The 41,742-nt window shown below is 67.3% G+C and carries 41 protein-coding genes (1 of these 41 running past the window's edge); 32 read left to right on the top strand and 9 right to left on the bottom strand.

Going from position 1 to position 41,742, the window contains the following annotated elements; all coding sequences use genetic code 11:
• The 5 genes from ABD231_RS04340 to ABD231_RS04360 all read right to left on the bottom strand — a co-directional run.
• Window positions 1-1,048, bottom strand: partial view of an NADP-dependent isocitrate dehydrogenase gene (locus ABD231_RS04340; protein WP_344145368.1) — the 5' end (the start) only. The gene continues 1,169 nt to the left of window position 1, outside the view; 1,048 of the gene's 2,217 nt are visible here — the first part of the coding sequence; its start codon is at window positions 1,046-1,048; its stop codon lies beyond the left edge, outside the window.
• 94 nt (window positions 1,049-1,142) lie between these two features.
• Window positions 1,143-1,814 carry a pentapeptide repeat-containing protein gene (locus ABD231_RS04345; RefSeq protein ID WP_344145370.1) on the bottom strand — a complete coding sequence of 224 codons (672 nt, stop codon included), beginning with the start codon at window positions 1,812-1,814 and terminating at the stop codon, window positions 1,143-1,145.
• A 176-nt stretch (window positions 1,815-1,990) separates the two neighbouring features.
• On the bottom strand, window positions 1,991-2,833 hold the full coding sequence (locus ABD231_RS04350; RefSeq protein WP_344145372.1) for an ROK family protein: 843 nt from the start codon (window positions 2,831-2,833) through the stop codon (window positions 1,991-1,993).
• A 36-nt stretch (window positions 2,834-2,869) separates the two neighbouring features.
• Window positions 2,870-3,601, bottom strand: a complete 732-nt coding sequence (locus ABD231_RS04355; RefSeq protein ID WP_344145374.1) for a hypothetical protein — start codon at window positions 3,599-3,601, stop codon at window positions 2,870-2,872.
• Window positions 3,598-4,131, bottom strand: a complete 534-nt coding sequence (locus tag ABD231_RS04360; protein ID WP_344145376.1) for a SigE family RNA polymerase sigma factor — start codon at window positions 4,129-4,131, stop codon at window positions 3,598-3,600. The genes ABD231_RS04355 and ABD231_RS04360 overlap by 4 nt, the downstream gene beginning before the upstream one ends.
• Window positions 4,132-4,208: 77 nt before the next feature.
• Here ABD231_RS04360 and ABD231_RS04365 point away from each other — a divergent pair, with 77 nt between their 5' ends.
• From ABD231_RS04365 to ABD231_RS04445, 17 genes are all read left to right on the top strand, one after another.
• The gene (locus tag ABD231_RS04365) at window positions 4,209-5,042 is read left to right on the top strand and encodes an alpha/beta fold hydrolase (protein ID WP_344145378.1); all 834 of its coding nucleotides are present in this window, start codon (window positions 4,209-4,211) and stop codon (window positions 5,040-5,042) included.
• 63 nt (window positions 5,043-5,105) lie between these two features.
• Window positions 5,106-5,648 (top strand): hypothetical protein, encoded by a 543-nt coding sequence (locus tag ABD231_RS04370; RefSeq protein ID WP_344145380.1) that lies wholly within the window; start codon window positions 5,106-5,108, stop codon window positions 5,646-5,648.
• A 59-nt stretch (window positions 5,649-5,707) separates the two neighbouring features.
• Complete coding sequence (locus ABD231_RS04375; protein WP_344145381.1) at window positions 5,708-6,400, top strand: YcnI family copper-binding membrane protein; 693 nt, start codon at window positions 5,708-5,710, stop codon at window positions 6,398-6,400.
• Window positions 6,401-6,402: 2 nt separating this feature from the next.
• On the top strand, window positions 6,403-6,912 hold the full coding sequence (locus ABD231_RS04380) for a copper resistance CopC family protein (protein WP_344145383.1): 510 nt from the start codon (window positions 6,403-6,405) through the stop codon (window positions 6,910-6,912).
• Window positions 6,913-7,157: 245 nt separating this feature from the next.
• Window positions 7,158-8,111: a copper resistance D family protein gene (locus ABD231_RS04385; protein WP_344145385.1), complete on the top strand. Its 954-nt coding sequence runs from the start codon at window positions 7,158-7,160 to the stop codon at window positions 8,109-8,111.
• A gap of 48 nt (window positions 8,112-8,159) precedes the next feature.
• Window positions 8,160-8,666: a MarR family winged helix-turn-helix transcriptional regulator gene (locus ABD231_RS04390; protein WP_344145387.1), complete on the top strand. Its 507-nt coding sequence runs from the start codon at window positions 8,160-8,162 to the stop codon at window positions 8,664-8,666.
• Window positions 8,667-8,780: 114 nt separating this feature from the next.
• Window positions 8,781-9,347 (top strand): NADPH-dependent FMN reductase, encoded by a 567-nt coding sequence (locus ABD231_RS04395; RefSeq protein ID WP_344145389.1) that lies wholly within the window; start codon window positions 8,781-8,783, stop codon window positions 9,345-9,347.
• A gap of 126 nt (window positions 9,348-9,473) precedes the next feature.
• On the top strand, window positions 9,474-11,702 hold the full coding sequence (locus ABD231_RS04400; protein ID WP_344145391.1) for a discoidin domain-containing protein: 2,229 nt from the start codon (window positions 9,474-9,476) through the stop codon (window positions 11,700-11,702).
• 488 nt (window positions 11,703-12,190) lie between these two features.
• Complete coding sequence (locus ABD231_RS04405; RefSeq protein ID WP_344145393.1) at window positions 12,191-13,732, top strand: ABC transporter substrate-binding protein; 1,542 nt, start codon at window positions 12,191-12,193, stop codon at window positions 13,730-13,732.
• Window positions 13,733-14,671 carry an ABC transporter permease gene (locus ABD231_RS04410; protein ID WP_344145395.1) on the top strand — a complete coding sequence of 313 codons (939 nt, stop codon included), beginning with the start codon at window positions 13,733-13,735 and terminating at the stop codon, window positions 14,669-14,671. It begins immediately after the preceding gene.
• A 41-nt stretch (window positions 14,672-14,712) separates the two neighbouring features.
• Window positions 14,713-15,465, top strand: a complete 753-nt coding sequence (locus tag ABD231_RS04415; protein ID WP_344145397.1) for an ABC transporter permease — start codon at window positions 14,713-14,715, stop codon at window positions 15,463-15,465.
• 524 nt (window positions 15,466-15,989) lie between these two features.
• Window positions 15,990-17,486: an ABC transporter ATP-binding protein gene (locus ABD231_RS04420; RefSeq protein ID WP_344145599.1), complete on the top strand. Its 1,497-nt coding sequence runs from the start codon at window positions 15,990-15,992 to the stop codon at window positions 17,484-17,486.
• On the top strand, window positions 17,483-18,535 hold the full coding sequence (locus ABD231_RS04425; protein ID WP_344145399.1) for a pyridoxal-phosphate dependent enzyme: 1,053 nt from the start codon (window positions 17,483-17,485) through the stop codon (window positions 18,533-18,535). The genes ABD231_RS04420 and ABD231_RS04425 overlap by 4 nt, the downstream gene beginning before the upstream one ends.
• Before the next feature lie 10 nt (window positions 18,536-18,545).
• Window positions 18,546-19,301 carry a phytanoyl-CoA dioxygenase family protein gene (locus ABD231_RS04430; protein WP_344145401.1) on the top strand — a complete coding sequence of 252 codons (756 nt, stop codon included), beginning with the start codon at window positions 18,546-18,548 and terminating at the stop codon, window positions 19,299-19,301.
• Window positions 19,298-20,161 carry a Rossmann-like domain-containing protein gene (locus ABD231_RS04435; RefSeq protein ID WP_344145403.1) on the top strand — a complete coding sequence of 288 codons (864 nt, stop codon included), beginning with the start codon at window positions 19,298-19,300 and terminating at the stop codon, window positions 20,159-20,161. The genes ABD231_RS04430 and ABD231_RS04435 overlap by 4 nt, the downstream gene beginning before the upstream one ends.
• Window positions 20,162-20,244: 83 nt before the next feature.
• Window positions 20,245-21,480: an MFS transporter gene (locus ABD231_RS04440; RefSeq protein ID WP_344145405.1), complete on the top strand. Its 1,236-nt coding sequence runs from the start codon at window positions 20,245-20,247 to the stop codon at window positions 21,478-21,480.
• 20 nt (window positions 21,481-21,500) lie between these two features.
• Window positions 21,501-22,193 carry a DUF1707 SHOCT-like domain-containing protein gene (locus ABD231_RS04445; protein WP_344145407.1) on the top strand — a complete coding sequence of 231 codons (693 nt, stop codon included), beginning with the start codon at window positions 21,501-21,503 and terminating at the stop codon, window positions 22,191-22,193.
• A 321-nt stretch (window positions 22,194-22,514) separates the two neighbouring features.
• Here ABD231_RS04445 and ABD231_RS04450 read toward each other — a convergent pair whose 3' ends face one another.
• On the bottom strand, window positions 22,515-24,062 hold the full coding sequence (locus ABD231_RS04450) for a dolichyl-phosphate-mannose--protein mannosyltransferase (RefSeq protein ID WP_344145601.1): 1,548 nt from the start codon (window positions 24,060-24,062) through the stop codon (window positions 22,515-22,517).
• Window positions 24,063-24,289: 227 nt separating this feature from the next.
• Between ABD231_RS04450 and ABD231_RS04455 the strand changes: the two genes are divergently transcribed.
• Genes ABD231_RS04455 through metG (ABD231_RS04470) form a run of 4 tightly spaced genes read left to right on the top strand, consistent with a single transcriptional unit; the run spans window position 24,290 to window position 27,375 of the window.
• Entirely contained in the window at window positions 24,290-24,529 is a 240-nt protein-coding gene (locus ABD231_RS04455; protein ID WP_344145409.1) for a hypothetical protein, read from the top strand.
• Complete coding sequence (locus ABD231_RS04460) at window positions 24,526-24,942, top strand: type II toxin-antitoxin system VapC family toxin (protein ID WP_344145411.1); 417 nt, start codon at window positions 24,526-24,528, stop codon at window positions 24,940-24,942. Before ABD231_RS04455 ends, ABD231_RS04460 begins: the two co-directional genes overlap by 4 nt.
• Window positions 24,939-25,781: a 16S rRNA (cytidine(1402)-2'-O)-methyltransferase gene (gene rsmI / locus ABD231_RS04465; protein ID WP_344145413.1), complete on the top strand. Its 843-nt coding sequence runs from the start codon at window positions 24,939-24,941 to the stop codon at window positions 25,779-25,781. The genes ABD231_RS04460 and rsmI overlap by 4 nt, the downstream gene beginning before the upstream one ends.
• A gap of 28 nt (window positions 25,782-25,809) precedes the next feature.
• Window positions 25,810-27,375, top strand: coding sequence for a methionine--tRNA ligase (metG, locus tag ABD231_RS04470; protein WP_344145415.1), 1,566 nt, complete (start codon window positions 25,810-25,812; stop codon window positions 27,373-27,375).
• 19 nt (window positions 27,376-27,394) lie between these two features.
• On the opposite strand, the gene ABD231_RS04475 is transcribed toward metG (ABD231_RS04470), so the two are convergent.
• From ABD231_RS04475 to ABD231_RS04485, 3 genes are all read right to left on the bottom strand, one after another.
• Complete coding sequence (locus ABD231_RS04475; protein ID WP_344145417.1) at window positions 27,395-28,564, bottom strand: NAD(P)/FAD-dependent oxidoreductase; 1,170 nt, start codon at window positions 28,562-28,564, stop codon at window positions 27,395-27,397.
• A gap of 209 nt (window positions 28,565-28,773) precedes the next feature.
• On the bottom strand, window positions 28,774-29,718 hold the full coding sequence (locus tag ABD231_RS04480) for an RNA polymerase sigma-70 factor (RefSeq protein WP_344145419.1): 945 nt from the start codon (window positions 29,716-29,718) through the stop codon (window positions 28,774-28,776).
• A 21-nt stretch (window positions 29,719-29,739) separates the two neighbouring features.
• Window positions 29,740-30,984: a helix-turn-helix transcriptional regulator gene (locus ABD231_RS04485; RefSeq protein ID WP_344145421.1), complete on the bottom strand. Its 1,245-nt coding sequence runs from the start codon at window positions 30,982-30,984 to the stop codon at window positions 29,740-29,742.
• 144 nt (window positions 30,985-31,128) lie between these two features.
• Between ABD231_RS04485 and ABD231_RS04490 the strand changes: the two genes are divergently transcribed.
• The 11 genes from ABD231_RS04490 to ABD231_RS04540 form a co-directional block, all read left to right on the top strand.
• Window positions 31,129-32,040: an NADP-dependent oxidoreductase gene (locus tag ABD231_RS04490; RefSeq protein WP_344145423.1), complete on the top strand. Its 912-nt coding sequence runs from the start codon at window positions 31,129-31,131 to the stop codon at window positions 32,038-32,040.
• Window positions 32,041-32,082: 42 nt separating this feature from the next.
• Window positions 32,083-33,837, top strand: a complete 1,755-nt coding sequence (gene metG, locus ABD231_RS04495) for a methionine--tRNA ligase (RefSeq protein ID WP_344145425.1) — start codon at window positions 32,083-32,085, stop codon at window positions 33,835-33,837.
• Window positions 33,838-33,861: 24 nt separating this feature from the next.
• Window positions 33,862-34,293 (top strand): SRPBCC domain-containing protein, encoded by a 432-nt coding sequence (locus ABD231_RS04500; protein WP_344145427.1) that lies wholly within the window; start codon window positions 33,862-33,864, stop codon window positions 34,291-34,293.
• A gap of 116 nt (window positions 34,294-34,409) precedes the next feature.
• Window positions 34,410-35,324 (top strand): TatD family hydrolase, encoded by a 915-nt coding sequence (locus ABD231_RS04505; protein ID WP_344145429.1) that lies wholly within the window; start codon window positions 34,410-34,412, stop codon window positions 35,322-35,324.
• On the top strand, window positions 35,325-35,939 hold the full coding sequence (locus tag ABD231_RS04510; RefSeq protein ID WP_344145430.1) for a nitroreductase family protein: 615 nt from the start codon (window positions 35,325-35,327) through the stop codon (window positions 35,937-35,939).
• A 216-nt stretch (window positions 35,940-36,155) separates the two neighbouring features.
• Window positions 36,156-37,265 (top strand): resuscitation-promoting factor, encoded by a 1,110-nt coding sequence (locus ABD231_RS04515; protein WP_344145432.1) that lies wholly within the window; start codon window positions 36,156-36,158, stop codon window positions 37,263-37,265.
• Between the two features lie 17 nt (window positions 37,266-37,282).
• Window positions 37,283-38,173, top strand: a complete 891-nt coding sequence (gene rsmA / locus ABD231_RS04520; protein ID WP_344145434.1) for a 16S rRNA (adenine(1518)-N(6)/adenine(1519)-N(6))-dimethyltransferase RsmA — start codon at window positions 37,283-37,285, stop codon at window positions 38,171-38,173.
• Window positions 38,174-38,190: 17 nt separating this feature from the next.
• Complete coding sequence (locus ABD231_RS04525; protein WP_344145436.1) at window positions 38,191-39,123, top strand: 4-(cytidine 5'-diphospho)-2-C-methyl-D-erythritol kinase; 933 nt, start codon at window positions 38,191-38,193, stop codon at window positions 39,121-39,123.
• 35 nt (window positions 39,124-39,158) lie between these two features.
• Window positions 39,159-39,413: a type II toxin-antitoxin system Phd/YefM family antitoxin gene (locus tag ABD231_RS04530; RefSeq protein WP_344145438.1), complete on the top strand. Its 255-nt coding sequence runs from the start codon at window positions 39,159-39,161 to the stop codon at window positions 39,411-39,413.
• Window positions 39,410-39,805, top strand: coding sequence for a type II toxin-antitoxin system VapC family toxin (locus ABD231_RS04535; RefSeq protein ID WP_344145440.1), 396 nt, complete (start codon window positions 39,410-39,412; stop codon window positions 39,803-39,805). Before ABD231_RS04530 ends, ABD231_RS04535 begins: the two co-directional genes overlap by 4 nt.
• Window positions 39,806-39,951: 146 nt before the next feature.
• Window positions 39,952-41,742 (top strand): GTP-binding protein (locus ABD231_RS04540; protein WP_344145441.1); only part of this gene is annotated, 1,791 nt, incomplete at its 3' end.

Consider the following 41,742-nt stretch of genomic DNA (forward strand, 5'->3'; position numbering starts at 1 on the left):
ACGCGTCGACGATCACGTCGGACGGCACGTGCAGGTTGGTGATGCCCTTGTCCGAGTCGACCATCGCCAGCTTCGGGCCGTCGGCGAGCTCGGCGTCGAAGGAGGCCTTGATCGCGTCGCCCTCGGGCAGGCTGGCGAGCCCGTTGAGGATGCCGCCGAGACCGTCGTTCGGGGACAGACCGGCCTTGGCCAGCGTCTCGCCGTACTGGGCGAAGGTCTTCGGGAAGAAGGCGCGGACCGCGTGGCCGAAGACGATCGGGTCGGAGACCTTCATCATCGTCGCCTTCAGGTGCAGCGAGAACAGGACGTCGTCCGCCTTCGCCTGGGCGACCTTGGCGGTCAGGAACTCGCGCAGCGCGGCCACGTGCATGACGGACGAGTCGACGACCTCACCGGCGAGCACCGGGACCGACTCGCGCAGCACCGTCGTCGTACCGTCCGCGGCGACGTGCTCGATCCGCAGCGAACCGTCGGCCGCGATCACGGTCGACTTCTCGGTGGAACGGAAGTCGTTCTCGCCCATGGTGGCGACGTTGGTCTTCGAGTCCGGGCTCCAGGCGCCCATCCGGTGCGGGTGGGTCTTGGCGTAGTTCTTGACCGAGGCAGGGGCGCGGCGGTCCGAGTTGCCTTCGCGCAGTACCGGGTTGACCGCGGAACCCTTGACCTTGTCGTAGCGCGCCTGGATCTCGCGCTCCTCGTCGGTCTTCGGCTCGTCCGGGTAGTCCGGCAGCGCGTAGCCCTGGGCCTGCAGCTCGGTGATCGCGGCCTTCAGCTGCGGGATCGAGGCGGAGACGTTCGGCAGCTTGATGATGTTGGCTTCCGGCGTCTTGGCCAGTTCACCGAGCTCGGCCAGCGCGTCCGCGATCCGCTGGTCCTCGGTCAGGTACTCGCCGAAGAGGGCGATGATCCGGCCCGCCAGCGAGATGTCGCGGGTCTCGACCCCGACACCGGCCTGCCCGGCGTACGCCTGGATCACGGGAAGGAACGAGTACGTCGCCAGCGCGGGGGCCTCGTCGGTGTGGGTATAGATGATCGTCGAGTCAGTCACAAGCCCCACCTTAATGGGCCCCTGGTCCCGGCCTGCCCGCACGTGGGCAGGCTCACGCCGCTGACCGTGGTTGGGTGGGTTGGGGGTCAGCGAACTAGCAGAGCTCGTCTGGGTGCGTGAGCGTGATTCCGGCGGCTTGGGTGACCGCGGTGGCGAAGGTGAGGGTGTCGATGGGGGAGGAGGCTGCCACGGTGGCGCCGGTCAGCGACGACAAGCCCTTGGCGCCGTCCCAGGTGCAGTCGACGAACAGCGCTCCGGCGGCCTTGACCTGGGAGAACTCCGCCCCGCTCAGATCACACTGCCGGAAGACCGCCCCGGTCAGGTCCGCCGACACGAAGTCCGCATTCTGCAACCGGCAGTCGGAGAGCTCGACGCGCTGGAACTTCGCGAACCGGAACGACGCGTAGTCGAGCAGGCTGTCCCGCACGGTGGTGTGCTGCAGGCTCATCCCCGGCCCCGCGAACCCGGTCATCCGCGAGGACACGATCGCCACCCGCGTCACCGCCGCATCCGACCACCGCGCGTTCGCCACATCACAGTGCAGCAGCTCGCTGTCCACCAGAATCAGCTTCTCCAGATCCGACCCGGCCAACTTGCCCCGCGTCAGCCGGCACCCGCCGATCTCCAGGTGCTCAGCCTCCAGATCACTCAGATCCACGTCCTCCAGCCCCAGATCCAGCAACCGAGTCTCATCCTCGATCACCTCCGGCAGCACCGAATCCAACTGCCCCCGCACCCGAGGCACCGCAATCTTCCGAGAACCCATCCCCGAAACCTACCCACCCCCACCGACAACCAGATCCGCATCTGATGGGTTGACCCACGAGGTTATGGGTTCTGTACTCGCATGCGGGTGCAGAACCCACAAGCGGATGGGGGAACCCATCAGATGGCGGCCACCGTGGCGGGCGCGCCCACCAGACGCTTCCCGGATGGGGCCGGTTAGGGGGTGCGGAGGGAGTGGGTGGCGGCGCCGATGAGGGCGGCGTGTTCGGTGTCGGGGGTGGCGACTACGTCGAAGGGGAAGACGTCGTGGACGAGGTCGAAGGCGCCGGAGATGGAGCCGCCGAGGACGGTGCGGGTGACGCGGAAGCGGTCGATCCAGGGGGTGAGGGCTTCGGCCAGTACGGCGAAGCCGGCGCGGAGGGATTCGGCGGCGGCCGGTTCGCCGGCGCGGGCTCGGTCGGCGATCTCCTTGACGCCGATACCGGGTTCGTCGGAGCCGGTGCGGGCGAAGTAGCGCTGCAGGAGGGCTCGGCCGGAGATCGAGTCCTCCAGGGGGTGGCCGTCGTAGTCGGTGCGGTAGAGCTCACCGCCGGGCGGGACACTGCCGCCCTCGCGAACCACGTGACCGTCCGCGAGGAACGCCGTACCGATGCCGGTGCCGACGGTGACGCCGGCGCAGCGCTCGACGCCACGGGTGAGGCCGGCCGTCCACTCGCCGACGGTGAAGGCCTCGGCGTCGTTCACGAACACCAATCGATCCAGGTCGAGCTCGGAACGCAGCGCGTCGCCGAGCGGGAAGCCGTAGAGCGCGTCGAACTTCGTCTGCCCCTGGTACCAGCCCACGCCGGCGGTGAAATCGAACGGCCCGGGGATCGCGATCGCCAGCCCTTCGAGCGTCGGCAGCTTGCGCGCGGCTGCGGCCAACTGCCCGACCACCGCCTCGGCCGCCTGCTGTGAAGCCAGATCGATCCGCTCCACCACCTCGACCCGCCACCCGTCCGGCGCTACCACCGCCGCGGTGACGTGACTTCCCCCGACCTCCAGAACCGGCACATCCATGCGGCCATCATCCATGACATAGGACGTCTGACGCGATCACCAGGTCCCGCGGCTGATCATGTACCCGTCCGGCTGGTACGACGCCACGCTCACCAAGGGCTGTGGGCCGGGCCATGGGGCTTGCTGGACGACTCGGTAGACGTAGTACGTGCCGGCGATCTCGGCCTCACCGAACGGAACGACCGTGGCGAACGTGGTCTGCTTGATGAAAGAGGGGAGGAGCTTGTCGCCGGAGTTGCCGACGGCGACCAGAACCTTCCCGCCGTCGCGGACGTAGACCCGGCCCATCACCGTGACCACCCTGTTCCTGGGGTTGATCGGAGTCACGCGGACGACGATCCCCTTGCGCTGGGCGAGCGGGACGAGCGCGGTCGGTGCCTCGGGCTGGGTGAAGCAGTAGGCGACCCGGTCCGGGTCATTGGGATCGCGCCGCAGGGAGGCGGAGCCGTAGCCGTCGACGATCGTGGTGATCTCCGGCCAGCCCCAGGAGTCCTTGCCCAATCGGCGGCCGCTCGAGGTGTCGCACTGTTTGTAGGAATCCTCCACGCGCCCAGGCAGACCGGCGACCGGGGCCTCGTCCTCCTGCAGGATCAGACCGGTACCCGCGGTCAGCACGACGAGCGCGGTCAGCACGGTGGCCGCGACCCGGAGGTTGCGGACCCGGTTCCGGCGTCGGCCGGCGGCGAGGATCGCGGCCGGGTCCGGGGCGAAGTAGTGGTCGGAGCGGTCACTCTCCCGCTCCATCAGGGCCTTGAGTTCTCGGGTCATGTCAGCCTCCCAACCCCGGCGAGTTCGGAGAAATGAGCCAGTGCGGGATTTTCGCGCAGCTTCTCCAGCGCACGCAGGGTCTGGCTCTTGACTGTTCCGGGACGACAGTCGAGGGCCAGGGCGGTCTCTTCGACGGACAGTTCGTCGAAGTACCGCAGTACGACGCACGCGCGCTGACGGGGTGGTAGGGAGGCGAGGGCCTGGGTGATCACGAGCCTGTTCTCCAGTACGCCGAGGGGGTCGGAGTTGTCCTGCTCACCCGTGAAATAGGTGTCACCGCCGACCACCTCCTGACTGGATTTGCGGCGGAGTGCGTCCATCGTGGTCGAGACGACCACCTTGCGGGCGTACGCGCTGACGCTGCCCTTGCGCTGGATACGGCCCCAGATCCGGTACAGCCGGATCAATGCCTCCTGGGTCGCGTCCTCGGCCCGCCGCCAGTCTCCGCACAGCAAGTAGGCGGTTCGGCACAGAGCGTTGGCCTGATGGCGCACGAAGTCCACATAGTCCTGTTCGTCAGCACTTTTCATACCCCGCCCTCCCCACCCATGCAGCACAAACGTGCTCACCCCCGCCTCCGGTTGCACGATGCGGCACACTTTCTTTCGTGCCTGAATTCATGGTCGACGGCGTGCGGGTCACCTATCACGTTCACGGGACCGGACCGGTCTGTATTGCCCACTCGGGCGGGCCCGGCGTGCACTGGCCGTACCTGCGGATGCCGTATCTCGAGGACCGGCTGACGATGGTCTACATCGAGCCGGTCGGGACCGGGAGCTCCGATCTGCTGCCGGGCGGCGACTACTCGATGGAGGTCTACGCGTCGTACGTCGCCAAACTGGCGCAGCACCTCGGGGAGTCCAAGGTGTTCCTGCTCGGGCACTCGCACGGCGGTTTCGTCGCGCTGCAGACCGCGCTGGACTTCCCGGAGCTGCTGAACGGCGTGATCGTCTACGACTCGATGGCGTACAACGGGCCGGAGCTCGGCGCCCAGGCGTTCGCCAACGTCGAGAAGTACGTCGCCTCCCGGCCGGAGGGTGATGCCCTCGCGACCCAGGTACTGGACGCGTGGAACGCCTCGCCGGAAGGACATGACGAGCAGGTCGACGTTCTCGCGCGGCTGCTCCCGGTCTACTTCAAGGACTTCGAGGCGATCGATCCGCAGCTCACCGAGTGGAAGACACTGCTCGACATGACGGTCGATCCGGCCCGCCAGAACGACCAGTGGGACATTCGCCCGCGGCTCGGTGAGATCGCCGTACCGACGCTGGTGATCGTCGGGGTCGCCGACTTCATTTGCCCGGTCAACTCGGCCCAGGAGCTGGCCGACGGGATCCCGGGCGCGGAGCTGGTCGTGCTGAAGGAGAGCGGGCACTTCGGGCACGTCGAGGAGCCCGGGATCTTCCGCGATATCGTGCTGAAATTCGTCGCCACGCACTGAGGGATCCGGAGCCCCTGGCTAAAACGTAGAGTTGTTTCATTAGGCCAGAGGGAATGAGGACACGTGCGCGCCCAAGCCGGTACGACGTCCATGACGACATCCGCAGTCGCGGCGCTCAGCGTCGTGGTCGCGGCGGTCGGTCACGTGCTTGCGGGCGGCGGTCCGATTCCGCTGGCCGTGGTTGCCCCGTTGCTGGCGTTGACGGGTGTCTGCTGGCTGCTGGGTGAGTACCTGGCGGACGAGCCGGTGCTGGTGGCCGTCGTACTGGCCGGAGTGCAGCTGTTCGTGCACGTGACGCTGGATTCGGTCCACCACCCGATGCCGATGTCGTCCGGGATGGGCGGCAGTGTGCTGATGACGTTCACGCACCTGGCCGCGCTGAGCGCCGGGGTGCTGGCGGTTGGGCGGGCTCACGAGTGGGGCCGGCGGGTGGCCGGGATCCTCGCGCGGTTGTGGCCGGTGGTTCCGGTTGTCACGGTGGTGCGGCCGGTGAGCGCCGTACAGGTGGTTGTCTCGTCGACGCCGCGGATCGTACGGCGGTGGGTCGGTTCGAACGTGTCGCGGCGCGGACCGCCTGTGGTCGGAGTGGATCCAGTTCTGCTCTGACCGGCCGCGTCCTTCGTGGTCGGGTCCGCCCCATGTGATCACGAAAGGTTCTTACTGCCATGTCCAAGAAGATTTTCCTGCGGGCCGGAGCGATCGCCGCCGCGTCCATGCTCGTGCTGGCCGGTGCGTCCGGTTCCGCGTCGGCGCACGTCACCGTGTCGTCGCCCGACGCCAAGCCCGGTGGGTACGCCAAACTCGTCTTCCGGGTACCGACCGAGTCCGACAACACCTCCACGACGAAGCTGGTCGTTTCGCTGCCGAAGGACACGCCGTTCGCGCATGTCGGTGCGCAGGTGAAGGACGGTTGGAAGGTCGAGAAGACCACCGAGAAGCTGGCTGCGCCGGTCAAGGTCGGGGACGTGACGCTCTCCGAGGCGATCACCACGGTGACGTGGACGGCGCTGAAGGGTGGGATCCCGGCGAACGACTTCGACGAGTTCGCGTTGTCGGTCGGACGGTTGCCCGAGAAGGTGGACTCGCTGAGCTTCCCGGCGGTGCAGACCTACAGCGACGGCGAGGTCGTCAAGTGGGACGCCCCTCGCACTGAGGGCGCCGAGGCCCCTGAGCACCCTGCTCCCGTCTTGAAGCTGGCCGCCGCCATCACCCCGGTCGCTGCGGCCACCGACACTGAGAAGAGCTCGTCCGACCCGCTGGCCCGTGGTCTCGGTGGCGCCGGCCTGCTGCTCGGCCTGATCGGTCTCGGCCTAGGCCTCCGCCCCCGCAAGGCGGCCGCCGAGAAGGTGCAGTCGTAATCGTGCGTCGTCTCACCGCTGTTCTCGTAGCGTCGCTGCTGGCCCTGGTGATCTCCACCGGGCCGGCCGCGGCGCACGCCAAACTAGAGTCGATGACCCCCGCCGACGGCTCCTCGATGCCCGCCCCGCCCACCAAGGTCGTCCTCACCTTCAACGAACCGGTAGGCAGCAACGGCACCCAGATCCAGGTCAAGTCCCCAGCCGGCGTCAACGTAGCCACCGGCGCCCCCCAAGTCCTGGACAGCACCGTCACCCAGCCCGTAGGCGCCATGATCGAAGCCGGCCGCTACCAAGTAGAAGCCCGAGTAGTCTCCGCCGACGGCCACCCCATCACCGTCAGCGCCTCCTTCACCATCACCCACGCCGGCCACGCCCCCGACGCACCCCCGGTCGACCCCACCGCCCAACCCCCCAGCAACTCCAACACCGTCACCGTCGTGGCCATGTGCCTGGTCATGCTGGTCGTAGTAGCCCTAGCCATAGTCATAGTCCGCCGCCGCCCAGCCCGATGAACCCACACAAGAAGCAACCAAAGGCGGCGCCCCCACCCTCGCCACCACCGTCAGACCCGAAGGCGGTAAGGGTGCACCCGCCTGGCGCCGAGCCTCAGCCAGCCACCTCACCTCAGCCAGCCACCTCACCTCAGCCAGCCACCTCGCCTCAGCCCACGGCCGAGGCCCTCGCCACGCCCCCTCCCGCGACTGCCCCTTCAGATCCGGAAGCGGTGGGGGTGCAACCGGGTGGCGCCGGGCTGAGGGTGGTTGCCGGAGGGATCGCGGCGGCGGTCGTCGTACTGGTGATTGCCTTGGTGGTTGCTGGTGGTGCACCTCAGCGGGCTCCTGAGGGGTTGTTAGGGGCTGGATTGCCTTTGTCCTGGTCGGTTCCCGCGTTCCGCCTGCTGGCCGACGGAGCCGCGATCTGGGTTGCGAGTGGTGTGCTGACCGCCGGTTTGTTGCTTCCAACAAGTGATGTCGTCCGGGCCTGTCAAGACGCGGCAATCGCGGCCGCCATCTGGGCAGTGGCGAGTGTCGGCGGCCTGATCGCCTCAGCAGCCGTGATCCTCGGCATCCCGCTCTCACACCTCGCCGAGCACGCGTCGATCGCCGGCGAGCTGACCCAAGTCCGAGCCCTCGCCATCTCCGTCGTACTGACCGCAGTCCTAGCCGTAGTCCTCAGCGGCGTCCGAACCATCCGCGGCGCCCGCATCGCCCTAGCCCTGACCGCCCTGGCCCTCATCCCACCCCTCCTAACCGGCCACGGCGCCATCGAGCGAACGACGATCTGGTCGGTGACCGCAACGACCTCCCTCGTCATCCACGTGTTCGCCGCAACCGCCTGGATCGGCGGACTAGCCGGCGTACTGCGCTATGCCCGCACCCGTGCCGCCGTCGAACGCTTCAGCACCCTCGCCCTCACCTGCGCCATCGCAATAGGCATCACCGGCCTCCTAACCGCCGAGATCCACTTAGGCGGCCGCGCCGACGGCTGGGCCCTCATCACCCAATGGGTGACCACCGGGTACGGCGCTCTCGTCTTCGCCAAGACCGTCGCTTTCGCAGCCCTCGTCTACGTCGGCTGGCGGCACCGCCAGTCCACCCTCCCGAGCCTGGCCACCGGCAACCCAGCCGCCTTCCGCCGACTCGCCATCGGCGAACTCCTCCTGATGGCAGCAACAGTCGGCCTAGCCGTAGCCCTCTCAAGAACCCCCTGACGCGCGCGCACTCGGTGATATGTCAACAGATGTCCGTACACTGGCTCAATGACGGAACCACGCTGGCTGGACGCGCGCGAGGCGCAGCTGTGGCAGGCGTACCGTGACACGCAGCGGGAGCTGACCCGGGTCCTGGAAGGCCGCCTGATCAGCAACTCCGGTCTGTCCGGAGCCGACTACGCCCTCCTGCACCCTCTCTCCACAGCCGAGAACGGCGTCCTCCGAACCCGCGATCTCGGTCGCTCAGTCGGCTGGGAGCGGAGCCGACTCTCCCACCAGGTCAGCCGGATGGAGAAGCGCGGTCTCGTCTGCCGCGAAGAGTGCACCTCGGACGCCCGCGGCTCGATGGTCCGCCTCACCGACCTCGGCCGGAAGGCAGTCGAGGCCGCCGCGCCCGACCACGTCGAGGCTGTCCGGACCTACTTCTTCGACCACCTGAGCGCCGACGAGCAGCAGCAGCTCACGACGCTGTTCGAGCGCGTCCTGCACGGGATCCCCACCCCGGCCTGCCCGGCCGCGGAGTGCGACGACCCGCCCGCCGACTGCACCGAATAACCCCGGCCCGCCGCCGCTCCCGGAAGAGACCTCCGTCACAGAGAAGTTGACATGTCACCCCGACTGAGTATTTTGGTGACGCATCATCAAAACTTTCTCCCGTGAAGGAATCTCATGCCCAAGATCGCGATCATCCTCGGCAGCACCCGTCCGGGCCGGAACGGCGAAGCCGTCGCCCACTGGGTTCTCGACCGCGCGAAGCAGCGCAGTGATGCCGAGTTCGAGCTGGTCGACATCGCGGAGTACCAGCTGCCGCACCTCGACGAGGCCTACCCGCCCGCGATGGGCCAGTACAGCCAGCCGCACACGCTGGCCTGGGCGGAGAAGATCGCGTCGTTCGACGGCTTCGTCTTCGTCACCCCGGAGTACAACCACTCCACCTCCGCCGCGCTGAAGAACGCGATCGACTTCCTCTTCGCGGAGTGGAACGACAAGGCGGCCGGCTTCGTCAGCTACGGCTCTGTCGGCGGCGCCCGCGCGGTCGAGCACCTGCGTCTGGTGATGGCCGAGCTGAAGGTCGCCACTGTCCGCGCCCAGGTCACCCTGCCGCTGGCCACCGACTTCGAGAACTACTCGAAGTTCACGCCGCTCCCGCACCAGGAGCCGGCTCTCGACGTCACCCTCGACCAGGTCATCAGCTGGTCAAACGCCCTCGCCACAGTGCGTACCGCAGCCGCCTGATCGGTACTTCACCCGGATGGGGGAAGGGAGGGGATCCCCCATCCGGGGGAAGATTTTGACGTGGGTTGAAGAGGGTGCGATGGGCAACAGCCCGTGCGACGGTTGCCGGGCACGGAGGCAGTGCTCATGCGGAGAATCGCCGCCCTGGTTCTGGCAGGTGTCATCGGTACGTCGGCTCTGGCCGTCCCCGCGGAAGGTGTCTCGGTCGGAGGTGCTGTGCCGAATCAGACGGTACGAAATCTCGCGGTCGGTGCCACGGCAACCGCGAGTGACAGCCTCACCAAGTTCGAGCCCCACAAGGCGATCGACGGCAACAGTTCGACGTACTGGGCCGCCTCGAACGGCTCGATGCCGAAGTGGTTGCGGGTCGACCTCGGTCGCGTCCGTCAGCTGACTTCGGTCGAGCAAAGCTTCAAGGATGTGGACACGCACTCGTTCCTGATCGAGGCGAGCGTCGACGGCAACGGTTGGACCGCGTTGCTGGATCGGCGTGCGGGGACTCGCGGTCACGTGTTCACGCAAGCGGTGACCGGCTCGTACCGATATGTGCGGCTGACGGTCACCGGTTCGGCCGGCAATCGCTGGGCCGGCAGTACCGAGTTCGCGATCAACGGGTACGACGACGAGCCGCGCAATCTCGCTCGTGGTGTCTCGGCCACGTCCTCGTCGCTCGGTCCCGGTTACGAACCGTTCAAGGCGGTCGACGGCGACCCCACGACGTACTGGGGTGCGGAGAAGCCGGATCTGCCGCAGTGGCTGATGCTTGACCTGGGCAACGATATTGCGGTCAGCCGGATCGAGCAGTCGTTCGTGGACAACGACCGCTGGAAGTTCCGCGTCGAGGGTTCGCGCGACAAGACCACCTGGCAAACCCTTATGGACAAGGACGAAACCGGCCGCGTCTTCGGGCAGGACCTCACTGGCACCTATCGCTACATCAAGCTGACCGTGCTCAGCAGCGGCGCCGGTCATTGGGCATGCAGTCAGGAGCTGAAGGTCTTCGGCTCCGGTGAGCCGGTCACCACCAAGTGGTGGGAGGACCGCTCGGGTGTGATGCGGTTCTACCCGATCTGGCAGCAGCTTCGGCTGGATGCGATCACCGCCCAGCTCGACACGCTCAAGGCTCGCGGCTTCCGCGCGATCGAGCTCTCGCCGGTCAACGACGGCGACCGCGATCTCTGGGCCGGTCTGCCGGTGATGGATCTCTACACGATCGATCCTGATATCGGCACCATGCAGGACTTCGAGGAGCTGCTCGCCGCTGCGCATGCCCGCGGCCTGAAGGTCATCATCTTCACGAACCCCGGTTACGCATCGATCAACTCGCCGTACTTCCGGAAGGCCGAGGACGACTTCCGCAACGGCGTGCAGAGTCCGGAGCGATCGTGGTTCGACATCCGCAAGCAGCCGGGGGACTACCCGGAGAAGTGGCATTACAGCGAGCGTGCGCAGGGCTACTACTGGGGGACGTGGGACAAGAAGGCGCCGTCGTTCAACTACTCGAGTCAGGCCTGGCTCGACAAAGCTCGGCACTACCTACGGTTCTGGATGGACAAGGGCATCGACGGGATCGCCCTCGATGCGCCGAACGTCTACCACACGTCGACTGTCGAGAAGAACAACTACGCGATCACCGACGTCCTCCGGAACTACGACACGTTCATGAACGGCGAAGGCGTCCGCGAGCCGACGTACATCTACGACTGGCACTACAACAGCTTGCAGGACTACCAGATCACACAATGGGGTATCCCGCCGGGCCAGGGCAGCAGCGCGGTCCTGAAGGCGATCGACTCCGGTGATCCGAGCGGTCTCGAGGACACGCTGAAGGAGTACCGCGACCTGATGGTGAATGCCGGCGGCATCACCCAGACCGCGCCGAACTGGGGCCGCGTGAACTACCCGGTCGACGGCCGGCTGCTGGAGATCGCGATGCTGACCACGATGGGCACGCTGTTCTACCTGCACAACGACTACTACACGATCCTGCCGGACGAGCAGGAGATCCCCGACTGGACGCCGGAGCAACGCGCGATGCTCGACAAGCTGATGCGCGCCCAGAACGCCTCACCGGCACTCGCGCCGCTGGGTCTCCGCGTCCGCATCCCGACCAACGACGACCACAAGTACTACGCCTACAAACGCCTCAACAAGGACGGTACGGCGAAGGCGCTGGTGCTGCTCAACTTCCGCAACACCGCGCAGACCGTCTCGGTCGACCTCACCGGCACCGGCATCGCGACCTCGCAGACCCCGACAGATCTCGTCGAGTCGAAACCCGGCCCGCCGATCAGCGGTTCGACGTACCAGGTCCGCCTCCCAGCCTTCGGCTTCACGGTCCTCTCGGTGCAGTAACCGATCCACCCCGAATCCGTTGGGCGAAGCCACCGCGAAGTCCTCGTGCACATCCTCCCCAAACCGCTTTGGGGAGGAAACTCGGCACCCACTGGCACCAGCGTGCGCTCGCCCAGTGGGCCCCGGTGGGCGCGTTTCAGTGTGCGGCGCACGGTGGGCTCAGTGGTGGGGGCGGACCTAGAGGCCATCACAAGTGGGTTCGGTGGGGCGAGTTGAGGCTCGTGGTGGCGGTAGCTCGGTGATTGTGATGGCGTCTGGGTTCGGGTACGGCGACCACCGGCCCGCCACCCTGCTTTGAGCGACGCGCCGTCGCGATCGGACATCCGGCGTACCGCGGTCGCCCACTGCGCCTGGTGACGGGGAGTGTTTGGCGGTGGGATGTCTCAGACACGCCGTTACGGAGAGCAGTCGGTGGGGTGCGGCGGAAAGAATGAGGGCGTCCCGTTCAGATGCGCGCTGAATTGACAATCGTTTTCACTAACGTGAGGATGGTGCGCGTGTCCAATGCGCTGAATCGACGTGGATTTCTGGGGCTGGCCGGTGCGCTGGGGGTGGCGGCGCTGAGTGGTTGTGGTGGCGGTAGTTCTGCGTCGTCGCAGCCGAAGGCCGGGGGGCGCCTGCGGGCCGTCTATGCCGGCGGCGGGGCGAAGGAGGTGCTCGATCCGCACGTCCAGAGCCTGTTCGTGGACATTGCCCGGCACAAGGCGATGTACGAGAAGCTCGTCGAGCTCGGGCCGGATCTGAAGCCGGTCCCGCGGCTCGCGGAGAAGTGGGAGCACGACGGCAAGGCGCTCACCTGGCGGTTCTCGCTGCGCGACGCAACCTTCCACGACGGTAGCAAACTGACCGCCGAGGACGTGCTCTACAGCTTGGCCCGGATCGCGGATCCCGCCGTACCGGATCGGGTCGCGCAGTCCTCGCTGGCAACGCTCGACCTGCGGCGATGTAAGGCGGTCGACCCAAGGACGGTTGAGCTCGTGCTCGCCGCGCCGAATGCGGAGTTCCCCGCGTTGCTGGCTGGCATTGGGACGCAGATCGTGCGGGACGGGTTCAAGGACCCGACCAAGCCGGTCGGGACCGGTGCGTTCAAGTTCGTCTCGTTCGAGGCCGGGCGCTCGATGGTCGCGAGCCGGTACGACGATTACTGGGACGGTACGGCGAAGATCGAGGAACTGCACGTCTTGTCGGCCGACGCCGAGGCGCGGGCGAACGCCGTACAGGGTGGACAGGCTGAGTATGCGAATGACATGACCGCGACTTTTGCCCGGACTGCCGAGGCTGGGAAGTCGGTGCGGATCGTGGCCGCGAAGGCGAGCACGATGCAGGCGTTTGTGATGAAGGTGGACCAAGCGCCGTTCGACAATCCTGATGTGCGGCTGGCGTTCAAGCTGCTGGCGGATCGGCAGCGGCTGGTTGACGTCGTACTGGCCGGGCGGGGGACTGTCGGGAACGACCTGTTCGGCAAGGGGTTCCAGTACTACCCGGACCAGTTGCCGCAGCGCGAGCGGGATGTCGACGAGGCCAAGGCGCTGTTGAAGAAGGCGGGGCTGGTGAACAAGGAGATCGAGATCTTCACCGCCGATGCGTCGGCCGGGTTCGTCGAGGCGGCGACGTTGTTCTCCGAGCAGGTCGCCGAGGCCGGCGTGAGGCTGAAGGTGACGACCGGGAGTCCGCAGACGTATGCGAAGGACCTGCTGACGAAGGGTGCCATCGGCAACCATCGGTCGGGGGCGATGCCGATCCCGCAGTACGTGACGGATCGGTTGTTGTCGAAGTCGCCGTTCAATGTGACGCATTGGCGGAAGCCGGCGTTCGATGCGGCCTTTGCGGCGGCGCAGGTGCAGACCGACGAGACGGCTCGCGCGGCGTCGTACGGCGAACTGCAGCGAACCTTGCACGACGACGGCGGGATACTGGCTTGGGGTCTGCCCGACTACCTGGTCGCGGTTTCGCCGAAGGTCCAGGGGGTGGAGGCGGTGCCGCCGAACACTGTGGACTTCGGCCGGTTCGACAAGGTGTGGCTGGCCTGAATGCGGTCGTACGCCGCTGGGCGGGCCGCACTCGCCGTCGTCCAGCTCGCGGTGCTGTCCGTACTGGTCTTCGTGCTCACCTCGTTGTTGCCGGGGGATGCAGCGGACCTGCGGTTCACCGAAACACTGTCGCCGGAACAGGTCGCGCGGTTGCGTGAACAGCTCGGGCTGGATCAGCCTGCGCTGGAACGGTTCCTGCACTGGTTCGGTCAGGTGCTGACGGGTGATCTCGGTACGTCGCTGATCAGCGGTGGGCCGGTGAGCTCGATCGTGCGGGATTCGGTCGGGGCGACGTTGGTGTTGACGTTGGCGACGCTCGCTGTCGTGATCCCGTTGGCTGTTGCCCTGGGCATCTTGATGGGAACTCGGGAGAACGGTCGGCTTGATCGTGCGATTACGTCGGTGACGCTGGCGTTGAGCGCGATCCCGGACTTCGTGATCGCGGTCGTGCTGGTTGCGGTGTTCTCGTTGAAGCTCGGCTGGTTACCGGCTACCTGGATCGGTGGTTCGTTGCTCACGTCCCCGGTTTTGCTGGTGCTGCCGGTGACTGTCTTGCTTGGGCGTACGGTTTGCCTGCTGTCACGTCAGGTCCGCGCCGGCACGATCACCGCGCTGAACGCGGACTACGTCGTCCAGGCGCGCCGACTCGGTGTGCCGCGGCGACGGTTGCTACTCCGCCACGTGCTGCCGAACGCCGCCGTACCAGGTGTGCAGGAGCTGGCGCGAACGGGTGACACGCTCCTCGGCGGAGTCCTCGTGGTGGAAGCAATCTTCGCCATTCCCGGCTTCGCGACCGCTTTGGTGGACGGCGTGGAAACCCGTGACATCCCAACAGTCCAAGGCCTCACGCTCGTCCTCGCCATCGCCGCCTTGTTGATCAACCTCGCGGCCGACCTCGTCTGCAACCGCTTGGTCCCCCGAACGGAACTCCTCCGATGAGGGCCCGCATCCCGTTGGCCCTCTCGGTGGTGTTAGTGGTCGTGCCACTGGTCATCGCTCTCGCCGGCCCACTCATCTCCTTGGACGTTAAGCCGGGGCTGCCGTACTCCGCGGACGGCGTACTCGGGACCGATGGGTTGGGCCGAGATGTCCTCGGGCTATTGCTGGTCGGCGGTCGAACGGCTCTCGGTATGGCGTTCGGTGCCGTCCTGATCGCGTACGTCGTCGGCGGTCTGATCGGCCTGGTCGCGGCGTCAACCCGACATCGCTGGCTCGACGAGGTCCTGATCCGACCCCTCGACGTACTGCTCCCACTACCGTCGTTGCTGGTCATCAGCGTAGTAGCCGTCGGCTGGCAGGCTTCCGCACCCGCAATCACCCTGGCCGTTGCCATGGTCAACGTCCCAACCGTCGCCCGCTTGGTCCGAGCCGCCGCCCTCGACGCCGCAAGCTCACCAGTAGTAGAAGCACTCCGCATGCAACGCGAGTCCTGGACAACCATCCAACTCGGCTACATCGGCCGAGCAGTCGTAGGCCCAGTAGCAGCCGACATCGGCACCCGAATCACCCTAGCTGTCTTTCTAGTAGCCTCAGTCAACTTCCTAGGCCTAGGCCTAAGCCCAACCGCATCGGACTGGGCCGTAAGCGTCTCCCGCAACCGCGAAGGACTCTTGCTGCAACCCTGGTCAGTCCTAGCCCCCGCCCTCCTCCTAGTCTCCTTCACCCTAGGCTTCAACCTCCTGGCCGACCGCCTAGTCCACCAATCCCACCGCCAACCGGTGAGCCCCACATGAGCGCGTCGGAAGGCGTCTCGCAACCGGGCGAAGGCGCGCCCACCTCAACCCAGCCCACCCCACCCACGAACGCGCCACCTGCGGCGACCGGCTCACCCCACGACACCTCGACCACAGGCGCGCCGCCCGCGACCGACTCCACCGGCGACACGCGCCCGCCCTCCTCAGCACGTGAGGCTGAGTCCACGGCGCCGCACGAGGACACGGGCGCGTCACCGGGGGCTCCTACCTCAACCCAGCCGGCCTTGGCCACGGAGGCGCTGCCTGCGAGTGACTCCTCCCGCGACACCACGCGTCGGCTCGCCTCACCACGTGGGGGTGAGTCCACGGCGCAGCACACGCCAACCCCGAGCACGTCGCCTGGCGCGCCCGCCTCAACCCAGCCCGCCCCAGCCACGGAGGCGTTGCCTGCGGGTGACTCCTCCCGCGACACCGCGCGCCTGCCATCCTCACCACATAAGGGTGAATCGGCGGTGGTTGCTCGGGTGTGGGGGTTGGGGGCGTCTGCCGGGGCTGTGGTGTTGGTGGATGGGGTGGGGTTTGAGGTGTTTGCGGGGGAGGTTACTGCGCTTGTCGGAGCATCGGGTTCAGGGAAGACGACTTCGGCGCTGGCGTTGTTGGGGGAGAGTGGGAATGGGGTGCAGCTTGTAGGGCAGGTGGTTGTCGACGGGGAGACTGTTGTTGATGGCAACGGGCCTACGGAGGCGGCTGCGCGGCTGAGGGGTCGGGTGGTGGCTTATATGCCTCAGCATCCTGGGAGTGCGCTCAACCCCGCCCGCCGCGTGGGGGCGACGTTGCGGGAGTTGGAGCGGTTGCATCATCCCGGTCAACACGTGGTGCAGGACGCGTTGCGGGGTGCTCAATTGCCGGGGGATCGGGAGACACTGAGGCGGTTCCCACATCAGTTTTCGGGTGGGCAGCGGCAGCGGGTTGCGTTGGCTCAGGCTTTGACTTGTCGGCCGAAGGTGTTGGTGCTGGATGAGCCGAGTACCGGGCTGGACTCGATCACTCGGCTGCAGTTGGCGGGTGAACTACGACAGCTTGCCGAAGGGGGACTCGGCATCTTGCTGCTGAGTCACGATCTCGGTCTGGTTCGCGAGCTCGCGACCCATGTCGTCGTACTGAATGCCGGCCAGGTGATCGCCACCGGCGGCACCGACGTCCTCCCGCAAAGCTGGGAACCGCAGCCGACGGGAACCACCACCCCCGGCAAACCGTTGCTCCAAGCAATGAACCTGTCCGCGTCGATCCGCCCCCGCGGTCGCATCCCGGTCCTGCACAACGTCGATCTCACAGTCGAGTCAGGCAGCAGCATCGGCGTGGTCGGCCGCTCCGGGAGTGGCAAGACGACGCTCGCCCGCTGCCTCGCAGGCCTCCACGAACGCAGCACCGGCAAACTCCTCCTCGACGGCGAACCGCTCCCGGTCCTCCGCAAGCGAACCCGCGAACAGAACCGCCGCGTCCAATACGTCTGGCAGGAAGTCCGCGGCTCCTTCGACGAACGTCGTCCGGTCGACCAGCAAGTCGCCCGCACCGCGCAACGCCTCCGCGGCCTACCCCCGGACCAGGCGCAAGCCGAAGCCGTGTCCACCCTCGCGAGACTCGGTGTCTCCGCGATGACGGCGGCTCGTCCGCCGAGCCGCCTCTCCGGTGGCGAACTCCAGCGCGCCGCGCTTGCAAGAGCGGTGCTCGCCGAACCCGACGTACTGATCTGTGACGAGATCACCACCGCGCTCGATGACGACGGTACGGCGCTGGTGGTCGACCTCCTTACTGAACTAAAGAACCGCGGTACTGCGCTGGTCTGGATCGGGCACGACCTCGGTCTGGTCGCGGCGGTCACCGATCACGTGCTGGTGATCGACGACGGCCGCATTGTCGAACAAGGCCCACCTGCAACCGTCATGACCGAGCCCCACCACGAACTGACCCAGCGGCTGGTGAGCGCAGCCCGCCTGGGTCGGACGGAACTTCCGCCAACGTTGCCCACTGCCGACACGAGGAGCGAACCGCGGCGATGAAGTCTGCGCGACTGCACGACCACCTGGCGGAGGCGATCAAGGACCCGGACCCGATCAGGGTCGGGGACGACCTGATCTGCCTGCGGTTCGAGACCATGAAGGTGTACTCCGCGCTCGGCGCCGTCCGGCATCTGCTGGAGACCGGCGTAGTCCGACCCGGCGACACACTCATCGACAGCTCCAGTGGCATCTATGCCCACGCCCTCGCCCTGGCCTGCCACCGGTACGGGATGCGCTGTCACATCGTCGGTTCGACCACGGTCGACCGGACGCTCAAGATCCAGCTGGAGATCCTCGGCGCGACCGTTGAACAGGTCCCGTCGTCGAACAACCTGCACCTGGACCAGAACCTGCGCGTCCGCCGGATCAGCGAGATCCTGCGGGACAACCCGTCGTACCACTGGATGCAGCAGTATCACGACGACATCCACTACCTCGGGTACGGCGCTGTGGCGGACCTGGTCGCGGATCTCGTGCCGGACGGGCCGCTGTGCCTGGTCGGTGGGGTCGGGACCGGGGCGTCGACCGGCGCGATCGCGGAGTACCTGCGGAATCGCGGCCGGGACGTGAACCTGGTCGGCGTCCAGCCGTTCGGGAGTATCACGTTCGGTGCCGGGCATACGAAGGATCCGGAGATGATCATCGCCGGGATCGGCAGCTCGATCGAGTTCCGCAATGTGCGGCATGAGTTGTACGACCGGTTGCACTGGGTGTCGTTCGACTACGCGATGTCGGCGGCGGTCGACCTGCTCCGGACCTCCGGGGTGTTCGCCGGGTTGTCGGCCGGCGCGGCGTACCTGACCGCATTGTGGGAACACACCTGTGACAGCGCGCGGACGCATGTGTTCTTGGCGGCCGACACCGGCACCCGGTACGTCGAGTCTGCTTTTTCCCGTCATGCCGAGGCTTTGCCGATGGCGTCGATGCGACCGCGCGAGATCGACTCGCTGGATGAGCTCGCGGTGCCGTGGTCGGCGATGTCCTGGGACCGCCGGGAACCGGCCGTGAGCCGTCGCGCAGAGTTTCCATCCGCGACCCCGTCGCATTAACGTAGGTCAGGTGACGGGGTATGTACTGCTGGAATCGTTGTTCACGGCCACCGAGGTCGAGCGCCTGCGCGGCGTCGCCGAACAGGTCCATGCCGAGGTCGTGTCCGCGGCCGAAGCCGGTGAGACCGACGTGACCGTCTGGCCGGACGGACACCGGCTGGAGAAGGTTCGCGGTACGACGATCCACTGGGAACCGGATGCCGTCGGCAAGGCCGTCCGCAGCCTGTCGCCGGTCTCGCAGTTGCATCCTGCGTTGGACGCCTTGTGGGACGAGCCCCGGCTGGTCGACCCGATGAGCACATTGATCGGGGCAACGGCCGGCCGCTTCGTCGCCAAGCTGAACTTCAAGCGGGCCGGGGTCGGCTCGGAGTTCGCCTGGCACCAGGACTTCCCGTACTGGTACTGCTGCGCCGGCGACGCCGCCTACGACATCGCCACCGCAATCGTCATGCTCGACGACAACACCATCGCCAACGGCGCCATGACGCTCATCGAGGGAAGTCCCGCCGACGGCCCAGTCCGCCGCGACGCCGACGAACCCACCGGCCTCCTCGTGGACCCCGCGGCCGTGGACATGTCTCGTGCGGTGACTGTCGAAGCACCTGCGGGTTCGGTCCTCATGTTCCCGGGGCTGATGGTCCACCGCTCGGCTCCCAACCGTACGGCCACGGATCGCCGTTCCCTCCTGTACTGCTTCCAGCCCGCTGGTCGTCCCGAGCTGTCCGCCCTCACCTACGACCCCGAAAGGCTGGCCCGCCTGCCATGACCGACCCCAAGCTGCCTCCCGCCCCTCCCATCAGCGACGCCAAGCTGCCTCCCGCCCCGAGCGCGGTTGCAGAGCTCACCTCCGCGGTCCTGTCCGGCAACCACGGGCCCGAGCCCGCTGGCCTCTCCATCACCAGCGCGTTCTGGTTGCACAACACGACTCGCCTCCCAGGCGCTGACGTCACCTATCGCAACTACTACGTGCTGCTGCGCGTCGGCGAGGTCTTCGGTGCGTGCGCGTTCGAATCCGATGAGGTCGACCCGTCGTACTGCGCGGACACGTCCGGTCGCACCGTTGCCGACGTACTGCGTTCCGACGACCCGTTGCCGATTCGTATCGCCGCGCTGGACGCCTACCTGGCCGCCGTCGAACCACACCACACCGCGGACGCTCACGAGATCGTCCTCCCGGCCGGTACGCCGGACGTCCGCGCCCGGGCACGGGATGCCGCCGTCGCCGGACTGCTCGATGTTGCCGCAGGCACCAAAGTTGCGTTGATCGGTGTGGTCAATCCCTTGGTGGACGCGATCACCGAGCGCGGCGGAACTTGCCTACCCTGCGACTTCAACCTCCGCGAAACCGCGTCCGGATTACCGGTATCGCGCGACATGCTCGAGGTGGTAGACCAGGCCGATGCCGTCGTCGCGACCGGAATGACGTTGTCCAACGGCTCATTCGACATCCTGCTGAGTCGTTGCCGTGAGCAAGCGAAGCCGCTTGCCATCTATGCTCAGACCGGAAGCGCCGTCGCCCGCGCGTTCCTCGGTTCCGGCGTCACCGCCCTCTCCGCCGAACCCTTCCCCTTCTCGCAGTTCTCCGCCCGCCCCACGTCCCTCTATCGCTACAGGATCGACGAATGAACACCCCACCCCCAGGTTCGTTGCCCGCAGCCCCCGTCCTGTCTCCAGGAGGCGGTGCCCTCCCGGCCCCCAACACTCCCGCCATGAACGGCGCCCCCCGCCCGGCCCCACGCCCGGGCGGCGGCGCCCCCGCGGAGGAGGTGCCGAGCGACTGGCGAATGGCTCGGCGGCTCTGGCCGTTCCTGCTGGCGTCGACCGTCAGTCTGATCCCGTTCACGGTGTTCGGCATGTACCTGGTGCCGATCGCGGCAGCGGCCAACGGGAACGTGGCAGAGATCGGCGGGCTGCGGGGGCTCGGTGGTCTGGCCGCATTGGTCGTCGGTTTCGCGCTGGCGCCGTTGATCGACCGGTTGGCGCGTGAGTTGGTAGCGGCCGGTGGGTTGGCGCTACTCGGCCTCTCCGCGCTATTAGGTGCCATCGGCAACGTTTGGGCACTGGCCGCGTTCTGTCTGCTGATCGGCGCCTCCACCTCGGTGCTCGCACCGTCGATCGGCGCCGCCGCGGCGGACCGGTTTCGGACGCCGGCCGCGGCAGGCCGCGCGGCGACACTGGTCTCCGCGACCACCTCGGCGATGGCGATGCTCGCTGCGCCGGTGCTCGCCGTACCGGGCATCTGGTGGGGTTGGCGCGGCAACCTGATCGCGGCCGCGGTGATCTCGCTGACTCTGTCGGCCGCGTTCTTCTGGCGTGGTCGCGGGCGGAAGGCGCCGTTGCGTGCTGATGGTGCACCACGGATGAGCTACCTCGCGACGTACCGCGAGCTCGGGCGGATCCCAGGCGCCGTACCGCTGCTGGTGATCGCGATGCTGCGGACCGCGGCCTTCATGGGGTACCTCGCCTACCTGGCCGCTTTCTACGACGAGAAGTTCGATCTGGCGCCCGGCTGGTTCGCGCTGGTCTGGTCGCTGAGTGGTGCGTCGTTCTTCCTCGGCAATCTGCTGTCCGGCCGCTACCTCGCCCTCGACCGGCCGTGGATCGGACCGGAGCGGATGCTGCTGCTCGGTCTCGGCGCCGCGCTGGTCAGCGTCTCGGCGTTCTACTTCTCGCCGACCATCCCGCTGACGTTGCTGCTGACCGCGCTGATGGGTGCCAGCCACGCGACCGTCGCCGCCTGCGTCACCACCCTGCTGGTACGGCGAAGTGGCGACCTGCGCGGGTCGGCGCTGAGCGTGAACGCGGCCGGGATGAGCCTCGGGACGTTCCTCGGCGCTGCGCTCGGTGGTGTCGGGCTCGGTCTCGGTGGATACCCCGGGACGGCCCTGATCTTCGCCTCGATCACCCTGATTGCGGTCGTTTGCGCGCTGCGCGTGCGCCGCTGAGCGATATATCGTTCCGTCTTATGGAGAATCTGCCCGACCGCCCGAACCCGCACGCGCACCTGCGCGCGTCCGACATCGACCGCGACCAGGTCGTCGACGTCCTGCGGGACGCGCTGATGTCGGGCCGGCTGACCCAGGACGAGCATGCGGAGCGGCTCGAGCAGACCCTGCAGGCGCGCACTCTGGGCGAGCTCGAGCCGATCACCAGTGACCTGCTCGTGCCGGACGGTCACCAGCCGCCGCTCCCGTCCGTCGCGCCGGTCCGCGCGGTGTCGAACAGCCCGGTTCCGATCGAGGAACCCGCCAACCCCGACGACAGCTTCTCCACGTTGGTGGCGATCTTCGGTGGCGTCGAGCGCAAGGGCCTGTGGCGGGTGAAGCGGCGTACGAATGCTTTTGCGGTGTTCGGCGGGCAGGACCTTGATATGACGGATGCCGTCTTCGAGGGGCGCGAGGTGACCGTCTGGGCGTTCGCGGTCTTCGGCGGAATCGACGTCACCGTTCCGGAAGGTGTCACCGTCCGCAACGAGGGCGTCGGCATCTTCGGCGGTTTCGCGGCCCACGGCAGCGACAACCCGCACCCCGACGCGCCGGTCGTCGTCGTCAAGGGCCTCGCCCTCTTCGGCGGCGTCGGCGGCCAGTCCGCCGCCAAGCGCCACAAGAAACGCTTCCGCGATGGCCACGGCCACGGCCACGGCCAACTCGGCCACTAGCCAAGGACACCGCCTCCGGCGGCGACAGTTCTTTTGGCACCGTCGGCGCGGGCGGAGATGGTCGGGCACCCACCTCATTCGGCAAGAGATGCGCGTGATGATGGTGGAGGAACGCAGCGGCGGGCGTTGGTGCTTGGGCTATGAAGTTGGGGTGAATGGTGTCGAGCGGCCCGGTCGTGTTCGCGGTTGGCGCGGGTGAGCAGGCGCCTGGTTTGCGATGCCCCGCAGGAGTGCAGGACCGGCCCTCAGGCCCAGCAGCAAGGCTCATCACCTAACTCATCGCAGCGCCAAGCTCACCTCAGCCTCACCAGGCGTCCTTGGTCAGATCCAGGTTTTGAACCACATTCGGCTGAGCCAGTCGGGGTGGGGGAGGACCTTGTCGGTGAGGATCGGCCAGATGTAGGCGAAGTTCAGGACGACCAGTACGACGAAGGCTCCGACGATCGCGCTGCCGATCAGGCGGCGGGGTGCCGCGGTGCCTTCGAGGGTTTTGGCTGGGCCGAGGATCTTGCCTAGGACGAGGGCTACTGCCATCACGGTGAAGGGGATCATCGTGACGGCGTAGAAGAAGAAGATCGGTCTGTCGTCGTAGGCGAACCAGGGCACCCAGCAGGTGACGAAACCGATCACCGGGATCCCGAATCGCCAGTCGCGCTGGCCTATCCAGAGCACGACCGAGGCGAGTAGTGCGAGAGCGCCGGCCCACCACAGGATCGGCGTACCGACGGCGGAGATCACCGACAGGCAGTTCGAGCCGGCCGGCGGGTTGCAGCCGGGGGAGCCGGGTTTGATGTCGTTGACGGCGTCGAAGCCGATCGGGCGGGCGATGATCGGCCAGCCGGCCGGGTTCGAGGCGTAGGGGTGGGTGGCCTTCTTGATGTAGTCGCCGGTGTGGAAGTCGTAGACCTCCTGGTGGTAGTGAATCAGCGACCGGAAGTCGTCCGGGACCACCTTCATGATCCCGGTCGCCGGGTTCTTGGACGCGTAGTCGTGGTCGTAGGCGTTGTCGTGCAGCAGCCAGCCGGTCCAGGTCGCGGTGTAGGTGATCCCGGCGACCAGGACGATGCTGACGAACGCCGGGATGCCGTCGACCAGCACCGACTTCACGAACGTGAACCGCGACCCGAGCGCCCGGCGAGCCCCGAAGTCCCACGCGAAAACCAAGATGCCGAACGCGGCCAGCACCCAGACCGCCGACCACTTGGTACCGAGCGCGAGCCCGAAACAGACGCCCGCCAGGATCCGCCACGGCCGGATCAGCAGCCAGCGACCGAACTTCCGCGGCGCGAAGTCATCTTGTTTGGCCAGCGAATCCGCGTGCCGGCGGCGGGTCCAGTCCCGGTCGCAGACCAGGCACGAGACCGCCGCAACCAGCCAGAACGCGAGGAACACGTCGAGCAGCGCCACCCGCGACATCACGAAATGCAGCCCGTCGACCGCGAGCAGGAGGCCGGCGACCGCGCCGATCAGCGTCGACCGGGTCATCCGCCGTACTGTCCGAACTACGAGCAGGACAGTCAGCGTGCCGAACAACGCCGGCATGAACCGCCACCCGAAGGGCGTCATACCGAAGAGTTGTTCACCCGCCGCGATCATCCACTTGCCGACCTCGGGGTGCACGGTCAGGCTCGGGGTGCTCTTGAAGACGTCCAGGTTCCCGGCCAGGATCGCCTTGTCGGCGGCCCCCTCGGGCTGGTCGATGAACTGCCGCGCGTACCCGAACTTGAGCAGGCTGTACGCGTCCTTGGCGTAATACGTCTCGTCGAAGACGAACTTCACCGGGTTGCTCAGGTTCCAGAACCGCAGGAACCCCGCCAGCGCGGTGATCACCAGCGTCGCGATCCACCCGCCCTCGAAGTCCCGCGGCATCGCCGGATACAACCGCTCCCGCAGCGACGGCAACCGCCTTCCCAGCACATCCCTGCCCAGCGCCTCGCGCTCCTCGGCAGTATCCCCCCGCCGTGCAGTTCCGTCCTCGATCAAGGCAGTCACGCCCGCCATCGTACGGAGCCCGCAGTACCACCGCCTCCTCCCCTCGAACGAACAGGCTGTGGATAACTGAAAACCGTCGGCCCAAACCTCCTACACTGAGTCACATGAGCACGCCGAAAGAAGACCTGCACGCGCTGGTCGACGAGATTCCGGACGATGCTGCCGCGGAGCTGTTGCCCGACGTCAGCGCGATTGTTCGGCGACGCTTGGAGTTGCGGCGACGGAATGCCGGCGGGCACCGCTCGTGGCCGCCGTCATGGTTCGCCGCCGGTGCCGGGAGCAGCCCGGACGTCGCCGCGCGGAGCGAAGAGATCCTGCGAGACGAGTTCGGTCAGCGTTCGTGATCGTTGTCGACACCGGGCCGCTGGTCGCCGCCGTCCTCCACAACGACCAGGACCACCGGGCATGTGTTGATCTGTTCACCGCTGCACATCTCGGTGGTGAACAGTTGGTCGTTCCGAGTTTCGTCGTCCCCGAGGTCTGCTACATGATCCAGCGGGAGTTGGGCGCCAAGGTTGAGACAGCGTTCGTCAGGTCGCTCGCTGAGGGCGACTTCACCGTCGCCGACTGCGAGCCGATGCTGGATCGAATCGCCGACCTGATGGAGAAGTATTCCGACATGCCACTGGGGCTCGCCGACGCCTCGGTGGTCGCGATCGCGGAGGAGCTCGGCGCTCGTGAGGTTGCGACGCTCGACCGGCGTCACTTCACGGTGGTTCGCCCTCGCCACGTCGATGCGTTAACACTTCTACCGTGACCGGGCGATTGGTGTTGGCGGGGACGCCTATTGGGGACGTTTCGGATGCGTCGCCGCGGTTGGGGCGGGTGTTGGGTACGGCGGATGTGGTGGCGGCGGAGGATACGCGGCGGCTGCGGCGGTTGACGGGGGATCTGGGGATCAGCCTGAGTGGGCGGGTGGTCAGCTACTTCGAGGGGAATGAGCGGGAGCGGACGCCGGAGCTGCTGGAGGCGTTGGTGGCCGGGCAGACCGTGGTTGTGGTGACGGATGCGGGGATGCCGAGTGTGTCGGATCCCGGGTATCGGCTGGTGGCGGCTGCGATTGAGGCGGAGATCGAGGTGACCGCCGTACCGGGGCCGTCGGCGGTGTTGACGGCGCTGGCGTTGAGTGGGTTGCCGGTGGATCGGTTCACGTTTGAGGGGTTCTTGCCGCGGAAGCCGGGGGAGCGGTTGCGGCGACTGACCGAGCTGGCTGACGAGCCCCGGACGATGGTGTTCTTCGAGGCGCCGCACCGGCTGACCCAGTCGCTGGAGGCAATGGCCGAGGCATTCGGCGACGATCGCCGTACGGCGGTCTGTCGCGAGCTGACGAAGACCTATGAAGAGGTCAAACGCGGCCCGGTCGCAGACCTGGTCGCCTGGTCGAAGGACGGCGTACGCGGCGAAATCACGGTCGTCGTCTCCGGCGCCGACCCGAACAAGGTCATGACTCCGGAGGACCTGGCCCGCGAGGTCGCCGTCGACGAAGAAGCCGGCACCCCCCGCAAACAAGCCATCTCCGACGTCGCCAAACGCTTCAACGTCCCCAAACGCACCGTGTACGACGCCGTACTGGCTGCGCGAGACCCCGGTAAATAGCACTCGCTCGCGGCACTACCCTTGAGGTATGTCCGAGAAGGCCTATTACGTCACGACCCCGATCTACTACGTCACGGCGCCGCCGCATATCGGTAGTGCTTACACGACGGTGGCTGGGGATGTTCTGAGTCGTTGGCACGCGCAGCGGGGTGAGCGGAAGTGGTACCTGACGGGTACTGACGAGCACGGCGAGAAGGTGCTGCGCAGCGCCGAGGCGCAGGGGGTGTCGCCGCAGGAGTGGACGGACAAGCTCGTCGAAGAGGCCTGGAAGCCGGCCTGGGTCGACATCGACGTTCAGTACGACGACTTCATCCGGACCACCGAGCCCCGGCACACCGAGCGGGTTCGTGAGTTCGTCCAGAAGTTGTACGACCAGGGCGACGTCTACAAGGGGCAGTACGAAGGCCTGTACTGCGTCGGCTGCGAGGAGTTCAAGCTCCCGGCCGACATCAAGACCGCCGAGGACGGCACCCAGCTGTGCCTGATCCACGGTACCGAGGTGGAGACGCTCTCGGAGACGAACTACTTCTTCAAGCTTTCGGCGTACGCCGATCGGCTGCTCGCGCTGTACGAATCGCAGCCGGACTTCGTGGCCCCGACCAGCGCGCGCAACGAGGTCATCGCGTTCGTCAAGCAGGGCCTGCAGGATCTGTCGATCACCCGCTCGACCTTCGACTGGGGCATCCCGGTCCCGTGGGACGAGAAGCACGTCCTCTATGTCTGGGTCGACGCGCTGCTCAACTACGTCACGGCCGCCGGGTACGGCGCTGACCCGGAGCGCTTCGAGAAGCTCTGGCCGGCGAACGTGCACCTGGTCGGCAAGGACATCCTCCGGTTCCACGCGGTGATCTGGCCGGCGATGCTGATTGCCGCCGGCCTGCCAGTTCCGAAGCAGGTCTTCGCGCACGGCTGGCTGCTGGTCGGCGGTGAGAAGATGAGTAAGTCGAAGCTGACGGCGATCGCCCCGCACGAGATCACCGACCACTTCGGCTCGGACGCCTTCCGGTACTACTTCCTGCGGACGATCCAGTTCGGCTCGGACGGGTCGTTCTCGTGGGAGCACCTGAGCGCGGTCTACACCTCTGAGCTCGCCAACGGCCTGGGGAACCTGGCCAGCCGGATCGCCGCCATGGTCGGCAAGTACTTCGATGGTGCGCTGCCCGAGGCGACTGACCACGGACCGGCCGAGCAGGCGCTGGCCGACAAGCTCGCTCAGACGGTCGCCGCGGCCGAGCAGGCGATCGAGACCCTCGCGTTCCATGACGCGCTGGCCGCGATCAACGACCTGGTCGGCGCGGTCAACGGGTATGTCTCCGAGCAGGAGCCGTGGAAGGTGGCGAAGGACGAGTCTCAGCGGGAGCGCCTCGCCACCATCCTGTACACGTCCGCCGAGGTGCTGCGGGCGGTCGCCGTACTGCACAACCCGACGATGCCGAAGACGTCCGAGAAGCTGTGGACGCTGCTCGGCGCCGAGGCCAAGCTCGGGTCCCTTGCGGACCAGCGTGTGCAGGACGCCGGCACCTGGGGCCAGCTCCCCGCCGGCTCCGTCCTCACCAAGGGCGACCCGCTCTTCCCCCGGCTCGAAGAAGCCTGAGCCGCGGCCGGCGCCACCATCAGTGGATGGTGGCGACCGGCTGCTGGGTGATGTGCCGCTTGCGGGTCGGCATTCCGAGCATCGGGTTGGCGACGCCGACGTACGCGCCCCAGCAGATGATCTCCTTGTACGTCGCCGCGATCCGCCCGCGCAGTGCGGACTGCTTGGTCCGGTCATCCGCGGTGACGAACTGGATCAGCCCCTCCTTGCGTCCCAGGCTGATGCACTGCTGGAAGTAGCGGATCGTGGTGTTCGGCAGCTTCCCGCCGGTCAGCCGCGCGGCGAGCGCATCGGCCGCCTGGTACGCCGTGAATGTCCCCGAAGCGCACGACATCCGCAGCAACTGACCGTCGGAGCCCTTGGCCTGAGCCGCGTCACCGACCGCGTACACGTCCGGGTGCGAGACCGACGCCATCATGTCGTCGACCACGATCTGACCGTTCGGCAGCGTCTCGAGGGACGTCGCCGCCGCAATCGGGTGCACCGCGAACCCGGTGGTCCACACGGTGACGTCCGACGGAATCGCCGTACCGTCCGCAGTCACGATCGCGTCAGCCTCAACCCGCGCGACCTTGGTGTGTTCGTGGACGGTGATGCCGAGGCCCGCGAAGACCTTCCGCAGGTGCGCCTGCCCCTTCGCCGAGACCCAGTCGCCCAGTCCGCCGGCCGCGACCAGCGCGACGTTCAGGTCCGGCCGCGCCTCGGCGATCTCGGTGACACCTTCGATCCCGGTCAGCCCGCCGCCGACCACGGTGACCGTCTGCCCGGCTGCGAGACCGGCCAGCCGCTCCCGCAGTTTCAGCGCACCCGGCCGGCTGGCGATCTGCTCGGCGTACTCGGCCACCCCCGGGATGCCGTGGTCGTTCACGCGGCTGCCCAGTGCGTAGACGAGCGTGTCGTAGCCAAGCTCCTCGCCATCGTCCAGGGCCACGGTCTTGTCGGAGACGTTCACGCCGGTCACCTTGGCGAGCCGCAGGACGATCCCGGTGCCCTTGAACACCTCGTCGAGCGGGCGCGGCTTGAGCTCCCGCCCGGAGGCCAGTTCGTGCATCCGGACCCGCTCGACGAAGTCGGGCTCGGCATTGACGACGGTGATCCGGACGTCGTCGCCGTGCAGCCGCCGAGCCAGCCGGCCAGCCGCGACAGCTCCGGTGTAGCCGGCGCCGAGAACAACGATGCGGTGCTTCATAAGCGTGCTCCTGTCTGCGTGGTTATGCCTCCTGAACCGGATGGCCCACGCATTCCTGACAGAGTTCAGATGTGAAGCAGGTCACACCTCTCTCGCTGTACGGACGGACTGTTAGTACTGGCGCGGTGGGGACGCGGCTCCGCAGGGAGAATCGGCGGGGATGGTGGTTGGGGGGACTAGTAACAGTCCGTCGGTACGGCGGGTGGTGGTTACCAGGCGCGGATTAGGGGGTCGCCGTGGTTGGTGGCGTTCCAGCGGGCGGTGGCGCGCTTGAGTTTGTCGGGGTTGACGGCTGAGTGGATGGCGGTGATGCCTTCGGCGGTGACCTCGAGGTGCATGATGCCGACGACGCGGTTGTCGACCACGATGACGATCGACGGTTCGCCGTTGGCGATGTCGGCGTACGCGTCGGGGCTGCCGCCGATGTAGGAGCGCTTGATCTCGGCGGGTTTGAAGAGGCCGCGGATGAACGTCGCCACGGCCTTCACGCCGACGAAGGCGCTGGCGCGAGCGGGGACCTTGCCGCCGCCGTCGCCGACCGCGATCGCGTCACCGGTCAGCAGTTTCACCAGCGGCTCGGTGCGGCCGCTGGTGGCCGCGGCGAGGAACTCTTCGACGATCCGGCGAGCGGTGGCCTGGTCGACCTCGGTCCGGGCCTTGCCGTCGGCGACGTGCTGTTTGGCGCGGTGGAAGGTCTGCTGGCAGGCGGCTTCGGTGCTGTCGAGGATGGTGGCGATCTCGCGATGCGAGTAGCCGAAAGCCTCTCGCAGGACGTAGACCGCGCGCTCGTTCGGCGTCAGGCGTTCCATCAGGACGAGTACGGCGATCGAGACGGAATCACGCTGTTCGGCGGTCTCGAGCGGGCCGAGCATCGGGTCGCCGGAGAGGAGCGGTTCCGGCAGCCATTGGCCGACGTACGTCTCGCGCCGGGCCCTGGCCGAGGTGAGCTGGTTGAGGCACAGGTTGGTGAGCGCCTTGGTCAGCCACGCCTCGGGGACCTCGATCCGGTCCCGGTCGACGGCCTGCCAGCGCAGGAACACCTCCTGTACGGCGTCCTCCGCCTCGGCGGCCGAACCGAGCATGCGGTAGGCGATGGCGCCCAGGCGCGGCCTGGATGCCTCGAAGCGGTCGACATCGCTGATGGTCAGGGACACCTGGACCACACTAGTGCCGAGTCAGACCCCGGCGGTCGCGTGGTAGAGCGCCGCGGCCTGGGTGCGACTGGTGACGTCGAGTTTGGTCAGGATGTTGGCGACATGGAACTTCACCGTGGACTCGCTGATGTGGAGTTCGTCCGCGATCGAGCGGTTGCGCGAACCCTCGGCGATGCGCTCGAGGACCTCTAGCTCGCGAGTCCCCAGCGCAGCCAGCGGGTCTTCGAGGGGATGCGGTGTCGCGCCGGGTTTGAGAGTGATCCGGGCAGTCAGACCCCAACCGGGTACTGCTTCCAGCTCCAGTTGGCCGTCGCCGAACCGGAGTCGTTCGGACAGCTGACCCAGGACCAGTACGCCGTTCAGCTCGCCCGGACCGTCGTCGCGCACGGTGGCGTGCAGGTCGGTGCCGTTCCACTGCCAGCCGACGCGGATCCGCCGTACGGCGTCCTGGGTGAGCATCGCCAGCACCACCGAGCGAACCGCCACCCGCGCGGAGTGCGCGAGATCGCCCGGGACGAGCTTGTCGTTCCCGGGAGCGTCGAGTTCGAGCTCGACCGTTGTGTGCCGGAGCAGGCCCCGGAGCGAATCCGCGAGCCGGTCGAACGCGCGCGCAGCCGGTTCCTCACCGTGGTACCGCTGATCCTGCCGGGTGTCCGTCCGCAGCTCGGCCAGCGCGTTCAGCGCGAGCTCGACCGCGTTCGTGCGGGCGGCGGCGTCGTCGATCCGCTGGTTCCGCAGTACGCCGAGGAGGGTGGCGAGCGTGGCTGCGTGCGCCTCACCCAGTTCCGCGGCGACCTCGAACCGAGCCCCGGCGACCGCTCTGGACTGCGCTGTCGCGCTGGGCTCGCCATTCAGAGTCAGCCGATACATGTGGATCGTGACGAGGTCCCACAGCGGCTGGATGTACGCGTCCACCTCGGGCACAGCATCGTCGTACCGGCGCAGCAAGAGCAGGATCGAGCCGCGGGGTGCGCGGTCGCTGGCCACGGCCAGGGCGTGGTGCTCCTCGCCGGCGATGGTCAGTACGCCGTGCCACGGGCGGCCCGCGGTCACCGTTCCGAGGAGGCCGGCCAGCTCGGCGCCCGTGATCGCCCGGGCGAGCGACGGTTCGCCGTACGTGTAGACCGGCGTGGTCGCGCACTGACTGGCCAGCTGTGCGATCGCCCGGTGCGGGATGACGCCCGCGAGCGAGGCCGACAGCCGGTGCAGCATCTCTTCCGGCGGCCCGTCGAGGATCTGCGCCGCCACCGTGAGTACGTCGTGCATGTCCTTCAGCGTACGTCGGTTGACGTATCCACCCGAGCCCGTCCTTCGGCCAGTGCACAACTGTCCGTTCGGCCAGTCGGGAATATCCGAAGGTGGTGCAGCATTCAATTGAAGCATCAAGCAAATTCTCTGGAGGCATCAATCATGCAAGCGGTGGTATTCGAGGAGTTCGGCGGTCCCGAGGTACTGACGGTGCGCGACGTACCGGAGCCGCACGCAGGCGCCGGCCAGGTCCGGATCAAGGTCCAGGCGGCCGGTGTGAACCCGATGGACTACAAGGTCCGCCGGGGCTATATGCAGGGGATGTTCGACGTGGCCTTCCCGGCGACGCCGGGTCTCGAGGTCGCCGGTGTGGTCGACGAGGCCGGTGAAGGCGCTGCCTTCGCGGTCGGCGACGAGGTCGTCGGCTGGGCGGCCACCGGCGGGTACGCCGAGTTTGCGATCGCCGGCAACGTGACGCTCAAGCCCGAAGGCGTGAGCTGGGAGCAGGCGGTCGGTCTGCCGGTGGCTGGTGAGACCGCGCAGCGCGTGCTCGACCTGCTCGGCGTGAAGTCCGGCGAGACCATCCTGATCCACGGCGCCGCGGGTGCCGTCGGCTCGATCGCCGTACAGCTTGCCGTTGCCGCCGGCCTCAAGGTCGTCGGTACGGCGTCGGTGCGCAACCACGACTTCCTTCGCACGCTCGGCGCGACGCCGATCGAGTACGGCGACGGTCTGGTCGACCGCGTTCGTGCGGCGGCGCCGCAGGGGATCGATTCGGCGTTCGACACCGCCGGTCTGGGTGGTCTGAAGGAGTCGATCGAGCTCCTCGGCGGTCCCGAGCGCATCGTCACGATCGCCGACTTCAGCGCCGGTGAGCTCGGCATCCACGCCTCGGCCAGTGGCACGGCCACCCCGGAAGAGGTGCGCGCCGGTCTCGACTCGCAGCTCGCTCTGGCTGCGGCAGGCAAGCTCACGGTGCGCGTCGCCGAGACCTTCGCCTTGGCCGACGCCGGCAAGGCCCAGGAGGTCAGCGAGGGCGGTCACGCCCAGGGCAAGCTGGTCGTCCAGCCGTAATTCCGTGGTCTCGCGGCTGACTGTGTCCCTACAGTCAGCCGCATGACCAATGTTCTGTCTGCTGTGGCCTGGCCGTATGCCAACGGCCCCCGGCATATCGGCCATGTCTCCGGGTTCGGCGTGCCCTCCGACGTGTTCAGCCGGTACTCGCGGATGGCCGGTCACGACGTACTGATGGTGTCCGGAACCGACGAGCACGGTACGCCGATCCTGGTCCAGGCCGAGCAGGAAGGCGTGAGCCCGCGCGAGCTCGCGGATCGATACAACCGAGTGATCGTCGAGGACCTGCAGGGACTGGGGTTGTCGTACGACCTGTTCACCCGGACGACCACCCGGAACCACTACGCCGTTGCCCAGGAACTCTTCAAAGTCGTTCACCGTAACGGATATCTCGTCCCGCGGACCACGCAGGGCGCCATCTCGCCGTCCACCGGACGCACCCTGCCGGACCGCTATATCGAGGGCACCTGCCCGATCTGCGGGTACGACGGCGCCCGCGGTGATCAGTGTGACAACTGCGGTAACCAGCTGGACGCGATCGACCTCCGCAATCCGCGCAGCCGGATCAACGGTGAGACCCCGCTGTTCGTCGAGACCGAGCACCTCTTCCTCGACCTGCCCGCACTCGCCGACCAGCTCGGCGGCTGGCTGCAGACTCGATCCGGCTGGCGGCCGAACGTGCTCAAGTTCGCCCTCAACCTGCTGGACGACGTGAAGCCGCGTGCGATGACCCGCGATATCGACTGGGGGATCCCGGTGCCGTTCCCTGGCTGGGACGGGAAGCGGCTGTATGTCTGGTTCGACGCGGTCATCGGGTATCTGTCGGCGAGCATCGAGTGGGCCCGCCGTACCGGGGATCCGGATGCGTGGCGGCGCTGGTGGTGCGATCCCTCGGCCGAGTCGTACTACTTCATGGGCAAGGACAACATCACGTTCCACGCCCAGATCTGGCCGGCCGAGCTGCTCGCCCACAACGCGGCCCCGGGCCCGTACGGCGTACTGAATCTGCCGACCGAGGTGGTCAGCAGCGAGTTCCTCACGCAGGAGGGGCGGAAGTTCTCGTCGTCGCGTTCGGTGGTGATCTACGTCCGCGACGTGCTGGCGCGGTACGGGCCGGACCCGTTGCGCTACTTCCTGTCGGTCGCCGGGCCGGAGACCCAGGACACCGACTTCACCTGGTCCGAGTTCGTCCGCCGTAACAACGACGAGCTGGTCGGCACCTGGGGCAACCTGGTGAATCGGACCGCCTCGATGATCAACCGCAACTTCGGCGCGATCCCGGCTGCGGGGTCATTGACGGCCGCCGACCAGGATTTGATTGCCAAGAGCAACCAAGCTTTCGGCGCGGTCGGCGACCTGCTCCGGCAGCATCGAATCAAGCAGGCACTGGGTACGGCGATGGGTAACGCCGCCGACGCGAATCAGTACCTCTCCCAGCAGGCGCCGTGGAAGGAATCGGACCTGGATCGCCGGGGCACGATTCTGCACGTCGCCGCACAGGTGGTTGCCGACACGAACCGCCTCCTCGCGCCTTTCCTCCCGCACTCGACCCAGCAAGTGCACACCGCACTCGGCGGAACCGGCGACTTCGCGCCGAGCCCCGAGATCCGCGAGGTCGACGACCTGGACGGCGGACCGGCGTACCCGATCATCACCGGCGACTACACCGGCCAGCCCCGCTGGGCCTCGGTCCCGATCGTCCCCGGTACGCCGGTCGCCAAGCCCACCCCGATCTTCGGCAAACTCGGTCCGGAGGTCGTCGAGGAGGAATTGGCGCGTTTGTACAAGCGCGACTGACGGAATCAGTCGTACGGTCGAGGTATGACTGACTATCTGGCACGAGCTGAGATCGACATCGAAGCGACTCCGGAGCAGGTCTGGGCGGTACTGACCGATCCGGAGCAGCTGAAGGAGCTGTGGTTCGGATCGGACGTGGAGACGGACTGGGTGGTCGGTAGCCCGATCACCTGGACCGGCGAGTGGGAAGGCAAGCCGTTCCAGGACAAGGGCGAGATCCTCGAGGTCGCCCCCGGGCGGCTGCTGCGGTTCACCCACTACAGCCCGCTGACCGGGCAGGACGACGTACCGGAGAACTACCACACGCTGACCTGGGAGCTGAGTGCGGCGACACATCTCGCGCTGACCCAGGACAACAACGCGAGTGCCGAGGAAGCCGAGCATGCGACCGGCATGTGGAACCAGCTCCTGGCCAAGGTCAAAGACGCGGCCGAAGGTGTCGCGAAGGACACGTAGTAGTGCGCGGCACGCGCAGCTCTCAGGCGTGAGACAGGCGGGGCCGGGCGCTCGAGGCCGACTACTACGTGTCCTAACCGACATCAGGTTCCGCGGCCGTCAGTAATCTAGGCCGCATGGGTTCAGATGGTGTGGAGGTCGAACGGCCGACGCGGGAGCGCGCGGCGGTCAGTGAGGACGGGCGATCGCGGGATCGGAGCAGGCCGGCGGTGCCGGATCCGTTGCCGATGAGTGTGGTCGACGCGCACTGCCATCTGGACATCGCCGATGGTGAGGACGGGGCCTGGCTGAGTCCGGCCGAGGCGATCAAGCTCGCGGCGTCGGTGGGTGTCACGCGGATCGTGCAGGTCGGTTGCGACCTGCCTGGTTCGGCCTGGGCGGTCGAGGCGGCGACGCAGTACAAGAATCTGATCGCCGGTGTCTCCCTGCACCCGAACGAGGCGCCGAAGCTGAAGGCGGCCGGTGAGCTCGACAGTGCGCTCGCCGAGATCGAGCGGCTCGCGCAGAGTTCACCGAAGGTCCGGGTGATCGGCGAGACCGGTCTCGACTACTTCCGGACCGGCGAGGACGGTCGCGACGCCCAGCACGAATCGTTTGCCGCGCACATCGAAATGGCCAAGCGGCTCGACAAGACCTTGATGATCCACGACCGCGATGCGCACGACGACATCCTGAAGATCCTCGACCGCGAAGGTGTCCCGGATCGCCTTGTCATGCACTGTTTTTCGGGTGATACCGAGTTCGCGCGCGAGTGCGTCAACCGCGGTGCGTTCCTGAGTTTCGCCGGGGTGGTGACCTTCAAGAACGCCAACTCGCTGCGCAACGCGCTCGCCGTGACGCCGCTCGACCGGGTGCTGGTCGAGACCGATGCGCCGTACCTGACGCCGTCTCCGCACCGCGGGCAGCCGAACGCGTCGTACCTGATCCCGCACACGGTCCGGAAGATGGCCGGCACCCTGAACATCTCGGTCGCCGAGTTGTGCGAGGCGCTCAACAAGAACGCCGATCGGGCGTTCGGAGGGACCTGGTAGATGGAGTTCAGTGAGGTGGTCCGGCGGCGCCGGATGGTGCGGAACTACGACGCCGACCGGCCGATCCCCGACGAGATCCGCGAGCGGATCCTGGAGAACGGTCTCCGGGGCCCTTCGGGCGGGTTCACGCAGGGGTGGGCGTTCCTGACGCTGGAGGGTGACGACCGCGAGCGGTACTGGAAGATCGCGGCCGCGAACCCCGATGAGAAGTATGTGGAATGGATCACAGGCCTGCGCCGGGCGCCGCTGCTGATTCTGGCCTTCGCGCACAAGGACGCGTACCTCGATCGGTACACCGAATCCGACAAGGGCTGGACCGACCGCGACGAGGCCCGCTGGACCGCGCCGTACTGGATCGTCGACACCGCGATGGCGTCGCTGCTGATGCTGCAGACAGTGGTCGACGAAGGCTTGGGAGCCTGCTTTTTCGGGCCTCCGGCGGAAACCGTGCCGGCCTTGCTGGCCGAGTTCGGCGTGCCGTCCGGGTTCGACCTGATCGGGCTGATGTCGGTCGGCTACCGGGCACCTGACAAACGTTCGCCATCCCTCAAGAGAGGACGCCGTACGACGGCCGAAGTCGTGCATCGGGGGCAGTGGGGGAATCACGCGGTGTAGTGGGCCCATTACACCTTTTTGCGACTCGCCGACTAGAGGATTGGCGTTAGCGCGACATCTTCGTTACTGTCCCGTGATGTTGGCCGGGATCGGGGAAGATGCCGGACAGCACGCCCCTCGGCGTCGACCGTGGTAGCCGGACCACCAGTCCGGAGATTGTGGCCGGTGCCTGTGCTGTCCCACCTCGTGCCCGGGTAGCCCTACCTGGGAGCATTAGTGCGTAAGTCCATCATCGCGGCTGTCGGCGCGACCGCCGCGTTCGCCGTCATCGGTGGCTCCGTGGCCTACGCCGCGAAGAGCAAGACGGTCACTCTCTCCATCGACGGCCAGGTGCAGAAGGTCCACACCTTCGGTTCCACCGTCTCCGACGCTCTGAAGGCCGAGAAAGTTCAGGTCGGTGACCACGACGTGGTTGCCCCGGCCATGGACTCGAAGCTGCAGGACGGCCAGGAGATCGCGGTGCAGTACGGCCGCCAGCTGACTGTCAACGCCGACGGCGTCAAGAAGGCCTTCTGGACCACGGCCGACACCGTCACCGAGGCACTCGCCGATCTGGGTCTGCGCTACGACAGCTCGGCGTTCTTCTCCACCAGCCGGAGCGCGCCGATCGGGCGCGAAGGACTGGACCTGGTCGTCAAGACCCCGAAGACCGTCTCGATCGTCCGGCAGGGCAAGGCCTCGACCGCGAAGCTGATGGCTTCGACCGTCGGTGAGGCACTGACCGCCGCGAAGATCGCCTGGGACAAGGACGACAAGATCACTCCCGCACCGACCACGGTGCTCAAGTCGGGTGTGAACACGATCGGTTTCGTCAAGGTCGACCTCAAGCGGGTCACCAAGACCGAGTCGATCGCCTATGGCAGCGACAAGACCGAGTCCGCCACGCTGGTCGAAGGCACCAAGAAGGTCACCGCGCCGGGCAAGGCCGGTTCGAAGACCGTCACCTACCTGTACACGTACCTGGACGGCAAGCTCAGCGCCACCAAGGTCGTGACCAGCAAGGTGCTCACCGAGGCCGTCGACGAGAAGGTCACGGTCGGTACCAAGCCGAAGCCCGAGGCTCCGGAGCCGCCGGCCAGCGGTAACACCGGCGCCTGGGACCGGATCGCGCAGTGCGAGTCCGGTGGTAACTGGCAGTCCAACACCGGTAACGGCTACTACGGTGGTCTGCAGTTCAGCAGCGGCACCTGGGCCGCCTACGGTGGCCGGGCGTACGCGCCCAACGCCCACCTGGCGAGCAAGGCCCAGCAGATCGCGATCGCCGAGAAGGTCCGCGCCGCGCGCGGCAGCTACGGCGACTGGCCGGTCTGCGGCAAGAAGGCCTGAGCTGCAACACTGACGAGGTGACCTCGTCTGATTCATCCACCTCCGCCGGACCGAGACTCCTCGGTCCGGCGGAAGTGCGTTCACTGGCCGCCGCGCTCGGCGTCCGCCCGACCAAGCAGCGCGGCCAGAACTTCGTCATCGACCCGAACACTGTCCGCCGGATCGTTCGGGCCGCGGACCTGTCCGCCGACGGCGAGACCGTGCTGGAGGTCGGGCCGGGGCTCGGGTCGCTGACCCTGGCGTTACTTGCCGAAGGCCACCGGGTGACGGCGGTCGAGATCGACCCGGTGCTCGCAACCGCGTTGCCGTCGACCATCGCGACGTACGCGCCCGGTCAAGCCGCTGCCTTCACGGTCGTCGAGGCGGACGCGATGACGGTCACCCCGGACGAGATCGGTTCGCCGACGGCGTGCGTGGCCAACCTGCCGTACAACGTCGCCGTACCGGTCCTGCTGCACCTTCTGCAGGTGTCGCCGTCGCTGCGGCACGGGCTGGTGATGGTCCAGTCCGAGGTCGCCGACCGGCTGGCGGCCGGTCCCGGTTCGCGGACGTACGGCGTACCGTCCGCCAAGGCCGCCTGGTACGCCGACGTGCGGCGCGCCGGTCCGGTCGGGCGGAACGTGTTCTGGCCGGCCCCGAACGTCGACTCCGGACTGGTTGCCTTCTCGCGCCGTGAGCCACCTGTCACCGCAGCGTCGCAGGAAGAGGTGTTCGCGGTGATCGAGGGAGCCTTCTCGCAGCGCCGCAAGACGATCCGCTCCGCGCTGGCCCGCTGGATGCCCGACCGCGCCCAGCTCGACGAGGTGTTCCGGATCACAGGCATCGACCCGGGACTGCGCGGCGAGATGCTCGGAATCGCCGAGTTCGCCGCCCTGGCAGGCGCAGGACAGTCGTTGTCGACTACCTGATGCCCTAGGCTGCCGCCGTGCCACCTTCTGCTGAGGTCACGGTGCGGGCACCGGCCAAGATCAACCTGGGTCTGTCGGTCGGTCCGCCGTTGCCGGACGGCTTCCACCCGGTGGCCACGGTCTACCAGGCCGTGGCGCTGTACGACGACGTGACCGCCGTACTGCGGGAAGACGACCCGGCGATCTCGGTCGAGATCAGCGGCGACTTCGCCGACGAGGTACCGACCGACGACACGAACCTCGCGGTCCGCGCAGCCCGCCTGCTGCAGGCGGAGTACGACGTCGAAGAAGGCGTCGAACTGACCATCCGCAAGACCATCCCGGTCGCCGGCGGAATGGCCGGCGGCTCAACCGACGCCGCGGCAACCCTGGTCGCCTGCAATCGCCTGTGGGGCCTACAGCTGTCGCAGACCGAACTGCAGGGACTCGCGGCCGAGCTGGGCAGCGACGTGCCGTTCTGCCTCGTCGGCCACACCGCCCTCGGCCGCGGCCGCGGCGAACAGGTCACCGAAGTGATGTCCCGCGGCGTCTTCCACTGGGTCTTCGCTATCGCCGACGGCGGCCTCTCCACCCCCGCCGTCTACGCCGAGCTCGACCGCCTCCGCCCCATCCGCCGCGTCGAACCACCCCAGGTCCGCCCCGAGCTCATGTCCGCCCTCCTCTCCGGCCGCCCCGAAGCCCTGGCCATTGCCCTCAGCAACGACCTCCAGGCCGCGGCCCTGTCCCTGCGCCCCGAACTGGGCGAAACCCTCCAGTTCGGCCTCGACCAAGGCGCCCTCGCCGCGATGATCTCCGGCTCCGGCCCCACCTGCCTCTTCCTCGCCGCCGACTCCCGCTCCGCCGTGGACCTAGCCGTAGAACTCGCCGAATCCGGCCTCTGCCGCATGGTCCGCCAAGCCGAAGCCCCCGTCCCCGGCGCCCGAATCCTCCCCGCCTCCGTTGCTCGGTAGTACACTTAGCTAAGTTAGCTAGCTAAGGAGGGGCTGTGGGTGAGCCTGCGCAGTACAACATTCACGAGGCGAAGACACAGCTGTCTCGGATCGTCGAGCGGGTCGAGCACGGCGAAGAAGTGATTCTCAGCCGAGCGGGTCATCCCGTCGCCAAGGTCGTCCCGCTCTCGACGCGCCGTCCTCGGCGCACTGGAGGAGGGTCGCTCGCCGGTCGCATCGACTGGTCCGACGGCTGGGATTCGCCAGAACTCGATGAGCAGATTGCGGACGACTTCGGGATGCCGTCGTGACCGATGCGCCTGGCGTTGCACGCCTTCTGCTGGACACGCATGTGCTGGTCTGGTGGTTGCAGGGCAGTCCTGAATTGTCGGAAGAGCTGAGGGAGCGGATCGACACCGAGCTCGAGGTGTACGTCAGCGCCGCGTCGGTCTGGGAGCTCTCGATCAAGATGGCCTTGGGGACGCTGCCGGCGCCGGACGACCTGCTTGTTTGGGTACAGCGGAGTGGTCTCAGCGAGTTGCCGATCAGTCTGGAGCATGGGGACGTTGCCAGTCGGTTGCCACCGATCCATCGCGACCCGTTCGATCGGGTGCTGATCGCGCAGACATTGGTCGAGCGGCTCACGCTGGTGACCCGCGACGGCCTCATCCAGCAGTACGACGTACCGGTTCTCAGGGCGTAAATTCGGTCGCTCGCCGGGTTCGGGTGGTGTTACGTTGCGGGTGACCTATCGATCGGCGAAGGAGAACGGCATGCGGTGCTCAGTGATCTGCCTGACCAGGACAGTTCACTTCGAAGCATTCGCGAGGACCGTTGAACTCTTTGACGATGGGTATCGTGGCGCATGTCGACGCCGGTAAGACCAGCCTGACCGAGCGGCTCCTGCATGCCGCCGGCATCATCGACCACGTCGGCCGCGTCGACGACGGCAACACCCAGACCGACTCCATGGACCTGGAACGCCGCCGCGGCATCACCATCCGCTCCGCCGTGGTCTCGTTCACCCTGGGCGACCTCCCGGTCAACCTGATCGACACCCCCGGCCACTCCGACTTCATCGCCGAAGTCGAGCGCGCCCTGTCCGTCCTGGACGGTGCCGTGCTGGTGCTGTCCGCAGTCGAGGGCGTCCAAGCCCAAACCCGCCTACTGATGCGAACACTGACCCGCCTGCGCATCCCCACCCTCCTGTTCATCAACAAGATCGACCGCGTAGGCGCGCGCGACACCTCCCTACTAGCCGACATCCACCGCCTACTCACCCCCCACGCCCTACCCATGACCACGGTCGAGAACCTCGGCACCCGCACAGCCACAATCTCCCCACTCTCTGGCTTTGGCGAGTTCCTTGCTGAGCGCAACGACCTTTTCCTGCAGCGTTACCTGGAAGACGATCTGCGTCCTGCGGACTACGCGGACGAGCTCCGCCGCCAGGTCACCGCCGGCCACGCTCACCCGGTGTACTTCGGTTCCGCGATGACCGGGATCGGCGTACCGGAACTCATTTCCGGCATCCGCTCCTGGTTGCCGCGAGCAACTGGTGATCCAGGCAATCCCTTGCAGGCCAAGGTGTTCAAGGTCGAACGCGGTCCCGCCGGCCAGAAGCTCGCCTCCGCGCGCATCTTCGCCGGCACCCTCACCGCGCGCACACCCATCGACGTCCACCCCGCCGACGGAACGCCGTACCAGGTCCGTCCGACCGCGATCGACCGGTACGACGACGGCGGCCGCCGTACCGTGACTTCCGCCGAGGCGGGGCAGATCGTCGCACTGCGCGGTCTCAACGACATCCGGATCGGCGACCAACTCGGCGTACCGGCCGCCGCCACCGGGCAACTCTTCGCCCGCCCCACCCTGGGGACCGTCGTCACCGCCCGCGATCGCGTCAAACTCTTCCAGGCGCTCACCCAGCTGGCAGAACAGGACCCGCTCATCCAGGTCCGCCAAACCGCGGACATCACCGTCCGCCTGTACGGCGAGGTGCAGAAGGAGGTCATCGCGTCGCTCCTGGAGTCGGACTACGGCCTCGACGTGACGTTCAGCCAGGCCAGCCCCATCTACGTTGAGCGTCTCAACGGCACCGGTACCGCCCACCGCGACATCGCCGCCCCCGGGAACCTCTGGGCCGCCGGCCTCGGCTTCCGCGTCTCCCCGAACGACGAAGGCATCCACTACCACCTGGATGTAGAGCTAGGCGGCCTCCCAAGAGCGTTCCACACCGCCATCGAGGAAACAGTCCGCCAAACCGTCCACCAAGGCCTCTACGGCTGGGAAATCCCCAACATCCGCGTAGACCTCACCCACACCGCCTACTTCAGCCCCGTCACCACCGCCGCCGACTTCCGCCGCCTGACCCCACCCTTGCTGCTCCAAGCAATCGCCGCAGCCGGCACCACAGTCCTCGAACCCATCAACCACTTCGACCTGGACATCCCAGCCGACTCCCTCTCCCGAGTCCTCGCCCTCCTAGCCGAAAACCACGGCACTCTCGACTCCACCACCCTCACCCCCACCACCGCCCACCTCACCGGCACCCTCCCCGCCGCCACCACCCACACCTTCGAGTCCCATCTCCCCACCCACACCCACGGCGAAGCCCTCCTCACCACCACCTTCGCCACC

Source organism: Kribbella yunnanensis (genome assembly GCF_039529655.1).
GTDB classification, from domain to species: domain Bacteria; phylum Actinomycetota; class Actinomycetes; order Propionibacteriales; family Kribbellaceae; genus Kribbella; species Kribbella yunnanensis.

Bases quoted from the DNA above. Each gene is read 5' to 3' on its own strand.
- ABD231_RS04345 (WP_344145370.1), bottom strand. From the start codon at position 1,814: ATGGGTTCTCGGAAGATTGCGGTGCCTCGGGTGCGGGGGCAGTTGGAT.
- ABD231_RS04350 (WP_344145372.1), bottom strand. From the start codon at position 2,833: ATGGATGTGCCGGTTCTGGAGGTCGGGGGAAGTCACGTCACCGCGGCG.
- ABD231_RS04355 (WP_344145374.1), bottom strand. From the start codon at position 3,601: ATGACCCGAGAACTCAAGGCCCTGATGGAGCGGGAGAGTGACCGCTCC.
- ABD231_RS04360 (WP_344145376.1), bottom strand. From the start codon at position 4,131: ATGAAAAGTGCTGACGAACAGGACTATGTGGACTTCGTGCGCCATCAG.
- ABD231_RS04375 (WP_344145381.1), top strand. From the start codon at position 5,708: ATGTCCAAGAAGATTTTCCTGCGGGCCGGAGCGATCGCCGCCGCGTCC.
- ABD231_RS04390 (WP_344145387.1), top strand. From the start codon at position 8,160: ATGACGGAACCACGCTGGCTGGACGCGCGCGAGGCGCAGCTGTGGCAG.
- ABD231_RS04395 (WP_344145389.1), top strand. From the start codon at position 8,781: ATGCCCAAGATCGCGATCATCCTCGGCAGCACCCGTCCGGGCCGGAAC.
- ABD231_RS04400 (WP_344145391.1), top strand. From the start codon at position 9,474: ATGCGGAGAATCGCCGCCCTGGTTCTGGCAGGTGTCATCGGTACGTCG.
- ABD231_RS04405 (WP_344145393.1), top strand. From the start codon at position 12,191: ATGGTGCGCGTGTCCAATGCGCTGAATCGACGTGGATTTCTGGGGCTG.
- ABD231_RS04410 (WP_344145395.1), top strand. From the start codon at position 13,733: ATGCGGTCGTACGCCGCTGGGCGGGCCGCACTCGCCGTCGTCCAGCTC.
- ABD231_RS04425 (WP_344145399.1), top strand. From the start codon at position 17,483: ATGAAGTCTGCGCGACTGCACGACCACCTGGCGGAGGCGATCAAGGAC.
- ABD231_RS04435 (WP_344145403.1), top strand. From the start codon at position 19,298: ATGACCGACCCCAAGCTGCCTCCCGCCCCTCCCATCAGCGACGCCAAG.
- ABD231_RS04440 (WP_344145405.1), top strand. From the start codon at position 20,245: ATGAACGGCGCCCCCCGCCCGGCCCCACGCCCGGGCGGCGGCGCCCCC.
- ABD231_RS04445 (WP_344145407.1), top strand. From the start codon at position 21,501: ATGGAGAATCTGCCCGACCGCCCGAACCCGCACGCGCACCTGCGCGCG.
- ABD231_RS04450 (WP_344145601.1), bottom strand. From the start codon at position 24,062: ATGCCGCGGGACTTCGAGGGCGGGTGGATCGCGACGCTGGTGATCACC.
- ABD231_RS04455 (WP_344145409.1), top strand. From the start codon at position 24,290: ATGAGCACGCCGAAAGAAGACCTGCACGCGCTGGTCGACGAGATTCCG.
- metG (WP_344145415.1), top strand. From the start codon at position 25,810: ATGTCCGAGAAGGCCTATTACGTCACGACCCCGATCTACTACGTCACG.
- ABD231_RS04475 (WP_344145417.1), bottom strand. From the start codon at position 28,564: ATGAAGCACCGCATCGTTGTTCTCGGCGCCGGCTACACCGGAGCTGTC.
- ABD231_RS04485 (WP_344145421.1), bottom strand. From the start codon at position 30,984: ATGCACGACGTACTCACGGTGGCGGCGCAGATCCTCGACGGGCCGCCG.
- ABD231_RS04490 (WP_344145423.1), top strand. From the start codon at position 31,129: ATGCAAGCGGTGGTATTCGAGGAGTTCGGCGGTCCCGAGGTACTGACG.
- metG (WP_344145425.1), top strand. From the start codon at position 32,083: ATGACCAATGTTCTGTCTGCTGTGGCCTGGCCGTATGCCAACGGCCCC.
- ABD231_RS04500 (WP_344145427.1), top strand. From the start codon at position 33,862: ATGACTGACTATCTGGCACGAGCTGAGATCGACATCGAAGCGACTCCG.
- ABD231_RS04505 (WP_344145429.1), top strand. From the start codon at position 34,410: ATGGGTTCAGATGGTGTGGAGGTCGAACGGCCGACGCGGGAGCGCGCG.
- ABD231_RS04510 (WP_344145430.1), top strand. From the start codon at position 35,325: ATGGAGTTCAGTGAGGTGGTCCGGCGGCGCCGGATGGTGCGGAACTAC.